Raw genomic sequence first — 56,717 nt, 5'->3', positions numbered from 1 at the left:
AGCAATTGCTGGAATTCACGCAGCTTGCCGGCATTGCCGCTGGCGAGCACTATTTTCTGAGTCATACCACCGTCACTCTTCAGTATGCAATTGGCGGGTGAAGCGCACTGTAAACGGGGCGGATGCCGTGTCCGGTTGCACCTGTACGGTAAAGTTGACGACTTCCTCATTAGTGTGGCGCAGCGGAGCGAGATAGTAAGTCGCATCCCCTTCTGCGATGGTTTTAAATGTCAGTGTGCGCTGCTGTTGAATCAGGTTGGTCGCCGTGCCGCTCACCTTAGCCGGCAATCCCAACGTGGTCTTGCCATCCTGCGTCCAGGTGAGGCTGATGTTAACCAGAACCTGGTTGGCGGCGCGAGTGAGTCCGTATACCTGAGCGACTTCCGGGCTGATAAAGGTGCTATTAAACACACTGAAGTGAACGGTGTAAGCACCAAATTGCTGCGAGGTTTCGACCGGTTTTGGCTGGTCTGTCTGGGCCTGGCTGGATAGCGCAGGCAGCATGAAAAGCAGGATGCACAGGTGGGCGCGAAATGATGACATTACCGGCAATCTCCCAAGGGACAAAAGTGTCCGCATTTTACAGGATTACGCCGTATTAAATGTCGAAATGAGTGAGAGTAAAGCGAAACACCGGAGCCAGAGCTCCGGTGCCAAGGGTGATGGAAAAATTAATTAGCCATTTTTTCCTGGATGCGAGCGCGCAAATCCTGGTCCTGACCGGCGCGGCTGGCGATTTGCTGGTACTCAGGAATCGTCAGCCCGGAATCCGCTACGGCTTCCTGCATCTTGGTTTGCGCTTCCTGTTGCAGCTCGGTGGCTTTTTCAGGGGCTTCAGTAGCTTGTAACTGCTCACTGTATTCCTGGTTGATCTTCTGCACTTCCACATAGGCCGTTACAAACTGATCGACCTTTTCCTCGCTAATCTGCGGCTGGGCCTGGGTTGCGGGCGCTGTGGGTGTAGTAGTTTGCGGTACGGTTTCTGCCAATGCCAAAGGTGCTGCACACAGACCGACAGAGATAGACAGAATGGCCAATGGTTGCTTGATCATCTTGAACATAATTTTCTCCTCATGTACTCCATTGAATATAAAAAGTTACATAAGGTGTTTTGCAATCGCTATGCCAGCCTCATAAAAATCCTAATTTATTGATTTTTAATGCTTTTATGGAAGATGACATTCAATAAAACTGTGCCCCGGCGCCCATGCGCCAGATTGACACATAGATACGGCAGATTATTCATCGTCGCTCTCGAGCCACCGGTACAAGGTCCGCCGACCGATGCCCAGGATCTCCGCCGCCCGCCGCTTGTTGCCATCGACCTGTTGCAGTACATAACGGATATAGTCCTGCTCGATGGTTTCCAGGGGAACCAGTTGCCCCTCCACCAACGGCGGTTCCCAGCGGCCCGCCAGGGTGTCGAGAGAGGTAATAGCGATGGACTGCACCCGCTCGGGCAGGTGCTCTACCTCAATTTGCCGTCCGGTGCAAAAGGTCACTGCCCGCTCAATCATATTGGCCAACTCGCGGACATTGCCTGGAAAGGGATAGGCCTTTAGGCGCATCAGGGCATCGGCCGAGATACCTTCCACCGGCTGTTCGCGGCGCAGGTTCTGGTGTTTGAGGTGGTGACTGATCAGGCGCTCCAGGTCCCCGGCGCGACGGCGCAGCGGGGGCACCTCCACCGAAAAGGTTTCCAGCCGGTAATACAGGTCTTCACGGAAGCGACCGGCACTGACCTCCTCCGTCAGTTGGCGATTGGTGGCCGCAATGATGCGCACGTCCAGCTCCTGTTCGCGGTTGCTGCCTACCGGACGCACCCGGCCATCCTGCAAGGTACGCAGCAGGCTCGACTGCATCTCCAGCGGCATTTCGCCGATCTCGTCCAGTAACACCGTGCCGCCGTTCGCGGCGGCGAATAATCCCTGCCGCGCCTTATCCGCACCGGTAAACGCGCCAGCCGCGTGGCCGAAGAGTTCGCTCTCCAGCAGGCTGGCGGGAATACCGCCACAGTTGATGGCCACAAAGGGTTTATCGCGCCGGGGGCTCTCATTGTGGAGCGCTCGCGCCACCAGTTCTTTACCCACGCCGCTCTCGCCGGTAATCAACACCGGCCCTTCCGCTTGGGCGATCTGGCGCAAGAGCGCAAACAGTTGGCGCATAACGCTGCTGCCGCCGATCATGCCGTGGAATTCAGCTTCATCCAACAGCCGCCGATAGTAGGCCACCTCTTCCTGTAATTGCTGGCGCTGCAAGGTGCGCTCAACACACAGGCGCAAGTGATCCAGATCCAGGGGTTTGGTGAGGAAGTCGTCGGCGCCGCGCTTGAGGGCATCCACCGCCTGGTCAATGGTGCCAAAGGCGGTAATGACAATAAATCCCGGCTTGAGTGGTAATTGCTTGACGTTCTCCAGCAAGGTCAAACCGTTCCCATCCGGTAGCCGCAGATCGCTGACGATCAGTTGCGGCAGTTGCGCCTGTAAAAATGCACGGGCTTCCTGCAAACCACCGCAGGCAATACAGCTGTGTCCGGCGTCTTGCAGTTCCTCCATCAGCAATTGCTGCAGGTCGGGATCATCCTCCACCAACAAGACATCAACAGGCTGTGGTCTAGTCATGAGCAACTCCTTGGCTGTGCGGATTAAGGGGCAGATGCAAACGGAAGCTGGCCCCACCCCATTCACTGTGGCCGACCGCTATACGACCGCCGTGTTCACTGACCACGGCGTCCACCACCGCCAATCCCAGACCGGTGCCGGTGGATTTTGTGGTGAAGAAGGGTTCGAGCAACCGGTGTTGATCGCCTTCGTCAATACCGGATCCGTCGTCCTCCACCGTGAACACCAGCCAGCCCGGATCGGTGACCTGCCAATCCAGCCGGACGCGCCCGCCCGGTGTGGCCTGGATGGCGTTGCGCAGCAAATTGATCAACGCCTGTTCCAGTCGCAGACGGTCGCCCTGGAGACTGAGCGAGTTGTCCCGCCCCACCACAATCATCTGCACGTCTTGCTGTTGGCGTTCCATATCCACCTGGGCCAGCGATGAATGCAACAGGTCGGTCACCTTAACGTCACTCATCACCGGCTTGACCGGGCGAGCGAAGTCCATGAGTTGCCGGATGATGCGCTCCATCCGCTGCAATTGCTGACGAATCTGGTGCAGTACACCGGCACTTTGCTCATCCGCATGGCGTAACTCACGCTGGGCTTTACCATCCGCCACACTGAGCGGTGTTCCCAACTCGTGGGCGACGCCAGCGGCAAAGCGGCCGATAGCGGCCAATTTTTCATTTTGCTGCAAGCGGGTTTGCAGTTCATATTCGCGCTCACGTCGCTCCCGCAATTCCTGCTCCGAGGCGACAATACTGTCGAGCATCTGGTTAAAACCTTGCGCCAGGAAGCGGATCTCCGAGGGACCATCCACCGCTACCCGGTGCTGCAAATTACCCACCGCAATCAATTCCATGTCTTCACGCATCCGGTGAATATGGCGGCCAACTGCTCGCTGGTATCCCACCCAAATCAGCGCCATCACCAACAGGGCGGACAACACCAGCATACCAATGGCATTCACGCGAAATTCGTCAATGCGGCGGGAAAAATCACTGCCGCGCCGGGTCACCTGCAAGAGGCCAATACTGCGCTCGCCGCTGTCGGTTAGCGGTAAAAAGTAGGAAAACACTTCTTCGCCACCTATCTCGTCAAATTCACCCTGTTCATCGCCTTTATTTGCCAGATCCACCGCTTCACGATCCTGTACCTGCGCTTTGGATGAGCCGCTGGTGGAGATGCGCTTGCCGTCCTTGTCGTAGACATACACGGCATAGACTTTGTCGATGTCAAAGATAGATGTCACGCTGCGCTGCAAGGTGCCAGAGTGTCCGTGCTGCAGCGCGTGACTCAGGGGTAAACGAATAGCGCGCGCCAGCAATTCAATTTCTTCTTCCATCGCCGCCTTTGCACTGGCTTCCAGGCGGTAGAGGCCGTACCAGCCAGTGGCGATAAGGGTAATCAGGAATGGCAAGAGGACAAACACCAGCAAGGCAGCGCGAATGTTGTAAAACGCGATTCTGTTAAAGGAGAACATAGGCAGTGATGTGTTTGTGAATGATGCTCCATCCTAACACACACAAAAAAAGCGCTGCCTCAGAAATGAGGCGCGCCGAACAAGCGAAGAAAAAATCAGACGGATTTGCGCAAATGATAGATGGCGGTTTCGCCAAACAAATTCGGCGCAATATCTTTCAGGGTTTGCAGGGACTGTTCGTTGACCACCTGGCGATTGATCACCTGGATATTTTTTTCGCGGCACAACACCTCGAAATCCTTAAAGGTACAAAAATGGATGTTGGGTGTGTCGTACCACTCATAAGGCAAGAGGTCGGAGACCGGCATACGCCCGCGCGTGGCGAGATAAAAACGCGCTTTCCAATGGCCAAAATTAGGAAAGGTCACGATGCATTCCTTGCCGACACGCAACATCTCATCCAATACCAAATGCGGAAAATGCAGGGTTTGCAATGCCTGGGTCATCAATACCGTATCAAAACTTTTATCGGCAAAATTGCCCAAGCCGCGATCCAGGTTTTGTTCGACAACATTCAACCCTTTATCGATACACAAATTAATTTGCTCTGGATCTATCTCTAATCCATAACCTTCAACATGCTTGTTATCGATCAAAAATTTCAGCAGCGTACCATCGCCACAACCCAAATCGAGAATCCGGCTGCCCTGCGTGATCCAGTGTTGAATTTCATTAAGATCTATACGCATAACTTACTCCGTGGCAATCCCGGCAAGGTAACGGGCAAACACTTGCTGATAACGCGGGTTGGGTAACAGGAACGCATCGTGACCGAAGTTGGATTCGATCTCGGCGTAGGTCACCGCTTTGCGCGCGCCCATCAAGGCATTCACAATTTCACGCGACCGCTCCGGTGCAAAGCGCCAGTCGGTACTGAATGACACCACCAGAAATTTTGCGCGTGCGTGACTAAACGCAAGCACAGGATCATCGTTATACTCGCGCGCCAGATCAAAATAATCGAGCGCTTTGGTGATCAGCAAATAGCTGTTCGCATCGAAATTATTCGCGAAGGTGTCGCCCTGATAACGCAGGTAACTTTCAATCTGGAACTCCACCGGCTCATCAACACCGCGTTCAAAACTACCCTTGCGTAAATCGCGGCCGAATTTTTCGCCCATGGCGTAATCCGACAAATACGTAATGTGGCCGATCATGCGCGCGACCGCCAGACCATTGCGCGGCAAGGTGTTCTGTTCCAGGTAGCGACCTTCGCAAAAATTCGGATCGCTCATGATCGCCTGGCGCGCAGTTTCGTTGAACGCGATGTTTTGTGCAGTCAGCTTCATCGCGGAGGCAATCACCACGCAATGGCGCACCCGCTCAGGATATTCCAGGGCCCAACGCATCACCTGCATGCCGCCCAGGCTACCGCCGATGATCGCCGCCCAGGTGTCGATGCCGAGTTTATCGGCCAGGCGCGCCTGGCTCGCCACCCAATCGCGCACACGCAACTTGGGAAAATCCGGGCCCCAGGGTTTGTCCGTGGCCGGATTGATACTGGTGGGGCCGGTCGAGCCGTGACAGCCGCCGAGGTTATTCAGTGCAACCACAAAAAATTTGTTGGTATCGATAGGTTTGCCGGGGCCGATATAGGCATCCCACCAGCCGGGTTTACGGTCTTCCAGCGTGTGGTAACCCGCCGCATGATGATGGCCCGACAGCGCATGACAAATCAGCACCGCGTTGGATTTGCTCGCGTTAAGCTGGCCGTAGGTTTCGTAGATGAGTTGGTAATTATCCAGCGTCTTGCCGCAAGCCAGCAGCAAGGGTTCATTGAATTGAATGGTCTGAGGCGTAACCAGACCCACTGAATCAGCGGGTAGCGTTATTGGCATGATGATCTCGTATCTCGGCAGCACACAATGAACATCGCCGCGTGGCGAAGGCCGCACTCAGGCGCGGCGGCAAGGCGCAAGTCTACGGTCGCTGTTCGGTGGCTGCAAGGGAGTTGTGCACCCTGCATGGCAGGGTGCGGATAGATCAGGAAGAGCGCGAAGCCTGCCGCGCTTCACTGAGGGAGACAATGGTCGCGCCGGTATCCGCAGGTGCCTTGACCTCTGCAGCGTCATCCAACGGCGCTTTCATAACCTCGCGGTAGAGCGGCTCCAATTGCGTCAATGCCGCCTGCATCTGGTAGATATTGGTTTGCAGACTTTCCACTTTTTCCGCATGGGTGTTGCGCTGGTTCTGCATTTGCGTGAGGCGCAGCATGTGTTGCTCAACCAGTTGCTTCTGGTATTCGTTGTTGTGAAAGAGCGGCGAGAGCGCTTCCTGCAACCAGTGCTCAATCGCGCGATTGATATCTTTGAAGGTGTTGCGTACTTCCTGCACCAACGTGTTGATAAAACGGCTGATAAAGGTGCTTTTGCTGGTCAGCAGGCTGTTAAGCGACAACCGGAAATCGTCCGCGCGGGTGTGCAACTGACGCAGTTGACGGCGCTCCTTGTGCATCCGGAACAGGTGACGGTTAAGCAATTCAGCATTGGTCTGGTTGTGTTCGGGGCGCTCGTAAATCGAGGTCAGTACTTTGTTGGCCCGCTCGATCTCGCGTTCCAGGTGACGAATATTGCTGTCCACCGCATCAAAGAATTCGCCGATGGCGCGGGACAAGCCGAGGGTAGTCCAGCTCTGCGCCAGCTTGTGATGCGCTTCCTGTACCTGCATCTCCAACTGGCTCGCACTGACGGGGCTCAACAGTGCCGCGCGCTGATTCTCCAACAGGCGCTGGCTGGTGCGCAGCGAGAGCGCCTGCTTGTGGTATTGGTGATGGGTTTGGCGAATGGTATCGCGCAGTTGTTGCAGCGTATCAATAGCATCCGGATTCGCCGCAGAGCGCAACACGCCGACCTCCGCCTCACATTCCTTCAAACGCCGGGCCAGGCTGTTGCGCGTGTTGATGATCATGCTGTAGCTGTCACCGATCAGCCGATGCCCGATGATTTGCTGCTGACTGCGCACTACACATTCGGCCAGCATCCGCTCCAGCACTGGGAAATTACTCCGCTGCAGCTGCGCCGTATTGCGCCCGACCTTGGCCAACAGGCCGTGCTTGGCAGACAAGGTCAGCACATGCTCCGGCGACAATTCCAATTGGCGCGCGGTCAATTGGCGCAGTTGCTCAACCTGGCTGTCCACTTCCTGGGAGCCGGACAGGTCATCCCACAAGCTGTCGATCTTGTTAAGCAACGCCAGCACCGCCGTGCAATGGTCATCGCGCAGGATCTGGATATGTTCGCGCCAGATAGTCATATCGCTGGCAGTAACTCCCGCATCAGCAGCCAGCAGGAACAGAATCGCCTGGGCTTCCGGCAGGGTGCGCAGGGTCAATTCGGGCTCGTTGCCGAGGGCGTTTAACCCGGGGGTATCAACAATCCGCAGGCCCTGACGCAACAATGGGTGGTCGAGGTTGATCAACGCATGGCGCCAACAGGGCACAGCCACCATGCCGTTCTCGTCGCGCTCGCCCAATTCATCGGTGGAGAAACCGAGCCGTGCGGCTTCGGCCGGCGTCACCTGTTTATTGGCAGACACCTGATTGATCGCGGTGCGCATCTGCACCGGGTCCTGGGGGTCAAAATGAATGGTCACCCAGTTCTGAGGAATGCGTTTGAAACTTTGCAGGCTGGTATTGGTGCGGCGGGTTTCTATCGGCAGCAAGCGCACGCAATTGCGATGTTTCTGGTTGGGCTCCCAGTAAATCTCGGTGGGGCACATGGTCGTGCGGCCCGGCTGGGACGGCAGCAAGCGACGACCGCCTTCGGTATACAGCAGGGCATTGATCAATTCCGTCTTACCGCGGGAAAACTCGCCGACACAGGCAATGGTAAAGCTATCGCCGCGCAGCAGTTGACGTGCGCGTTTGAGGGTCTTGTGCACTTCGGCACTGACCATGTTGTGGTTCTGCCCCCACTTTTCAAAGCGTTGCAGACGATCATCCAACTGGTGCTTCCAGCGGTTGTAGTTGGTCATTTGACGGTGAAGCGCTTTAACATCCATGGAGCGAACCTTTCTTGATTAGCCTGTGTTATTGATTATCGATCTTCGGAGCCACAGCGCTACACCGCTTTCGCCTGAAGCCACATTGATCACTTTTTGACACTAAATTAAAGCTGAAAAATTGACACCTGAATAGTCTCACCCCGACCCAGTGGTCAAACCAGCGGATCAAAGGCGCGCTAATCGTGGCAGGAAATCAGGGATTGCGGCGGTAACTGGCGAGGCGCCCGGATCAGCAGGGTTTTCTGGCGGCCCAGCTCACCCTGCACAATGGTCACCTGCGAACGCGGGACATCGAATAACTTGCTCAGCCACCTCACCAGATGTTCGTTGGCTTTACCATCCACCGGCGGGGCCGTAATCCGCAACTTCAACCGATCCCCGTGCAAGCCGACAATCTCGTCGTGAGCCGCCTTGGGCTGCAACTGGCAGTGGAGAAACAGATCCTCGCCCTGCCAGCGGTAGTGGCGTGCCGATCCGGTCACCGGTTTACAGCCCGAGTACCAGTCCCGATGGCATATTCACCGAACCGGCGATGGCGGCAATCAGGTAGCGATTGATCACATGCAGAATCATAAACGCTACGATGGGCGACAGGTCGATCACTCCCAGCGGCGGAATGATCTTGCGTAGCGGCGCCATCGCCGGCTCGATCACCTGGCGTACCAGCACCAGTGCAGGGTTCTGGCTGAAAGGCGCAATCCAACTGGCAATGATCACAATGATCAGCCCCCAGAAGTAGATGCTGGCGAAGGTCGCCAGGACGCCAACAAACGACCAGGCAATCAGGTTAAACACGCCGATAAAGCCATAGCCGGCGACGAAAAAAATAATCTGGATCACCAGCGCTTGCACCAGCAATCCCAGCACCAGCGAGGCGAAATCAATCCCGTAAAAGCCGGGGATCACCTTGCGCAAGGGCAGCAACAGCGGGTTGGTCGCCTTGGCAATCGTTTGGGAGATCGGGTTATAGAAATCAGCGCGAACCAGCTGAAACAGGAAACGCAACAACACCAACAATAAATACAGTGACCCAATGGTGCGGATCACATAGATGGCAATCTCAGCCAGGACGGACATAGCGACTCCTCGTTGATCAATAAACAGGTATATACGGGAATTATCGCCCGAGTTGTTCAGACAGCTCCAGCGAACGATCAGCACAAGCCTGCATCGCGCGACGGACCACCGTGCGAAGGCCATCTTCTTCAAACGATCTGATCGCCTGCTCGGTAGTGCCTTTCGGGGAGGTGACGCGACGGCGTAATTCGGCAACATCCACATCACTGTTTTTAGCCAGCAGGGCTGCGCCCAGGGCTGTTTGCAAAGTCAGTTCGGCAGCGCACTCGCGTGACAAGCCAAGATCAACAGCGGCATCCATCATGGCTTCCATCATCAGAAAGAAATAAGCCGGGCCGGAACCCGATACGGCGGTGACCGCATTGAGCAGCGACTCATCATCCAGCCATTGCACCACACCAACGGCACCCAGAATGTGACTGGCCGCCTGCCGTTGTTCAGTGGACGTATTGGCGTTGGCGAAGAGGCCGGCCGCACCGGTCTGCACTTGCGAGGGGGTGTTGGGCATGGAGCGAACGATAGCCTGATCGGCTCCCAGCCATTCGCCCATGCTGCCGGTGGTGATGCCCGCCGCCACCGAGATGATCAGGGGCTTGTGGGCCAATGCCGGCGCGAGTTCCAGGGCGACGGCTTTAAGCATCTGGGGCTTCACTGCTAAAATCACTACATCAGCCACCTGCGCCAGGGCGCGGTTGTCAGTGCCAACCTGAATGCCGAATTGTTTGCTTACGCTATCCAGGGTTTCCTGACGGGTAGCGCTGGCGCTGATATACCCGGCGGGGTAGCCCTTCGCCAGAAGTCCACCGATGATGGCACGCGCCATATTGCCGGCACCGATAAAGGCAAGTTTGAGGTTATTCACAAGATCATCCCGTCGCTATAAAAAGTGTTTTATTCCTTGGGCGCGCGCGCCCCGAAGATATCAGTTCCCACACGCACCATCGTTGCGCCGCTGGCGATAGCCGCCTCCAGGTCGCCGGACATGCCCATGGATAGCGTATCCAGTTGCGTCAGCCCCTGCTGTTGTAAGGAAACCAGCGCATCGCGCAAACGGGCGAAGGTCGCTCGCTGGTGCTGCGGATCATCATTGGGTGCCGGTATGCTCATCAGGCCACGCAGATGCAGGTTTGGCAATGCGGCCACCTGTTTCGCCAGCGCCGGTAGCTCTGTAAGACTCACCCCGGCCTTGGTCGCCTCGTCATCAATATTCACTTGCACACAGACCTGTAGTGCTGGCAGTGTAGAGGGCCGTTGCGCGCTCAGGCGCTGCGCGGTCTTGAGCCGGTCTATACTGTGAACCCAGTCAAAATTTTCGGCGATGGCGCGGGTTTTGTTGGACTGGATGGGCCCGATAAAATGCCATTCAATATCCGGCAAGTGCGTAAGAGCCTGTTTTTTTTCCAGCGCTTCTTGCAGATAGTTTTCACCAAACCGGCGTTGTCCCCACTGCCAGGCTTGTTCAACAACCGCAGCCGGCCGGGTTTTGCTGACCGCCAGCAAGTGAACACCGGCAGGATCACGACCGGACTCCCGCGCCGCTTGTTGAATGCGCGCCATGACTTTGGCGAGATTGTCGTCTATCTTGTGCATATCCAGTATGAGAGTGTGCCGCTTGTTGATCGACCACCGGAGCCAGTGCTCCCTGAGCGGCTGAGATAAAAAATAATTGATTGAATTAAGGTAGCAAGCAGTATGGATATTACCGAACTCCTCGCCTTCAGCGCCAAACAGGGCGCGTCCGACTTACACCTTTCCGCCGGCCTGCCACCGATGATCCGCGTCGATGGCGATGTGCGGCGCATCAACCTGCCGCCGATGGAGCACAAGCAGGTGCACAGTTTGATCTACGAGATCATGAATGACAAGCAACGTAAGGACTTCGAAGAGTTCCTCGAAACCGACTTCTCCTTTGAGGTTCCGGGCGTCGCCCGCTTCCGGGTTAACGCCTTTAATCAGAACCGCGGCGCCGGCGCCGTGTTCCGGACAATTCCTTCCAAGGTGCTTACCATGGAAGAGCTGGGCATGGGTAATGTGTTTCGCGATATCTGCGCCGTACCGCGTGGCCTGGTATTGGTAACCGGCCCGACCGGTTCCGGTAAATCCACCACCCTCGCCGCGATGATTGACTATATCAACGACAACAAATACGAACACGTTTTGACGATTGAAGATCCAATCGAATTCGTACACGAAAGTAAAAAATGCCTCGTCAACCAGCGGGAAGTACACCGCGATACTCACGGCTTCGCGGAAGCACTGCGCTCCGCATTGCGGGAAGACCCGGACATTATCCTGGTGGGCGAGATGCGCGACTTGGAAACCATTCGCCTCGCCTTGACCGCCGCCGAAACCGGTCACCTGGTGTTCGGCACCCTGCACACCACCTCCGCCGCAAAAACCATTGACCGTATCGTGGACGTGTTCCCGGCCAACGAAAAAGCCATGGTGCGCTCGATGCTCTCGGAATCCTTGCAAGCGGTTATTTCGCAAACATTGATGAAGAAAAACGGCGGCGGCCGGGTAGCTGCTCATGAAATTATGCGCGGCACCCCGGCAATTCGTAACCTGATCCGCGAAGATAAAGTGGCCCAAATGTATTCCGCCATTCAAACCGGCGCATCTCTGGGCATGCAGACCATGGACCAGTGTCTGGCAGACCTGGTGGCACGACGTGTCATCAGCCGCGAAGCGGCCAAAAGCAAGGCGAAAATGCCAGAGAATTTTTAATTTATTTATCTGCGTCATCCAGCGAAGCAGAGAGAAGTATTTGCATTTAAAAATAGTCAGGCGCAAAGATTTTTCAATAGCACGCTGGAACGCAACTCAGAAGGTAAGCCGTTATGGATTTTGATCGTTTGTTAGCGTTGATGGTGGAAAAAGGCGCGTCGGATTTATTCGTCACCGCTGGTGTACCGCCATCCATCAAGTTGCACGGCAAGATCGTTCCCGTTACCGCCACACCACTTGCGCCGGAGAAGGTCCGCGAATTGGTGCTGAGCGTCATGAATGAAAAGCAACGGGTGGAATTCCTTGAAAATAAAGAGCTGAACTTCGCTGTCAGCGCACGGGGTATCGGCCGGTTTCGTGCCAGCGCGTTTTACCAACGCAACCTGGCAGGTATGGTGCTGCGTCGAATCGAAACCAACATTCCGCGCATTGACGACCTTGGCCTGCCAGAAATTATTAAAGAGCTGGCGATGACCAAGCGCGGTTTGATTATCTTCGTAGGCGCGACAGGTACCGGTAAATCCACATCACTGGCATCGATGATCGGCCACCGCAACCGCAACAGTAAAGGTCACATTATTTCCATTGAAGACCCGATCGAATTTATTCACCAGCATGAAGGTTGCATCATCACCCAACGCGAAGTGGGCATTGATACGGAGTCCTTTGAAGTCGCCCTGAAAAATACCCTGCGCCAGGCGCCTGACGTCATCCTGATCGGTGAGGTGCGCTCACGGGAAACCATGGACCACGCCATCGCCTTCGCGGAAACCGGTCACTTGTGTTTGTGTACGCTGCACGCCAACAACGCTAACCAGGCGCTGGACCGCATCATTCACTTCTTCCCGGCTGATCGCCACCGCCAATTATGGATGGACTTGTCGCTCAACCTGAAAGCGATTGTCGCCCAGCAATTGATCCCGACACCGGATGGACAAGGGCGGCGTGCCTGTCTTGAGGTATTAATTAATACCCCGCTCGCTCAGGACCTGATTCGCAAAGGCGAAGTCGCGGACTTGAAAGAGCTGATGAAAAAATCCACCGAACTTGGTATGCAGACCTTCGACCAAGCGCTCTATGAGCTTTATGACAATGGTGAGATTACCTACGAGGATGCACTGCTTCACGCTGACTCGCCCAACGACCTGCGCCTGATGATTAAACTGGGTTCAGAAACCGATGCGACTTATTTGTCCCATGCGGCAGATGGCTTGTCTATTCAGGATGATGAAACGAATAATCGTGGGCGGATGTTTTAATTTACGGTAGCAGAAGTGTCGGATTACGCTGCGCTAATCCGACCTACTCGCTGTCACTTGATTGTGTAGCCAGGTTTCGAGAATCAGGCGTGCGGCAATAGAATCAACAGGGTTATTTTTGTAGTCACGGGAGCCACCGCGTTCCATCACTTCACCTTTAGCAGCAAAACTGGTAAGACGTTCATCAACCAGTTCTACCTTCACACCAAAACGCCCGCGCAAGCGATTCGAAAATTTGCGCGCGCGGGCACTGAGCTCACTTTCACTGCCATCCATGTTTAATGGCAGACCAACCAATACCAGATCCGGCTTCCATTCCTGCAACAACTTCTCCACCTGCACCCAATCGGGAACACCGTCGTTTGCTTTTAGCGGGGATTGTTCTGTCGCGGAGCGAGTCAGCGTTTGACCTGACGCGACACCAATGTTGCGGGTTCCATAGTCAAAAGCGAGCAAGGTTTTTATCATCGGGGATTATCGGAAAAGAGACGGCAGGCGCTGATAAAACTGAACGTCAGGCGTGGCCTGCCACACTGGAAATTAAATTCAAGTCGATACCCAACGGCTGAGCGGCCGCTGTCCAGCGCTGCTCATGAGGCGTGTGGAAGATAATATTGCTGTCGGACGGTACGGTAAGCCAGGAATTGGCGGCCACCTCTGCTTCAAGCTGCCCTTCACCCCAACCAGCGTAACCCAAGGCAATTAAATACTCTTCCGGCCCGCGCCCTTCAGCCAAGGCTTCGATGATGTCGCGCGATGCCGTTAAACTGATGCGCGGCGAAATCTTGAGTGTGGACTGCCATTCTTTTTCGCTGGAATGCAACACGAACCCGCGCTCTATCTGTACTGGTCCACCAGCAAACACGGCCTGACCTCCGATACCTGCCGCATCAGCCAATTCCATCTGCACAAAAATATCGCGGATAAACAGCGGCATGGCGTTATTGATCACGATTCCCATGGCACCCTTATCTGTATGCTCACAGATATAAGTCACCGAATGTGCGAAGGCGGAATCCCGCATACCCGGCATGGCAATCAGGAAATGATCGCGCAGGCTGCCGACTGTAAGTTCTGAATGGGTGAGATCGTCGTGTGTAGTCATGATTTCAGTATTGGGGGCTTCTTGAATGAATACAAGCTGACCGCAAAAATTATTCCTGGACAGCTCACTCTGCCGAGGTAGACAAACCCGTGATCTCAAAATTCCAGGTGCGAATAATTTGTAGTCGGTCCGCCTGCTGGCGAATCTCCGGCGGGAAGGCCGCAAAGGGTGCAGCCAGGCGCACAATCTGACGCGCTGCGTCATCAAAGATACGCCTCCCCGATGATTGCAAAATCTCTATTTCATGAATAGTGCCATCGGGGTTGATGACCACCGAAAGGCGCAGTTGACCGGTGATGCGTTGGCTCAGTGCTTCCTGGGGATAGTTTTCATTGCCCACCTGCTCAATCTTCGTACTCCATTCATGCAGGTATCGAGCATCAAAGGATTCCTTGGTGGACACTGAGGTCAGGGTGCGGATGCGGGGGCGTTTGGCGTACTCCTGCCGCTGACGATCCAGCTTGGCCTGCAGGCTGGCAATCTCGGTGGTAAAAGTCTGCTCTTGCAACAGCCCGTCGCGTTTTTGCTGTTCATCCAGCGGCTCAGGATCGGTCTGCACCTGCACTTGCCGCTGATTGTCGGCAACCGTGCTGATTAGCTGGTCGTCCTTACGCTCATTAGGCGAGGCAGCCTGGGTTTGCGGCATAGGATTCACATCGCGCACCTCCGAATCGGCAAACTCGGCCCGACGCTCTGTGGTTAACTGTTTAGCCTCTTCTTCTGTGCCACTGGCTTCCTGATTATGCTGCGCAATAAAATCCGCTTGGTCCGGCTCCTTGGCCGACTTATGCGTGGCAAGGGTAATCTCCAGCGTCTGGGACTGGTTGGGCTGGTGCAGATTGAAACCCACCCCCAGAATAATCAGCGCATGAACAACCAGGGCGAGAAAAAAGGTAAAGCTCAAACGGTCGCCGGTATCGACTCGCGCCTCTTCCAGAGCCGGTGACATAGCAACAGAATTCATCGTTCCTGAATACCCTTGGCTGCGAGATAGCCGGCAATAGCATCCATGAAGCGTGCGCCGATACGGGTGTTGTAGGCTTTATCGATTTCCCGGGCGCAGGTCGGACTGGTCACGTTGATCTCGGTCAGGTAGTCACCAATCACATCCAACCCTACGAAGAGCAGGCCTTTGGCTTTCAGTGTTGGCGCCACCTGCGCCACAATCCAGCGATCCCGATCACTCAGGGGTTGCGCCACACCGGTTCCGCCGGCTGCAAGGTTACCGCGGGTTTCTCCTTGCGCCGGGATGCGCGCGAGGCAATAGGGAATCGGCTCACCATCCACCACCAGAATGCGCTTGTCGCCGGCACTGATCTCCGGAATATAACGCTGGGCCATGGTTAACTGCGCTCCATGCTGTGTCAGCGTTTCCAGGATCACACCCACATTGGGATCATCGGCCCGGCAACGGAAGATGCTGCTGCCGCCCATTCCATCCAGCGGCTTGAAAATCACATCCTGATGCTCGCGATGAAAATCACGCAGCTGTTTCGCGTTACGACTGACCAACACGGGCGGGCAGCACTGGGGAAACTGGGTCGCAAAGACCTTTTCATTACAATCGCGCAGACTTTGTGGCTTATTCAGCACCAGGGCGCCCTGTTTTTCAGCTGCTTCAAGAATATAAGTGCTATATATATATTCATTATCGAAAGGCGGATCCTTGCGCATCAAAATGACATTGATGTCAGCCAGGGATTTGTCCTCTCGGGGACCCAGCTCGTACCAGGTTTCCGCATTGTCGGCGACAAATAATGCACGCACACTGGCGCGGGCTTCGCCTTGTAATAAATAGAGGTCGCTTTGTTCCATATAATAAAGATCCCAACCCCGCTCCTGGGCAGCCAGCAGTAAGGCAAGGGTGGTATCTTTGTAGTATTTGATGCTTGCGATGGGGTCCATCACAACGCCAAGGGAGATGGTCATAAATCTTTTGCACTCATAGTGGCATTGGATTTGCCGGGAGTCGTTATGCGGACTAAAGTTAAGTCCTCGGGGCTATTAAAGCAAGAGGCTTAAGTACTTCCCATAATGATAAGCTCTAAGGAAATGCAAGAACGAATAGATTCTTTATATATTCAAGTAGTTATAGATAAACCTTAAAAACTATGTTAAAAGTTTGCGTGGCGCTTGTTACGACGGCTTTCAGGGCCGTTTTCCGTGTTTGAGAGACATAATATGTGACACGGATCGCAAGATCTGGCGGTGTCATGACAACGAGATAAAAGGCAAAGGTCAGAGTTATGGACGTAAGTTTGGAAAGCCTGAAGGTGATGGTAATCGATGACAGTAAAACCATTCGCCGAACAGCAGAAACCTTGCTTAAAAAAGCAGGTTGTACGGTAGTCACAGCCACCGACGGTTTTGACGCCTTGGCAAAAATTGCTGATACCCGCCCCGACATCATCTTTGTCGATATTATGATGCCCCGCCTCGATGGCTATCAAACCTGTGCTCTGATCAAGAATAACAGTGAGTTCAAGACCACACCGGTCATCATGTTATCCAGCAAAGACGGATTGTTCGACAAAGCCAAAGGACGGATTGTCGGTTCCGACCAATATCTCACCAAACCCTTCAGCAAAAGCGAATTGCTCGATGCCATCCAGGCACATGTCAAGCACGCCAAAGCCTCGTGAAGGGTGGGCGGATACGTTTAAACCAATGGATTGCTTAACTAGAAGTTCTACTATTTGGGGTAGCTATGGCCAGAGTATTGATTATCGACGACTCACCAACCGAGACGTATAAATTGACCAGCATGCTGGAAAAGAATGGGCATGCGGTATTAACAGCAGAGAACGGCGAAGACGGCATTGCCCTGGCGCAAAAAGAACAGCCGGACGTTATCCTGATGGATATCGTGATGCCTGGCCTCAACGGCTTTCAGGCAACGCGCCAACTGTCCAAACTTCCGGAAACCTCGCACATCCCGGTGATAATCGTGACAACCAAAGATCAACAAACTGATCGGGTTTGGGGTATGCGTCAGGGTGCGAAGGATTACCTGGCAAAGCCCATTGAATCAGACGTATTGATGGCGGCAATCGCTCAGGTCATGCGCTGACAATAAGGATCGTCAGCACGCTATGGCAGACCAGGGCCATCAAAATTTAATAACAAACGCACCCAACAGCCGCACTGTTAGTTACACAACCCCTGTTGGTCGCTTGGTGAGAATGGAATAAAACGGTCTATGTCAGAACCACAGGCAGCCTTCCAGGCGCTACTTGATCTCGCACAACGCAGCCGCGCGGCAGCACGCGGCCTGCCGGCACAAACTGACATCCGCCCCCAATGGAGCGGTATCGGTTTTTCACTGATGGGCAGCAATTTCGTCGCGCCCATGGGTGAAGTCTCCGAGATGTTGGAAGTGCCCAGCTATACTCACTTGCCCGGCGTCCAGCCGTGGGTAAAAGGGGTGGCAAATGTGCGGGGCCGCCTGCTTCCCATCTTTGATATGGCGACCTTCTTCGGTGACAGATTAATCAGTGGCCGCAAGCAACGCCGGGTGCTGGTGCTCGAAACCGAAAACCTGTACAGCGGGTTGATGGTAGACCAGGTGTTTGGCATGCAGCACTTTCCCATGGATGAATACAGTGAACAGGCTGGCGCTATCGCCAGCAATATCCTGCCATTTGTCACCGGCAGTTATTCGCTCGGTGGACAGCAATGGTCGCTGTTTCGACCGGGTTTGTTGGCAGAAGATCCGCGTTTCATCAACGCGGCCAAAGGCTAGTGTAAAAGTATCCACACCAAGCTGGAGACGGAATCAATGGTAACGGGGATACCCTCCGTTACCGGGGATAAAAAATAAGACGCAGAGTCGGTAGGAGTACGTAAATGAAAACTGAATCCAGAAGCCCATTTGCGGCGGTCAAAGCGAGCCCGGGAATTTCGATTGCCGTGCTCTTGCTGATCGCCTGCTTCGCGGCAATCGCAGTGAGTTACTTCATTGTGCAGAAAGACGCGGATAACGATCAGCGCTATCTGCAACAAGTGGCGGACCTCCGTGCGGAAGCTTACCGACTCACGGCATTGTCCCGCGATGCGACCTCCGGTGACGAAGATGCATTCACTGAACTAAGCGGCGTATTAAGCAGCATGTCGCGCACGTGGGAGTCACTGCGCGCCAGCGATGAACGAACCCGCCGCGAATTAAGCAACGAGTTCGCAGCCTATGAAGGTATCTGGGGCCGTGTACGCAATAACGCCCAGGTGATCGTGACCAACCGGGAATTGATCGTCAGCCTCAACAACGTGGGCAACAACCTGAATGATAACCTGCCAAACCTGCAGGCCCAGCACAACAACATTGTGGAGATCCTGCTGGAAAACAATGCACCGGCGGACCAGGTCTCCCAGGCGCAAATGCAATCCTGGCGGGCGGAGCGTATCGGCCGTAACGTGGATAAAATGCTGCGCGGTGACACTGACGCGAGCAATGCTGCCGACCAGTTCAACCTCGACGCCAACATCTACGGTCGCGTATTGACGGCGATGCAACAGGGCGATCCGACCATGCGTATCTCCCGCGTATCTGATGCCAGTGCCCGTGCCAGCCTGGAACAAATTTCTGAAATGTTCGCGGCGGTAAATCAATCGATCCAGGAGATGGTTGAAGGCTCCACGACCCTATTCCGCGCACGTCAGGCCAGCGACGCCCTGCTGGAAGATAGCCCCCAGTTATTACAAGCATTGGCAGCGATTGCTGACAAGATTGCTATCCAGGCCACCGCGCGCCCGATCAATAACCAACTGATTCTGATCCTCGCCGCTATCGCGGTACTCTGTGCAGCCTTTATCGGTATCAGCCTGTTCCGCAACACGCGCCGCCGCCTGGTACGCACAGCGGAGACCAACGAACGTAACCAGACCGCGATTCTGCGTCTGCTCGACGAACTGGCCGACCTCGCGGACGGTGACCTGACAACGACCGCCACCGTAACAGAGGATTTCACCGGTGCGATCGCGGACTCTATCAACTTCACCATCGACCAGTTACGTATCCTGGTAGCGCGAATCAACGAAACTGCGGTAAACGTATCGGCCGCTGCGCAGGAAACCCAGCAAACGGCTTTACATCTCGCCGAAGCGTCTGAACACCAGGCGCAGGAAATTGCCGGTGCATCTGCCGCGGTAAACGAGATGGCGGTCACCATTGATCAGGTATCGGCAAACGCCGCCGAATCGGCAGCGGTAGCGGAGCGCGCGGTATCCATCGCAGGTAACGGCGCGAAGGTGGTACAAAATACTATTCACGGGATGGATACCATTCGTGAACAAATCCAGGACACCTCCAAGCGTATTAAACGCCTCGGTGAATCGTCACAAGAGATCGGTGACATCGTAAGCTTGATTAACGACATTGCTGACCAAACCAACATCCTCGCACTTAACGCAGCGATCCAGGCATCTATGGCCGGTGACGCGGGCCGCGGCTTCGCAGTGGTAGCGGACGAGGTACAGCGCCTTGCTGAACGTTCCGCTGCAGCAACCAAGCAGATCGAGGCGCTGGTTAAAACGATTCAGAATGACACCAACGAAGCGGTAATCTCGATGGAGCAAACCACGTCTGAAGTGGTGCGCGGTGCGCGCCTCGCACAAGACGCGGGTGTGGCACTGGAAGAAATTGAAAACGTATCCGGTAACCTCGCAGAATTGATTCAGAACATTTCTAACGCCGCACGCCAACAGGCATCCTCTGCGGGTCACATCTCCAACACGATGAATGTTATTCAGGAAATTACCACGCAAACGTCTGCCGGTACCTCTGCCACAGCACAATCGATTGGTAACCTCGCTGAAATGGCACTTGATCTACGTGAATCGGTCGCGGGCTTCAAACTGCCGGAAGAAGATATCACCCTTGATTCACGCCATACTCACAAGCCGGCACCTGTAGCACAAGCGGTTGACTATGATACTGAAATCATCGATCTGGATGATGAAGTTCTGCCGGGCGACGAGGATGATTATTCTCACGTAGCGGCGAAGGCATGAGTTCATCAATTACCTCCCCGGTAATTGATTTGTGGGTGTAGATATGGCTTGGTCACTGAGAAAATTACCGACGCTCTCCGACAGGCAGTTTGCTCAGTGGAGTACGTTGCTGGAAGAGCGCACCGGCATTCATCTGGTGCGCCAACAGCGGACGTTGCTGGAGTCGCAGGTGTCTATTCGCATGCGCGAACTGGGCCTTGATGACTATGACCGTTACTACGTCGAAGTCACCCACGGCGTATCCGGCATGATGGAGTGGTCCACGCTGGTCGACCGCATCGCCGTAAAGGAAACCAGCTTCTTCCGTCATCGTCCGTCGCTGGAATATGTGCGCCGCTATCTGCAAAACAAAATCAACAACCAGCAATTGCCTGGCAGTTTCGATGTGTGGAGCATTGGCTGCGCAACCGGTGAAGAAGCTTATTCACTGGCGATGGTGATCAACGATTGCTTTGAGTTGGCCGCACTCAATCCTTACTACGGTATTACGGCGGTGGATATCAGTACCACGGCACTGACCAAAGCCCGGGAGGCGCGCTATCCGGCACGCAAACTCGAAGAAGTCAAACCGGAAGAAATCAAACGTTACTTGCAACATTGTGACGACGGCAGCTACGAGGTCGTCAGCAAATTGCGCGAGCGCGTGTGCTTCACCCAAGGCAATATCATTCGTCCCGACTGCATGCCGCAGGTCAAGGTGGACGTTATCTTTTGCCAGAATTTATTGGTTTATTTTCGCCGCTGGTTACGGCGGGATATCCTGAATGCTTTAGTTGATCGCCTGAAACCCGGTGGCCTGTTAATTATCGGCCTGGGCGAAGCCGTTGACTGGGAGCATCCCCAAATGCACCGCGTTTCTGTAGACGACGTGCAAGCATATCTACGCACTGAGCGAGAAGAACAATGAGGAATGCTCCACATGGCAGATAATCGCAATTTTGCCGCGTTGGATTGGCTTATCCACGAAATTGGCGAGACGCTGAAAGAAGCTCGTCAATCGCTCGAAGCCTTTGTCGAAAATCCGAAAGACACGGCGCGCATCCGTTTCTGCCTGACCCATATTCATCAGGTGCACGGCAGTTTGCAGATGGTGGAGTTCTACGGCGCGGCCATGCTCGCCGAAGAGATGGAAAAGCTGACCCAGGCAATGATCAACAATGCCGTGGCCAATCCCGCAGAAGCACAGGAAGTGTTGATGCGTGCAATTCTGCAATTCCCAGTGTACCTCGATCAGGTTAAAGCAACCCGGCGCGACAACCCGCTGGTGGTATTGCCGTTGCTCAACGACCTGCGCGCAGTGCGCGGTGAAAGCCTGCTGACCGATACCAAATTATTTGTTCCCAATCTTGCGCCAGCCAAACGCGTCAGTGGTATGCGTTTACCGGTCACGCAAGACAATCAACAATTCCAGGACATGGTGAAAAAACTGCGGCAGATGTATCAATACGCTGCTGCCGGTTTTATTCGCGGCGTAAACCCGGATGAGAACCTGGGTTATCTGCAAAAAGTGTTCGCGCGCTTGCACAAATTAACCCAGGGGACCGCACGAGCGCCCTTATGGGATATCTGTCTTGCACTCGCCGAAGCACTGCAACTCGACGCCATTGAGATCAGTGTTTCCATCAAAAATTTGTTGCGTCAGCTCGATAAGGAAATCAAGGTACTCGCAGTTCATGGCATCAAAGCTCTCGATGCTTTTACCCAAGATGAGCTGATTAAAAACCTGCTCTATTACGTTGCCCGTTCCGGTAAACATGCGCCGGGCTTTCCCCCCAATTCGCACCTGCAACGCATCTACCAGGGTTATCAACTGGAAGCAGCGCTCGTGGAAGGCAAGGAAGTCGGTGATGAAACGCAGAACATGCTGTCAGCACCCGACCCTGAAGCCATGCGTTCGGTGGTTGAAGCGCTGAAGAGCGAGCTCGATATTATCAAACACGCCCTGGATGTCTGCCTTTCCGGTGGCGATACCCGCAGCGCCCTGAGTGAAGCCCTGCCTGTTGTTAAACGGGTAGCAGACACCATGGCGGTGTTGGGTATCGGTGAATTGCGCAAGCAGGTACTGGAACAGGGTGCTGTGCTTGAGATGGTGGTGGATGCCAACAGCCAATTGTCTAATGACCAATTGATGTCGGTGGCCGGCAAGGTGATCGAAATTGAAGATGCACTGGATCATCTCGCCTCGCAGTCAAGCCAAACTAACCGCAACGGCGACGAAGCCGATATTACCCTCAATCGCGCCAAAGAGTCGGTGCTGCGGGAATCGCGCAACGGCCTGGAGCACGCCAAAGACGCCATCATTGAATATATTGCGTCCCAATGGGATCGCACGCACCTCCAGGCGGTGCCTGAAACCCTGCGCGAAATTCGCGGTGGCCTTGAGATCATGCCTCTGCCGCGCCCGGCCCGCATCCTCGGTGCTTGCGCTCGTTATATTGAAGAACAGTTACTGCAACAGTACGAGGTTCCCCAATGGAACAACCTCGATACCCTCGCCGATGCCATTACCAGTGTTGAGTATTACCTGGAGCGTTTAAGCAGCGGCGCACGCAAAGAAGAAAATGATTTATTGTTGGGCGTGGCAGAAGAAAGTGTGGCCTCGCTGGGTTATGCCGTGGCCAAGATGCCGCGTCCTGATACCAAACCGTTTACCGAAGAAGAACATCAAGCTTTTACAGCCGAAGCGATTGATGCACCACCCATTGAGACACCGTCCAATGAAATGGTGGTCGATGCTGCATCGACGGAAGTCGCGCCCACGCCTGATATCACCACCGAAAGCGACGAAGACACAGCAGCGTTGCTCGCTGCCTATCAGGCTGCACTTGACCCGGAAGCAGACACAGATTCCACTACCAGCCCTGCCAAAACAGCAGCGCTTGAGCCAGATGATATTACGGTAAGTGAATGGGCCCTGCCCGACGAAAATCTGTCGGAGCCAGAACCTGCGCTCGTTCAAGAGCCGATAGCAGAACAGGAATCCACACCCGAAGAGCTGATCAATTACTCTTCCACCGCTGAAGATCTTGCAGAAGATGATGACGACGATCTTGATGATGAAATCATCGATATCTTTGTTGAAGAGGCCGGCGAAGTTACCCAAACCATCGGTGAATATTTCCCGCAATGGGCTCAAAATTTTGACGATGCAGAATCACTGACCGAATTCCGCCGTGCTTTCCATACCCTCAAAGGCAGCGGCCGGATGGTAGGTGCGAACGACATTGGTGAGCTCGCCTGGTCCATCGAAAATATGTTGAACCGCATCATTGATGGCACCGTTACTCCGTCCCAGCCGCACGTGACGATTATTGAAAAAGTGCGTTTGCTGTTGCCGAGCATGATCAACGCATTCAGCCTGCACCAGCCGAATCCCGAACCGGAACTGACAGCCGCGTACCGCAGCCAGGCCGAAGCCTTGGCCAAAGGCGTAGTGCCACCGGATTTACACGATATATCGACAGCCAATGAAGTCATTCCCACTGCCGAGTCAGAGGAAGAGCCGGAAGTCGCAGGCGACGATGCCGAAATCACCCTGGAAACTATCGCCGCTGAACTGGAGCCGGAACACGGTGCACTGCCAGAAGCGGAAGAAATTACCTATGCCAGTTTCATCGATGCGACCACCGATGAAGACGGCAGTGAGCCGCACCACGATGAAGAAGAGGTTATCGACTACGAGGCGCTGTCAACGCCCGGCGCCCATGCACTGGACGGCTATTTAATTGAAGAAGATGGTAGCGAAGCCGACGATCCGGATATTCAGTTGTGGGATATCTTCGGTGCAGAAGCGCTGAGCCATCTGGAAGTGGTGCAGAATTATATCCAGCGTATGGAAGAGCAAGCGCCCTTCTATGATCCGCCCAGTGAACACATGCAACGCGCTCTGCACACGCTCAAAGGTAGTGCGCACATGGCGGAGATCACTCCCGTCGCAGAGCTGGCAACGCCTCTTGAGAAATTCGTTAAGGAATTGCGCAGCTACCAAGTCAACATCAACGATGACATCCTGCAGTTGCTGCGCGATGCGGTCAGTTATACCCATATTGCGCTGGACAACATCCACAACAATGAGCCGATAGAAATTCCGCGCCTGCAGCAATTCCTGGCGCGTGTACATGAGCTGCGCGAAATCCACGTGGCGCCCCTCGCTCGGCAACAGGAAGCCGATGCCAGTGGCAAGCGTCCGATTGACCCGGAACTGCTTTCTATCTTTATGGCGGAGGAGATGAACCTCCTGCTCAATGCCGATCAAATCATTGAGTGCTGGCGCCACACTCCGGACGACCTGCAACAACTCAATCCATTGATCGCCGAGCTGCGCAATCTCACTCACGGTGCTGCGCATGCGTATCTGCCACCGATGGCAACCCTCGGTGAAAAATTACAGGCGGTATATCAGCGGATCACCAGCGGTCAGTTGACCTGCAGCGATGATGTCTGTGCAACGCTTAACGCCGCGCATTTATCGTTACTCGATATGGTCGATGCCGTCGCTGCTGGCCAGAACCTTGGCGATATTCCCGCGCCTATCAACGATTCACTCGATAGCCTGATCAATCCTGCACCCTCACCGCTGGTTTTCGACCCGACTGAGGTGGACGTAGAAGCAGAAGCAGAAGCAGAAGCAGAAGCAGAAGCAGAAGCAGAAGCAGAAGCAGAAGCAGAAGCAGAAGCAGAAGAGGATGTGGTCTTCTCATTTGATGCGCAAGAAGAATCTTCGCACGATGAAGACTTTGATCCGGAAATCGTAGAAATTTTCATCGAAGAAGCCAGCGAACTGCTGGAAGACATCGAGCGCGCCCTGCATGAGTGGCAGGAAGACTGGAACAACACAGAACCCGTCGAAGATTTGAAACGCAGCCTGCATACTTTTAAAGGCGGCGCGCGTCTGGCAGGGATGATGGACATCGGCGATCTGTCGCACGAATTCGAAAGCGTTTTGATTGAGATGGGTGCCGACGCCGAGATCGATCAACAATTTTTCAAGCGACTCAATAATTACCAGGACCGGTTGCATTTACTGGTTGATCGCGCACGGGCCAAGCTGGCTGGTGAAGCCTTGTCACCGCTAGAAGATGGCATTCTCGCTGCACCTGAATCCCATGCAAATGCAGAGCTGGACACGCCGATCATGTCCCCCGCACACGGATCCGCTGATGAGGATGATCAGCCCACACCGACAAAACCGGCTTTCGGCAACGACAACTATGAGTTTGTCGATACCTCAAAAGTTATTCCGTTTACCCCCAAGCCCAAGCAGGTGCCTGCTGCGCCGTCATTGCCGTCAGTAGACCTTCCCGGCATGCGCCCCGGCCCCAGCGGAGGTGCTGCACCAGCACCGATTCAACACCTTGCAACCCGCCGTAGCGGTCCGCAGGAAGTGGTAAAAGTCTCGGCCGAATTGCTGGAGGAGCTGGTTAACCTCGCGGGTGAAACCTCCATCAGCCGCGGTCGGATGGAGCAACAGGTCAGCGACCTGAGTACCGCTATCGACGAGATGGATTCCACCATCCAGCGCTTGCAGGAACAGTTACGTCGTCTGGACATTGAAACAGAAGCCCAGGTGTTGTTCCGGCAAGAGCAAATGTCCGCCCATGAGGATTTCGACCCGCTGGAGATGGACCGTTACTCCCAGTTGCAGCAGTTGTCACGCTCACTGATTGAGTCAGCGTCGGACTTGATGGACCTGAAGTTCACCCTGGCTGATAAAACTCGCGATACCGAAACCCTGTTGTTGCAGCAGTCCCGGATTAATACGGACTTGCAGGAAGGTTTGATGCGTTCGCGCATGGTGCCTTTCTCACGCCTGGTGCCGCGTTTGCGCCGTATCGTAAGGCAAGCCGCTACCGAACTTGGCAAAGAAGTCGAGTTTGAGTTGGATAACGTTGAAGGCGAACTGGACCGGACGGTCCTGGAGCGTATGGTGGCGCCGCTGGAGCACATGCTGCGTAACGCAGTAGACCACGGTATCGAATCAGCCGAAGACCGCGTTAACGCCGGGAAGCCAGCCACGGGCCGCATTGTGTTGAGCCTGGGCCGCGAAGGCGGCGACGTGATGCTGCGCCTGGCCGACGATGGCCGTGGTATCAATCTCAAGCGCGTTCGTGAAAAAGCCATTGAGCGCGGCCTGATGACTGAAGAAGCACAGTTAAGCGATCAGGACATCATCCAGTTTATTCTGCACGCCGGTTTCAGTACGGCCGATAAGGTCACCCAGATTTCCGGGCGCGGCGTAGGTATGGATGTGGTGCATTCCGAGATCAAGCAGCTCGGCGGCGCCATGTTTATCGACTCTACCTGGGGTCAAGGCACCGAATTTATCGTGCGCTTGCCGTTCACCGTATCGGTTAACCGCGCCTTGATGGTTCAGATTGGTGACGACCTGTATGCGATCCCGCTCAACACCATCGAAGGTATCGTACGGGTCAGCCCCTTTGAGCTGGAACATTATTACCAGGATGAGCAAGCCCGCTTCGAATATGCCGGGGAGAACTATCTGGTGCGCTATCTCGGCGCCATGCTCGACAGTACCGCCCAACCCAAGCTGGACGGCCAGTCCCTGCCCTTGCCGGTGGTGCTGGTGCGCAGTGCGGAAAATACCGTGGCGCTGCAAGTGGATCGCCTGCTGGGCAGCCGCGAGATCGTGGTAAAAACCCTCGGCGTACAATTCAGTACGGTGCGCGGTGTGTCCGGCGCAACGGTGATGGGTGACGGTAGTGTGGTGGTGATTCTCGACCTGCACGCGCTCATCCGTGAACAATTGGCGCTTGGCCTCGGTAAATCTCTGCTGCTTGAACCGCTCAGCCCGGCAACACCGGCGAAGAAGGACGAGCAGACCGAACAGACGGTGATGGTCGTGGACGATTCGGTTACTGTACGTAAGGTCACCAGCCGCTTCCTGGAACGCGAAGGTTTCAACGTTATTACCGCCAAAGACGGCGCCGAAGCGCTCTTGTTGTTGCAGGACCACATCCCTGATGTGATGCTGCTCGACATCGAGATGCCGCGTATGGACGGTTTCGAAGTAGCCAAAAATATTCGCACCAGTTCGCGCCTGAAAGATATTCCGATCATCATGATCACCTCGCGCACCGGCGACAAACACCGCGAGCGCGCCTTTAGTCTGGGCGTTAACAAATACATGGGCAAACCTTACCAGGAGGATTTGCTGCTCAATAACATCAATGAACTCCTGGGCAAACCGGCGAGATAATCGTGTGTGCATTGCGTGTCGGCATACTGGTGGACTCTGCCACCAAGCAGCACTATCTCACCGGTCTGGTAACACAAGCGGGACATCAGCTGGCCTGCACCTTGCTGTTAAACACCGCTTCGTCTCCACCAAAGACGCCACTTGATGCCTGGATCATTGACGTAACGGCGGACCAATCCGCGAAAACGGAACAGGACGAAACGCAGCTGGCACACGAACAGTTTGTTGAGCGGCTGTTAGAAACGGCCACTGTTCCGGTTATCCTCAGCGACAGCAGCGAGTACTCCGAAGGCAGTGAAGGCCACAAAGCCTGGTTGCGTCGAATGACCCAACGTCTGCAACGCTTGAGCGGGGACATCAACCTGCAACAAACTGAGCGGGCACCACGCCTCTGGGTATTGGCCGCATCAACTGGCGGTCCGGCAGCGGTGAAGGAGTTTCTCAGTTATTTGCCGGCAGAATTGGGCATCGCTTTTGTTTATGTCCAGCACATTGACGCTCACTATTCGACTACCCTGATCCGCATGATGAGCGGGGCCGGACATTATCCCGCTGCCTTGGCCTGCCAGGGTGCGGTGCTGCAGCCCGACGCCATTACCCTGATCAGTGCGGAACGGCGGGTGGACATCCTGGAAAACGGCACCCTGCTGGTCAGCGAAAAGCCCTGGGGCGGTTGTTATGCGCCGTCGATTGACCAGGTGGTGGCCAACGTCGCCAGGATCTATCGGGAACGTAGCGGTTTAATCGTGTTCACCGGGATGGGCGACGATGGTGCGGCCAGCGCCCGGCTTATCAAACAACAGGGTGGCCAGGTGTGGGTGCAGACGCCGACAAGCTGCACCAGCTCGTCAATGCCCGAAGCAACCCTGGCGACTGAATCAGTCGGTTTCAGCGGAACACCAAAGGAGCTGGCCCAGCAGTTGGCCACCTTCACCCGAGGGAGCCGCGGCCATCAAGCCATTAAATTACCGAACCATTAACTCCAACGTTTAAAGGAAGCGCTCCCATGAGAGCCCCACAACGCCTCGAAAAGAAAATCCAGGAAGTCGCCAGTTTGCTGGTGCCGGTGCGCGACGGCCTGTTGTTACTGCCCAACGTATCCGTTGCGGAAATTGTGCCTATCACCCAGGTGTTACCGGTCAGCAATGCGCCCGACTGGTACCTGGGCGACTGCGTGTGGCGAGAGCAAAAAGTCCCGGTGCTGTCCTTCGAAACACTCAATGGTGATCCCAAAGGCGGTACCAGTAATCGCGCACGTTTTGCGGTACTTAACAGTACCGGCATTAGCGATGAGTTACCGTTTATCGCCATCGTTACCCAAGGTCTGCCACGCCTGGCGCGGGTGAATGAAGAGGAGATCCGCGAGCGCGACGGCGATAAGAAACCTTTCGAATTGATGTATGTCTCATGGGCCGGAGAGGATGCAGTTATTCCTGATGTCAGCCGTATGGAGCAAGCATTACTCGATTATCGCAACGGCGCCGGATTCTACTGATATTACCAGTGCTTACCCTATAACTAACGGATTACGTTTACCTATGTCACTACCCAGGCTTTCAGGAAAAAAACTGTCTTTCGCTACCTTGTTACTTGCCGGTTTAATCAGCCTTCAGGGCTGCGGCGGCTCCCGCGATGAGCCGTTTGATCCAGGCGATGATGACGATGATGATGTGGATATTGTCAGGGTTGATGTGGACCTGTTGGTAGCCGGCAACGAGCCGATTCTGCCAGAAGATAGCACGAGACGTCTTCAGGTTATGCGCGATGAAACCGAGTTCTACGAGGTATACGACAAATATACCAACGAAGTTATCGATGAACCGGATTTCGATCAGGGCCAGGTAATCTTATATGACGCGGGTTCTAAAGATCTTAATCCCTGTACCGACAGGCTGGTTTTTCGCCGAGCTAGTGCGCAAGAAGAAAACGATGCCGTGGTTAAAGTCATCATGGAGTATGAAAACCTTCAAGACGAGACTGCGACTAATTGCAACGAAAGACCCTTCCGCTTTATGTTTATCGAAAGCCGCGAGAAACTGATCTTCTCCGAAGAGATTCAGTGGCCTTCTTCATCAAGCTCAAGTTCGAGATCTTCCTCTTCGTCTTCATCTTCATCGTCCTCATCCACGCCACCGACGGCTTGAAGTCTGTCAGAGATCACCCCATCGATATTGCACCAGACTGATCGCCGCTATCGGCGCAGTCTCGGTGCGCAACACGCGCGGTCCCAGGGTGAGTGGAGCAAAACCTTTTACCCGCGCCCGCTCAATTTCATGATCCGACAATCCCCCTTCCGGTCCAATCAACAGCGCGACGCTGGCAACGGTCGTGTCGTCGGGTAAGCCGCTGCTGTCGCGATGGTGCAAGACAAATTTATGTTGTGCGTCCACCTGTGCCAACCAATCATCCAGATCACGCGGCTCGCTCAGCAACGGCAGGGTATTGCGCTGGCATTGTTCACAGGCGCTGATCAGAATCTGTTGCCAATGCTGCACTTTTTTATCTTGCCGCTCACCGGCCAATTTCACTTCTGTTCGCTCCGTCAATAGCGGCGTTATGCGTGTAACACCTAACTCCGTGGCCTTTTGTAATACCCAGTCCATGCGTTCACCGCGCGATATGCCAATGGCCAGCTCCAGTTGCAAGGGAGATTCGCGGTCAGTTGCCGAAAACTCACCGATGGCAAGGGTCACCTGCTTTTTACCCATGTCGGTAATCTGCGCCTGAAACTCACCGCCCTGCCCATTAAATAACACCAGCTCACGTCCCGGCTGCATACGCAACACTTTACCCAGATAATGCGCAGCGGCATCTTCCAACACCAGGGATTGACCAACGGTTAGCGAGTAAGACGTATAAATTCGGGGAATGCGCATGGAAACAATGGCCCAGTAATCGTTCAGACATCAGCTGCTCATCAGCAGTCAGCAAATTGTAGTAAAGTGGCCAGACAATCAACAGCACTAATCAATTATGGATATTGTTACCCACGCGTTATTAGGCGCAGTCGCCGCTCGATCCCTCAGTCAGCACCAACATCGTCGAGCAGCCACTATCATCGGTGCGATTGCTGCGTTGTTGCCAGATCTGGATGTCTTAATCCGCAGCAGCAGCGACGTGTTGATGACCTTGACCTATCATCGCCACTTCACCCATTCATTATTGTTTGCGCCCTTAGCTGCGCTCGTAGCAAGCCTGTTTCTGTGGCCACTGTTTCGGCGTCACCTGAGCAATACGCGCCTCTATGGCTATGCATTGACAGGTTATATATCCGCTTGCCTGTTGGACGTCTGCACCAGCTACGGCACATACTTGCTATGGCCCCTAGTCGACAAACCCCTCTCGCTGAATATTATTGCGGTGATCGATCCCGTGTTCAGCCTGTTCCTGATACTTGCCTTGAGTCTCGCCGCTTATTTAAAGCAACAGACTTGGTGCTGGTTCGGATTGGCCTGTGCCGCTGCCTATCTATCGATGGGAAGTCTCCAACACCAGCGCGCGTATCAGGCCGCTGAAACACTGGCAGAACAGCGCGGGGTGACGCCGGAACGAATAATTATTAAACCTACATTGGCCAACATACTGTTATGGCGTGCCGTTACTGTAGAAGGTGATGTGGTTTGGGCCGATGCGATTCGCGTCGGTCTGTTTGATAAACCAAAGGCATATATGGGCGCATCAACAACATTAATTGATCCGACCAAGTGGAATAATTTACCGCCGAACTCGCGCGCTTATCAGGACCTTTACCGTTTTTATCGGCTCGCAGATCATATGCTGGTGACACACCCGCGCCACTCGCATGTTGTCGGCGATCTGCGTTATGCCATGCTACCCGACAGTGTTGAGCCTATGTGGGGCATTCGGATTGATCCTGATAATCCTGACGCGCCGACCGAGTTTCTTGTCGATCGCAGGTTTACTCCGGCAATGCGCACGAGGTTAATAACGATGATGAAGGGCGACTGACACTCAGAACGTAATATGATCGGCTGCCAGACACAATAATGCAGCCACCGAAATAGCATCGGTAATCTCACCGCGTTTTACCATCGCGATGGCCTCCTGCAACGGCAGCTTTTTAATTTCGATATCTTCCGAAGCTTCCAGGTTTTGTTTTCCAGGTGACAAGTCACGGGCAACAAATATTTGTGCCTGCTCATCGGTAACAGAATTGGATAAATGCAAACGCATTAAAAAATCCCACTGCTGCGCGCGCAACCCGACTTCTTCTTCCAGCTCCCGCTGAGCGGCAGCCAAGGGCATTTCGTCTGCCGGACAGCCGCCTTCAGGAATTTCCCAGGTGTATTCATTCAAGGTATATCGGCTTTGCCTGACCAACCAGGTATTACCCTCGCTATCAATTGGCACCACGCCGACTGCAGTATTTTTAAAGTGCACTACGCCATAAATGCCTGGCGTATTTCGGGGCGTAATGACTTCTTCGTGCGATACTTTTATCCAAGGATTTTCATAAACCTTTGCAGAGGATTTGACTCGCCACCCGCCAGCTTTCGTGGATGGAATGCTTTCATCTGACATGGTTGATATCTCTCAATAATTGCTCTTCAACATCCACGCACGCGGGTTGTGAGTGAAACCCAGCTTAGGATAATAGTCATTCGCTTTTGGTGCGGCGAGCAAAACAATCATACACTCCGGTGCTATGCGCGCCTGGGTTTCCGCAATTAATTGTTTCCCGATGCCCTGATGTTGGTACTCCACATCAACGGCGAGATCTGCAAGGTAGGTGACGTAGGTAAAATCGGTCAAGGATCGTGCAATGCCAATCAACCGCTGATCGTCCCAGGCAGTAATGATCAGGTTGGCATTCTTCAACATGCCAGCGAAGATGTCCGGACGATCAACAGGACGCCGCTCACCCAGGGTAGATTTTTGATACAGCGCTATGGCTTCTTCCGGCGTGAGGACTGCATCGTCCCGATAGTAAATTGACATGATCATAGAGCCCGTTGGTCAACAGAGCTCTATCATAACGCGTTGGGGGCGGGCAGGAAATGTTCGCACTCAATCGAGCGAGGCACCTTTAGGCGGCAACCAATCCGCCAGTTCATCGGCGTGCTCTTCCTCCACAGCGAGAATATCCTCAAACATACGGCGCGTGGTTGGATCAGCATCACCGATGTATTGAATTAATTCCCGATAGCTTTCGATAGCGATGCGTTCAGCCACCAGGTTTTCACGGATCATATCCTGGAGAGTTTCACCTTCAATATATTCCGCATGACTGCGCGCCTCCAATGTTGCTGGAGAAAAATCCGGCTCACCACCCAGCTGCACAATACGTGCAGCAATCTGATCCGCATGGCCCAGCTCCTGATTGGCGTGAACCATAAACTCTTCAGCAACTGCCTGCGCACGCAAACCGTGAGCGACAAAATGATGCCGGCGGTAGCGCATGACACACACCAGCTCCGTCGCTAACGCCTCATTCAACAAGGTCAACAGGCGTGGGCGATCCAGACTGTACCCGGCGGTCACCGCACCATCTTCCGTATGCGCCCGGGCTTGTTGACGTAAGGTGGCAACATCCGTGAAGGAGAAATTCTCATTCATATTTTTGCTCTCGTGGTGATTGATCGTAAAATAGAATCTAGCGGCTACTGATTGAATTGTTGTTTCACCTGTTTAACGCAGGATTTTTTCTCCTCACCTTTCAGGCGCTCACACTTTTCCAACGCCAATTGGTAGTCGGCTTCACTGATTTCGTCCAATGCGTCCTGATGGGCTTCGCGCACTTTTTGATTGGCTTTCGCCACACTGACGCGTTGTTGATATTCCAGCTGCGCACGTTTAAGGCAAATATCCTGTTCGTTACCTTTATGTGCCTGACACCTGGTTTCCGCGACCTCCAGTTCCGCATCGGCGTATGAGATCAATGCGTTTGTCTTTGCTTCCGGCGTATTTTTTTCCTCTGATTCCGCATCAGCTTCCTGCTTTTTTCTTTCTGCTTTTGCTTCCGCAATGCAAACATCCTGCGCATGCCCTTTTAAGACATCACACAGTTCCCGTGCAGCCACATACTCTTTTTCGGCGCGCTGCATATTGGCTTCATATTCGGGCGACGATGAAAAAGGCACTGCCCCTGCTGCGGCTGACAGGCACAACAAACCAATAGAAAAGGCCGCTGTTTTTATAAGGAAATGATTCATGGCGTCTACCATCCTGGCTGATGAACGAATAGCTTGCGCGCCCGCCCAGGCAGATTCAGTACGTTTGCAAACATTAATGCCAACAAAGCGGGAAGCGTGGTGAAAGGAGTTAGGGCGTGTAGCCTCAATTGCTCAATCAGGTGCGCTAATTAATAGGGGTCGATCAATGAAAGCGGTGCGGTTCCAGTTGCACGGAACCCAGGTGGGAGCCCAGCATTAATACGCGCCCGGCATAGCGATCTTCACCGGTTACCGTAAATTCAAAATAGAACGCGCGCCAGAAACGGAATTGCCCGCGGCTATCGCGCTTGAACCACAACCGGCGTAAATGTACATTCTGGTCCAGCATCTGCACCTGCATCTCTGCACAATGCCGTTGCGCCGCGACGAAGGCCATTTCCTTAATCCTCAATGCATTAAACCAGTAGTAGATAACCAGACCGAAGAGGATGAGCCAGAAGAGTGCCGTGATATCAAACATGAGCGAATAAACACAGAAAGGAACTGAAACAGCTATCGGCTTCAGCACAATAAAGGAGGAGGAGCACCCATGGCAAAGGCGCCAGAGGCAAGGATAAAGGGGATGGTGAAGTGATCGTCATCCCCTTGAAACATAACTGCTCTTAGTTAGAGAGGAGTTACGTTCTCCGCTTGCGGACCTTTTTGACCTTGAGTCACTTCGAAAGTCACTTTTTGACCTTCTTTGAGCGTTCTACGACCGGTGCCGTTGATAGCACGGAAGTGAACAAACACATCTGAACCACCTTCACGCTCAATAAAACCGTAACCTTTGTCGTCGTTAAACCATTTAACAACACCAGAGACCAGATCTGACATACTTTCCTCGTCTTGCATAAAAAAGCCAGCGATGCTGACCAAACATTAAAACCGACTTTATTAAAAGCCAGGGTGAAATAGCTTATTAATAAAGCTATTGCTAAGGTCGTGGTGCGTACCAAGGGGCCGAGCAAACGGAGGTAACCTCACAAAAGCCGTCGTCTTTGGACGAATCTCAATCTGTAGCAGTTCAAAATTAAAGCACTTCGCCTATGTGAGTTCAAGAGATTATGGATGAATTTAGACAATATTCGACGTTTTTTATAATGGAAATCAAACGCTGCATAGGCAACTAACTATGATCGCTTTCGCGCGTGTTATTTGTCGCAGCCTTTTTGCCTAATGTTTCATGAAGGTAGATTGCCAGACCGATGACTAAAAAACCCAACAACATTACCCAGCGCTTTATGCTTTCAAATTCATAGCCCAGCTTTGCCAGTTGGTAACAAGCCAGAGCCCAAGCCGCGCATGCAAAATAAGCCCAACGTTGTTGGCGGTTAACGCCATACAGGATCACGCCGGTAACCGCTGCCCAAAAAACACCATAAAAATTGGCGAAGCTTAAGAAGCCCATCAGTGACGCCAGCAATATTAACTGCAATAAAACATTCAACACTTTTGTTACAACTGTCACCTTCGCCATCACCAGTACCATTAAAACTTTTGTGTGTTACCAATCTACACCATTTGCACAATTTGTTGTCAGCTTGTCGATAAACGCACTGGCAATGTGCACTGCTGTTGCGAACTTGCCTGTGCAAGTTCAAGCATACGCAACGCCAACAAGGCTTGTTGCGGCGGCGTTAACAAGGGTTCGTTGACGCATAAATGTGCATGAATATTTCGATAAAAATCCTGATAGTCGCCCGCCACCGTGGGGTATTTTTGTCTCCCCTCATCGTTGTGTAAAACACCCCATTCGCTTTCGGTTTCTTCCGACCATCCCTCTGTGGTGGGTTTAATACCCGCCAGTAAACGCGGCTCCTGGATATCCTGCTGCTGTTTGAGGTAGGTGCCTTTTTCGCCGTGGATAACGTACGCCGGCGCCGGCTCCCGCGCCAGCAATGAACCGGTGAGGGTTACGTGAAACGTCGGGTAGTCCAGACGCACATTGAAGTAATCATTTACCTGGCTCGCCTGTCGCTGGATACGTAAGTCGGCGGTAAGCGCGTGCGGCAAACCAAATAACAGCAAGGATTCATCCAACAGGTGAATACCAATGTCGTAGAACAACCCCGCCGCCGGGTGGTGTTCTTCTTTCCATTTTTTCGGACCGGGTTGCGGTCGGTAACGCTCCACACTCAGCGCAAAATGTCTTAACTCGCCGACGCCGGATTCCGCCAGCAATTTGCACGCCGTGCGGTAACCGGAAGCAAATCGGCGATTGTGGTACACAGACAACATCAAGCCCTGCTGTTGTGCCAGTTTTACCAGGGCCTCGCCTTCTGCCACTGTAGGCGTAAATGGTTTTTCAACAATGACATGTTTACCGGCCAGCAAAGCGGCTTCTGTCATTGGATAGTGCAGGGGATTTGGCGTATTCACCACGACAATATCAATGGATGGATCACGCAGAATCTCGTCGTAATTGCGGACAATGTGGGCATCGGGAAATTGTGCACTGGAATCCGTGCGTGTGCGCTCCAGAATTTTTACCAGTTCGAAATCCGGATTCGCGTGGATGAACGGCGCATGGAACAGGCGGCCCGACATACCATAGGCAGCCAAGGCTACACGCAATTGTTTAGGCATATATCACATCCGATCAACAGGGAGGGTTTGATGAGGTCGGTTCGGTGTAGCTTGCATCTCATGAAAAAAGACTCGGGTACGTTGAGTCCTTAATCGGAACTGTGTTTGGAACGGTCGCGCCAGCCCTGATATTTGCGATGCACACCGCGCGTCAGTGCCTGGGAATAATCTTCCAGCAAATCCACACCAGTGAGCACAAAGACAACAATAACTGACAGCTTGATGGCCGAGAGATCGTAACCAATCGCAATGCAGACGCCGATGGCAGCCAGGGCCCAAATGGTCGCCGCCGACGTCACGCCGAGCACCACACCATCGCGCGCCAGCATAACGCCAGCACCGAGAAATCCGATACCGGTTATGACCTGCCCGATGATGCGTGAAGGATCAGTAGCATCTGTCTGAACCAGCGTTGCCGCTGAAATAAAAACATAGGTGCCCAGGGTAATCAGTGTCGAGGTACGAATACCCACCGGCTTGCCGCGCAACTGCCGTTCCAGGCCGATAATAAAACCACACAGCACTGCCGTGCCGATAGAGTGCCATTCAAAGGGTGCAATCGAAATAATGTCAGCAAGCGTCATTGCACACCTCGGCAATTAATCCTCATCACTTACACTCCCATAACCTGCTTCACCAGATAATTTTTCAGTAGCGGTAAATCATTGAATTGTTGCAGCCCGATATTGCGTAACAGAGTGACTTCCAGCGAGCGATGGCCAAACAAACGTTTGAAACCTTCCATCGCACTCATCATGCCCAGGTTGCTTGCCAGGCGCTGCCGCTGGTAGCGACGCAGAATGGAATAGTCGGCCAGAGGAATGTTGCGCACCAATGCCCGCTCAATTTCGCCAGCCAGGGCGGCCGCATCCAGCAAGCCGAGATTGACGCCCTGCCCGGCCAGCGGATGAATATTGTGGGCGGCGTCACCCACCAACACGATGCCCGGTTGGCTATATTGCTGTGCATGACGCTGGCGCAAGGGTATGCAAAAGCGCTCGGAACACTGTTCGATTTTTCCCAAACGATGTTCAAACGCCGCACCCAGGCGGGCGCAGAATGTAGCGTTATCCAGATCCATTAATTCTTCTGCCAGCGGCGTATCGGCCGACCAGACGATGGAACAGTAATGTGCATCACCTGCTTCGGACAATGGCAAAAAAGCCAGCGGGCCGGTGTACATAAAACGCTGCCAGGCGGTATAGGCGTGGGTTTCGCTGGTACGAACCGTGGCCACAATGGCCCGTTGCTGGTAATCCCATTCGCGGGTACGGAAGGCGGCCAGCTCACGGACGCGTGATTGCGCACCGTCAGCCGCTATCAATAGCGGCGCTCGCAGGGTATCCCCATTGCTCAGGGTGATCTGGACATCCGGTTGCATCGGCTGCGGGCCGCGCAGATCCACAACGCTGGCCGGCTGTAATACCTCCACCTGTGGCAGCTGCGCCAGGCGCTCACGCAAGGCCCGCACAGCTACTGAATTCTCGACGATATAACCCAGGCATTCCTGCCGCACATCGGCGCTGGAAAAATGAATTGCCGCGGTACCCTCACCATCCCATACATGCATATCGCGGTAGGCACAGACGCGCGCCTGCTGCATCGGTTGCCATACCTGCAATCGCTCAAGCCATTGCCGGGAGGCCGGTGTCAGTGCCACCACCCGCGGGTCAAATTGTTCGCCGCTATAGCTCGGCATATCACCGCCGGCCTCAACCAGCGCAATGCGCAGGGGTTTTGCCGGCGCCAGCACCGCCAGTGCACAGGCCAGACTGGCCCCGACCAAGCCGGAGCCAACCAAAATCAGATCATAGTTTTTCGTCATCGGACTCATGCGGATGTCGCTCCAGAATCAGAGCTGCGCCAGCGCGGACTGCGCCCCGCTGTTCCCATGGTATGTTCAGCAAAATACTGTTTGGCTGCCGGTAACGCCGCCAGACTGATAAAACCCAGGTGACGCAAGGCAATCAACGGCAAACGGTCCGAAGAAAACAAACGCACCAGACGATCGCTGAAGGTAATCGTCACTGCTTGATCACGTTGTTGCCGTTCAAGGTAGAGTTGCAAATCGGCCAGGTCTCCCAGGGTTTTGTGCAACCGCTTTGCTTCTGCGAGTGTTTCGGTCAGAACAACCCCATCGCGCAACGCCAAGTTAAAACCTTGCCCGGCAACCGGGTGTAAAAAATGCGCGGCGTTGCCCACCAGGACCACACCGGAACGGACCTGCTCGCGTGCGGTAACCAGCTGCAACGGAAATGCATGGCGTTGGCTCACACGCACAAACCGCCCCAAGCGATAGCCGAAACGCTGTTGCAATTGCGCAAGAAATGCTGCATCCCCGAGATTCATAGTCTGTTGTGCTTCATCCGGCGGTAATGTCCACACCAGTGCCGACCGCTGCCCTTGCGCTGTTTCACTCAAGGGTAAAAGAGCCAATGGTCCCCGGTCGGTAAACCGTTCGTAAGCGATGCCACGGTGCGGCTCAGAAAATTCCACATTGGCAATCACGGCAGTTTGCCTGTAGTCCACCGTTTCGGTATCAATGCCCAGCGCGCGTCGCAGCGGCGAATCACCACCGTCGGCAATAACAGCCAGCTTACAGCGCAATTCAGTCGGCGCGCCCTTACACTCCATTAGCAGGCGAACACCTTGCTGCTGCGGAATCAGTCGCTGTACGCGGGCGGGCGAGTAACAGTGAATATCGGTTTGCTGTTGGATATGGTCTGCCAGCACATCTCCCAACCAGGCGTTTTCCACGACATAACCCAGGGCTTCGATGCCTTGCTCGCTGGCATCAATCAGGCTACCAGCAAGATGACCGCGGTCCGATACGTGTACCTGACGAATGGCCGTCGCATGCCGTTCAAGCTGTTTCCATATACCCAACTGGCGGAAAATCTCGACGCTGCCATACGACAGCGCCGTAGAGCGAGCGTCAAAATGCGGGGTGTAATCCGATGGGGTGTCCGATGATAAAAAAGGATACGCTTCAATCAAGGCGATCCGCCAGCCGCAACCGCTGGCCGAAAGCAGGCTGGCGAGGCTGCTACCCACCATGCCGCCGCCGATGATGGCGATATCAAATTGCTCAGAAGTTGTCATGGGTAACGGCTGGGTGTTGAGTGCAATAAAAAAGATGGCGGCGCGGTAAGGTTAGCCCGCCATCAGTGCTTCAATGTCATCCACACGCTTCGGCACATCGCAGGTCAGGATTTCACAGCCATCTTTGGTAATAGCGACATCATCCTCAATGCGAATACCGATACCGCGCCATTTTTTGGCGACGCGTTCATTGTCCGGCGCAACATAAATACCCGGCTCTACGGTCAATACCATACCCGGCTCCAGTACGCGCCATTCGCCGCCGACCTTGTAGTCGCCGACGTCGTGCACGTCCATACCCAGCCAGTGGCCGGCGCGGTGCATGTAGAATTCTTTGTAGGCTTCGCTGGCGATCAGGTCCTCGACTTTCCCTTCCAACAACCCGAGTTCGACTAGGCCTTCTGTAATTACCTGGACCGTGGCGTTGTGCGGGTCATTCCAGTGATTACCCGGTTTTACCGTGGCAATGGCTGCTTCCTGGGCGCGCAAGACAATCTCGTACAGGGCTTTTTGTTCAGGGGAGAAGGTGCCGTTTACCGGAAAGGTGCGGGTGATATCCGCTGCGTAACTTTCCAATTCACAACCCGCATCAATCAATACCAGATCACCGCTTTTCAACGGCGCGCTGTTCTCAATGTAATGCAGGATACAGCCATTTTTACCGCCGCCCACGATACTGTTGTAAGCGGGCGCGCGGGCGCCACTCATACCAAATTCGTGGAGTATTTCTGCCTCCAGTTGATATTCCATCAACCCCGGTTTGCAGAGTTTCATAGCGCGTACATGGGCGCGGGCAGAAATTTCACCGGCTTCGCGCATCACACGCAATTCGGCAGCACTTTTAAACAAGCGCATGTCGTGCAGAAAATGACTCAGGTCTAAAAATTCACCCGGTGGTGTAGCGCCGGAACGGACCTTGGCGCGAATGGTGTTCACCCAGTCCATGACCTGCTTATCAAACTCACTGTCTTTGCCCATCGCGTAATACACGCGCTCGCGGCCTTCGATCAAGCCAGGCAGGATGTCATCAATGTCATCGATAGGAAATGCATCGTCCGCTTCGTATTCACTACAGGCGCCTTCCGGGCCCGCGCGATAACCATCCCAGATTTCCCGCTCACGGTCGCGCTCACGAACAAACAGTACATACTCCCCGTGCGGGCGGCCGGGTATCAACACCAGCACGGCCTGGGGCTCGGGGAAGCCCGACAGGTAGAACAGGTCACTGTCTTGCCGGTAGGGGTAATCGGTATCGCGACTGCGCGGTTTTTCCGGTGCAGCCGCCACGATGGCAATACTGTTAGGCTCCATCAAGGCCATCAGCGCTTTACGACGGCGGGCAAATTCCTGCTTGGTGATTCTCATAGCGACGACAATCTCACACGGGTCAATGAAGGGTGGGCGGCTGTGGTTCGGCAGTCTCCAGTGCCGCCGGTGCAAATTCCATATAGAGTGATGAGGCAGCCATGCGGATATATTCGGTCAGCTCCATATAATCTGTTTCACTGTCTTCATCTTCTTCCACGTCGATATCAATCTGGGCAATCGAGGCCAGGTCGCGCAAGGTTTCCTCAGACTCCTCTGACATCTCCCGCTGACCCACGGCGGCCACGCTGCCGAAGCCGGATAAAAAGCCATAACACCATTGACCCAGCGCCGTCAGGCGTTGCGCAATATCGCTCTCATCATCCGGCAGGATCAATACCAGTTCAAAAGCTTCGCCGCGCAATTGGGTTAACGCGTCCTTATACAACTGGCTCAAGGCAGCCCGCACGGATTCATACGGGGCCTGGGTAAAATCGAGGAATTCAACGGCATCGAGCAACCAGCGGGTTTCGCTCAGGGCTTCACCGCCACACAACTTGCCACACAGCAAACCATGTAACTCAGCGGGGCTATTGAGCGCTCCCAAGGGCAGCAGCAGGTTACACAAATCTTCAAAACGCGAGGAGGATAAATCAGTCATGACACACTCTCTTGAACAATGGCCAAATGCTATCACGATTCCTCCGCTGACCGGGCGAGACATTCTTGTGTGTGCCGTTCAACAGACATTGGATGAAATGAAAAACTATCTTGTTATTCATGCGTTAACGCTGTTTCCTCGAAACTACTTGAATAATTGTGAATAACCGACCCGCAATCATTGACCACCTGCGGAGGGCGCAATATAGTAGCCGCTGCATCATTATTGGCCACTTATCATGTCTGACGATCTTCTACTCTCGCTGGAAACCAAGCTGGATCGCCTGATTCTGCTGTGCAATCGCCTGCAACAGGAAAATGCACAGTTGAAAGCGCGTGAGGGCGAATGGCAACGTGAACGCGAGCGCCTGATCGAAAAGAATGAATTGGCTCGCAGTCGGGTGGAAGCCATGATTGCCCATTTAAAAAGTCTGGATACGGAATAAGCGGCACGCCATCAGCGGAGAATGACCCAGTGAGCAACGAAACCGTTTTTGTGAAGATCCTCGACAAGGAATACCAGGTTGCCTGCCCGCGCGAAGAGCGTCAGGCATTACAGCAATCGGCACAGATGCTGGATGAGCGCATGAAAGCCATCAAGAATACCGGCGCCGTCATCGGACTTGAGCGTATCGCTGTCATGGCTGCGCTTAATTTGAGCCATGAACTGTTGCAAGCGCGCACAGCGGGCGGTTCAACCACTACCGACAAGGCAGATTTGCAACGGCTGAGCGAAAAAATCGAACGCGCGCTCAACAGTCTTAACTAGTCTTTCGCTCGCCTCCTAAAAAGTTCCATTACATTTCCTTACCAGAACCCATCAACCCATTCACAAATGTATTTGCGATTGCCTATTGGTGCCGGGTTATAATTGCCCCTGCCCTGGGATGTTTGCCAACCGACAAAGTCCTTGAGCCGATAAATGTGTAACCGGCAGTACCTCGTTGTGTTCGGTGTGCATGTCCGCCTGACGGAAAGCCTAAAGAACCACAGGTATCGCCACCTTGAGCCGTTGGGTTCAAGGCCCGCTTGGTAGCGGCATTTCCGGGGCATCTCTTCCAGCATCTGCGTTACATCTGTTCGACAAGGCCGCCGATGATCCACTCTGCTCCGTCCCGCTCCGAATTACGCCAACAACTCCGCGCACGTCGCCAGGCGTTGTCACCGACCCAACAGCACCAGGCGTCCCTGGGATTGCTTCGCCAATTGATGAAACAGCCGTTGTTTATGCGCAGCTACCATGTTGCGCTGTATGTCGCGGCCGACGGCGAGATAGATCCGGCACCGGTGGCGCAGCAATTATGGAAGATGAACAAGACGTGTTACCTGCCGGTACTGCGACCGGACAAGACACAACAGATGTGGTTTGTACGCTATGACCCGGACACGCCCCTCAACCCGAATCGTTACGGAATTGCAGAGCCCGATCCGTTTAACAACCATCGCCTGCCGGCCAATTTATTGGATATGGTCCTGTTGCCTTTGGTGGGTTTTGATCGCAGCGGTGCGCGTCTGGGAATGGGGGCAGGGTTTTATGACTACACCTTTGCCTTCAAGCAACAAAAAAGCAAAGGCAAGCCGTACCTGATCGGCCTGGCGCACACCTGCCAGGAAGTCGAACAACTGGAAACCGCGAACTGGGACGTGCCGCTTCACGGGATTGCCACCGATAGAGAGATGATTCTCTGCGGCAAAGCCTGAGCGTACCGACCCGTTTATTGGTCAGCCAGGATATGCACGGGAAGGATTTAGCGGCAACTTACTCTTCGATCTGCGCCGTAATGGCGGCAGGCGCATCGGAATCCTTGAACAGGTCGGACGATGCTATAGCACTGGCAAACACGCCCACGCAAAAAATAAGAACCACACCACTAACAATATCGATTTTCATAGTTTGAGTTATCAATAAAAAAGTTTTCTTTTCACTGCAAGACTTATACCCGACTGCCACTCGGAAAATCCTGCGAGACAGGTTTTACAGCGGACTCAGATCAGCTCCATGCTGCGTATCCATACTCACGCAAAAAAATGGCTTTTTTGTTGCGTCCTCGTACCAAGCGTTTCCCCTTCGTGCTCCTGCCTATCGCTCGCATCGCCACCCGAGCAAAAAAGCGAGAGTGGATATAAAGCATAGACACTGCATTAGCCTAACAACAGTTTTTAGTCAAAAAAATTCCAACTATTTTTTAATTTGTGCATCGTTCCACAGATGAAAAGCACTTATAAACAAAAAAGCCAGACATTTCTGTCTGGCTTTCGCGAAAATAATACCTAACGGTTATTAGAGGCCGGTACTCCGGCTGACCATTTCACCGCTACGTGAGCGCAGCAGCACCATATCCGCCGTTAGCGGAACCGGCTTTTCATAGGCTTTCCAGGTTTCACCCGCATCGACACTGTACTCAATCGCCAGGCCGGGGAAAGCAGTATTGGCCCGCAAAGTCCCGTTTTGTACAACCGCGCCCGGCGGTGGCAGATGCAGTTTCACGCCCGCAGCGATCATCCTGGGCAACTCTTTTATCGCCAGGGCTTGGGCAAATTTGGCCCATTCCTGTTGGCGCTGCACCATATCAGGCTTGTCACCCTCCCACTCCGCCTTGTGCCAGGCTCGCTCGGCGAGCGCAATGAGGCGCGGATAGATCATGGTTTCCACCTGCTCGGCGGTGCGGATGGTTTCGGTCCAGACCTGGCCCTGGATACCGAGAATGTTCTCCGGTTTTTCCAGGCGCGGCAGTTCGCGCCCTACCAAAGCCTCCAGGTTTTCAATGGTTGCGCCGGCGCGGGTTTTGTCGGCATTCGCGTAGAGGTTATCGGGCATATAGCCGAATACTTTGGCGGTGTCCGTGTAACGCGCCGCCCAATAATAGCCGCGCTCTTCCGGGTGCGCTTCGTACGGATGGTCAAAATACAAATGCGTGGCGTGGGAGAGAATCACTTCGTAACCGGCATTTGCCAGACGGTAAGCGCGATCCGCCACACCCCATTCCCAGATGTTGTCCCAGGCATTGGCCATCACTCGCTTGTTATTGAACTGCGCGCGATTGAACGTGTTGTTCGGGTCGTACATCAAACCATCTTCCCAACCTGCCAGGGCCAGACCGCGCTGATTGCTCAGGGCGGCCACGCGACTCACGAAGTAGGGCTTCAGATCCGCCACACCGGCTACACCGCTCTCACTGGCAAACAGGGCCTCGCAGGCCGGTGAGGCCGTCCAGGAACCCGCGCCCACTTCGTCGCCCCCCATATGGAAGGTTTCCAGTTTTAGCCCGGCTTTGCGGTACATCTGCTGCAACTCGTACATCACCTTATCCACGAACGCATAGGTCGAGGGCAGGCACACGTTAATAGAGTTGTCGGTGTAGTTCTGGACGGTGATGTATTTGGAGGTGTCTTGGGGATCAGACAACAGGTACTGCTCGGCTTGCGCTTTTTTGCCCGCAGCGAGTAATTTTTTGTAACGCGCATCCATCGCTTTTACCGCTGCGCGAGCGTGACCGGGCATATCAATTTCGGGGATCACCTCAATATGACGCGCGGCGGCATACTTCAGGATCTCAATAAAATCTTCAGTGCTGTAGTAGCCATTGCCCGAACCGGTTTTGGATGGCCCAGTACCCAGCTGCGTCAACAGACAGGTCTGCTCACTCAGGTCAAAACAGCGGAAGGCGCCGATGTCGGTCAGCTCCGGCAGACCGGGAATCTCAATGCGCCAGCCTTCATCTTCAGTCAGATGCAGGTGCAACTTATTCAGTTTGTAGCGCGCCATTTGCTCAATCAGGCGCAGCGTCACATCTTTACCGTGGAAGTTTCGTCCCATGTCGTAGTGCATCCCACGCCAGCCGGCGCGCGGACTGTCGCTGACTGTGAGCACTGGCAGCGAGTAGCTTTTGGCGGGTTCAGCGGGCAACAGGCTGAGCAAACTCTGGAGCCCGTAGAAGGCACCGGCGTTATCGCTGCCGTTGATGAGGATCTTGTCAGCCGTGATGCTGAGGTGGTAACTCTCGGCTCTTTGCGGGACGCCGTTTTTCTTCGCATCACCGGCATTCACCTGCAACTCAATCACCTTGCCAGACGCCGCCACATGCTGCGCCTGGGCATCCAGCTCCACCCCCAGGGCGTCTTTCAAGCGGGCTTGCAGATACTTTGCCTCACCCGTCAGACGACCGGCGTAGCGAATCTGCCAGCCGGCATTCAGGCTTACATTGCCGCGCTGTATTTTTACGTCCTGCGGCTTGGGGATAATACGTAGAGCGGCTTCGCTGCTATCCAGTGGAATTCCATTGACCGCCTGATTCGCTTCATAGCGCGAGGGTGCCGTGGCAATCGGGAACAGGTCAGGTTCGTTATGGCGTAACAACTGTTCCGGCCGCTCGAAGGCTTCAACAAATTGCCTGGTGTCTTCGGTATCCGTATTGGCGAAGACCTCCGCCTGCAAACCGGGGCGATGGATAAAGGCGCGGGGCATAAAGTCGGTGTAGCTCACCATGGATGAGGACGGAGAATAAGGAATCTCCAGGCTCGCCTTAACGGCCAGGCCGGCGAACTCGGCGGTGGGGCTTAGCTGATGCAAATCACCTTGCACATGGACCAGCATCAAACCCGCCACGGTGGTATCGGCAACCTTACGCACGGAATGGAAATAAATTCGCCAGTCGTTTTTGCCTTTGGGGAGAGCGACGCTCGATTGGTTACTCAGCGTTATTTTTGCTTTAACACCGTCTTTACCGAAGTTACTCACCACACCGAAACGAAATTCAGTCCCCTCAGCAAAGTCTGCCAGTTGCTGCTGACTCAGGCTTTGTGCCAGCCCGGCATTGCTCAATAAACCCGCCAGTAAAAAAACCACCCATCTCATTGTTATGCTCCCGTCGTGTGTTGAGTAACCCTGATGCCGAGCCACTCGGGAATCGAATTGTGTTTCGCCTGATTCAACAGGCACCTGTCACTATCTTAATAACCACCCTATGGCTTAAGAATAGACAACGTTGTCCAGATTACACGAGTTTTTGTCTGGGCCAATAGCTTTCTGCGCAGAAAAGCGACAAATGGCGGGCGAAGTTTCGGTGGGACGAGCGGAAAACCCGCGAAAAATCAGCGGTCAGGCGCTTTAGCGGGAAAATAGCGGATGGGGTAAAGAAAGGTAAATCAAGCGACAAGGGCCTCCGCGCCACCAAGGACGCGGAGACAGGGGAGTTTAGCCGAGGAAAAATTTGTAGGCTTCGTTGCCGGTTTCATCCCAAAAGGGATACCCCAGTTCGCTGAGGAATTTCTTCACCTGGCTACGTTCGGCCTTGGGTACCTGCATGCCAACAAAGACCCGGCCCGATGCAGCACCGTGATTGCGGTAATGGAACATGGAGATATTCCAATGACCCGCCACCCGGTTAAGGAAGGTGTAAAGCGCGCCGGGACGCTCAGGAAACTCAAACCGGTACACCACTTCATCGCCTACATTCGGTGCATGGCCGCCCACCATATGGCGGATATGCAATTTGGCCAGCTCGTTGTCAGTCATATCCACCACGGCGTAACCCTGCTGCTTGAGCTCTGCGACCAGTTCCTGGCGATCCTGCCCACCGCTGCTGACCTGGATACCCACAAAGATCTTGGCTTCGCGGTTATCGGCGTAGCGGTAGTTGAACTCGGTGATGTTGCGCTTGCCCAGCGCCTTGCAAAACTCCTTATAAGCGCCGGGACGCTCCGGGATGGTTACCGCCAGGATGGCCTCGCGCTGCTCACCGATCTCGGTGCGCTCGGAGATGTAGCGCAGACGATCAAAGTTCATGTTGGCACCACAGGCAATGGCCACAAAGGTCTGGCCACTGAGTTTGTGTTCCGCCACATATTTCTTGATCCCGGCTACGCTGACCGCACCCGCCGGCTCGGCAATGGAGCGGGTGTCTTCAAAGATGTCTTTGATACCGGCACAGATTTCATCGTCGCTCACGGTGATTACATCATCTACCGTCTTGCGCAGGACGCGGAAGGTTTCTTCACCGATCTGCGCCACCGCAATGCCGTCGGCAAAGATGCCGACGTGGGGCAGGACCACGCGTTTTTTCTTTTCCAACGCTGCCTTCAGACACGCCGATTGATCCGACTCCACCGCGATAATCTTGACGTCCGGACGCACAAATTTCACGTAAGACGCAATCCCCGCACAAAGGCCGCCGCCGCCCACCGCCACAAAGATCGCATCGATCTTGCCGTGGTATTGGCGCAGGATTTCCAGCCCGATGGTGCCCTGCCCGGCAATCACATCCGGGTCATCAAATGGATGAACGTAGGTCAGCCCTTTTTCTTCCACCAGTTTTTTGGCATGGGCCGAGGCTTCGTCATAACTGTCGCCGTGTAACACGACCTTGGCGCCGCGCGCTTTGACGGCATCCACCTTGATCTGCGGCGTGGTACGCGGCATCACGATGGTGGCTTTAATGCCCAGGTGTTGCGAACCCAGCGCCACGCCCTGGGCGTGGTTACCGGCCGATGCGCAAATCACGCCGCGCTCGCGCTCTTCGGGCGACAGTTGCAATAGCTTGTTATAGGCGCCGCGCAATTTGAACGAAAACACCGGCTGCAAATCTTCACGTTTAAGCAGGACTTTATTGCCGGTGCGCTGGGACAAGAGGCGCGTTTCGTCCAGCGGCGTCTCGACCGCCAGATCATAGATGCGGGCATTCAGGATACGTTTGATGTAGGAATCGGGCATAGTGAAAACTTAGTGTCGAAGGTGAGGAAAAGCTGCTCCGCATAGTAAACAATTTAGGCGCAGCCCGCATTAGGCGCGATGAAAATCCGTATAATGCGTCCCCACTCGATTCACCACGGCGACGGGATTTTTTTATGACACAAGACGAACTCAAACAAGCCGTCGCGCGCGCGGCGGTCGACTACATAGCACCCAAACTCCATGCCGATGACATTGTCGGCGTCGGTACGGGGTCTACCGCCAACTACTTTATTGATTACCTGGCCGACATCAAGGACTCCTTCGCCGGCGCCGTCGCCAGTTCTGATGCCTCCGCCGAGCGGTTGAAAAAACATGGTATTGAGGTGTTCGACCTGAACAGCGTTCATCAATTGGTGGTGTACGTCGATGGTGCGGATGAAAGCAACGCGCAACTGGAATTGATCAAAGGCGGTGGCGCGGCCCTGACGCGCGAGAAAATAGTGGTGGCCACCGCCAAGGAATTTGTGTGTATCGCCGATGAAAGCAAATGGGTGGACATACTCGGCGCCTTTCCCTTGCCGGTAGAAGTCATCCCCATGGCCCGCTCCTACGTAGCACGCGAACTGGTCAAGCTGGGCGGCGATCCTGTGTATCGCGAGGGCGTAGTCACCGACAACGGCAACGTGATCCTCGACGTACACCATTTACAGATTCTTAACCCCAAAGAACTGGAAACTGCTATCAACCAGATTACCGGCGTGGTCACTAACGGCCTCTTCGCCCGCCGCCCGGCGGACGTGTTGCTGCTCGGCACCCAGTCCGGGGTTATAACATTGCGCGCGAAATACTAGACCTGGAAGTTGGCTATCTGCACCGACAACTGGCGCGCCGCGTTATCAAGATTAGTTGCTATGTAGGTTGAATGCTGCGCGCTTTTGTTGGTGCTCTGCACCAGTCCTACCACCCGAATCACATTCTTGTTGATTTCTTCTGCGGCGCAACTTTGCTCTTCCGCCGCGGTGGCAATCTGGGTGTTCATATCGTGAATACGACCCACTGCTGCCGTGATATCGGTGATGGACTGCCCCGCCCGCGAGGCAAATATAGTGGTGGTGCGCGTTTTCTCCTGACTTTGTTTCATCGCCTGCATAGCCTGCGCCGCGCCATTTTGCACAGCCTGGATAATTTGTTGTATCTCTGCTGTAGACTCCTGCGTGCGTTTGGCCAGGCATTGCAGGTGAGCCATGATACTGTTCATCGGTTGTAAAAAACTGACACGCAGGGTGTACCAGATAATGGCCATCACCAGCAAAGCGACCAGAATCACCACCAGTGTGGACCAAAAGGAAATCTGTTCACTGCGTGCACTGGTTGCAGCAACATGTTGCTGCACCTGCGCAGCAATTTCCTGTGCGGCCTTGTACTCCGGCAGTTTAGAAAAATACGGTGAACACCGATATAAGCAGCACAGGTGTCGGCACCCGGCCTGACAACTTCAATAAAATCTTCATAAAAATTTAACAAGATTAACAATAGGCCGTTGCGCCGGGTGGTGCCAGCAAAGAGGTTAAAAAATCGCGCTGGCGCGAAATTGTTTTTGTCATATTTCTGTCACATTCAGCACCTAGAGTTCAGCTTCACCATCTTTCGGTAACGCTTCATGAAAATATCCACGCGCTTGATGCTCGGCGCTATTGCCCTGACAGCGGTCGCGGTGATCTCTGCGGCGGGCACTACCGCATGGCTCGCATTGCAAGACAGCTCTGCCGCCGTTGAAGACTCTATCGAGCAACAGTTCCAGGCTGTTGCAATCAGTCGGGAAAATCAGATCCACGCCCAAATGCAAAGCTACAGCGATCTCTTGCTGTCGCTTTCCCATGGCCGTTTGCTACAGGAAGCGGTGTACGGATTTGTACGGCCGTTTGTGTCTTATCGCTATGAAGTGGAACCCATCACCACCGAAGAATTACGCACGCAAATGCACAACTGGTATGCCACAACATACCAACCGGTATACCGCACACAGACGCATGGTTTAACAGCGCCCTTTCAGCAATGGCTGGACCAATTGAGTCATGAAGCCTTGTTGATCCAGCGTTATTACCTGCACGACAATCCGCATGGCGTGACCGAACTGGCCGCGATGGAGGATCGCGACGATGCCACTATCTATGGTCAACAGCACCGGCGTTATCACAGCAGCTTGCGCGATCTGGTAGAACGGTTCGGTTTTTCTGATCTGTTGTTGATCGACAGCCAAAGCCTGGGCGTTATCTATTCAGTGAATAAAGGACCGATTCTCGGCAGTTCGCTAGATAAAGGGCCGTTCAAGGAGTCGGCACTGGCCGATATTAGCCGGCAATTGCGCAAGGCAAAAAAATCAGACGTTGTTCTTTCGCCCTTCACTCACAGCCGTTTCCGTTTTGAGCAATTGGTGATGTATGTCGGGGTGCCGGTTTACCACGATATGCAAAGCCCGAACAAAGCGATCGGATTTATTGTGGCGGAGATTCCGGTGCAGCGCTTTAGTGACATTATGACCGCACAACGCCATTGGCAATCGCTGGGTTTGGGGAATACGGGCGAGGCTTATCTGGTTGATCAAAGTGGAACCTTAATAACGGAACTGCGCGAAGCCTACGCCGCACCACACACACTGCTGGCACAACTTCGCCAACAGGTATCAGCCGATAACTACGCCGCGATGCAACGTACACAGCAAACCAGTGGCTGGTTAAATATTCGTTCGGAGCCGGTCCGGCGAGCATTGCAAGGTGAAACCGGCATCGCCCTTGAACGTGATTACCTGGGCCGGGAGATGTTCACATCCTGGCGCCCCATGCGCATCGGGCAACAGCAATTTGCGCTGATCACTCAACAAGATCCCCACGAAGCGTTTCATGCATTGGAACAAATGCAGGTCAATATCTGGAGCAGTGTTGCGCTGGCTGTGGTGTTATTGACCGGCATCGCCGCGTGTGCCGCCTTTATGTCTTCCCGTTACTTTGGTGCGCCGCTAACGCGATTGACCCAACAGATTCAACAGGCCGCAAACGACAAAGATCTCAGCACAACATTTATCAGCGAGCGTACCGATGAACTGGGTGATATCAGCCGCGCGCTCAACTCACTCTTCGCCGTGTTGCGAACCACATTGGAAGATGTTGCCCACGCGACGCAACATTCTTTCACTGCTGCCAATGAAAATGCTGCAACCAGCGAACAATGTCGACAGGAAACCGAACGGCAACGACGCGAAGCGCACGCACTCGACAGTGCCGCAACACAAGTAGTGAATGCATTGGGGCAGATGACCCGATCATTAACGCAAATGACGCAGGAAGTTGAAGCTGCAACACGCACCGCCGATGACGGCAAACAGCGGGTCAATGCCGTGGCTTTGCACATGCGCAACCTGTCCGAGCAGGTGGCGCACTCGGGTGACAGCATGGCGGAGTTACGCAATGCTGCCGACAATATTGTTACCGTGTTAGTCACCATCCAACGGGTAGCAGAACAAACCAATCTACTCGCATTGAACGCTGCCATTGAAGCCGCCCGGGCCGGTGAACACGGGCGCGGGTTTGCCGTGGTGGCCGAAGAGGTGCGCCGCTTGTCCTTCGATACACAAGCTGCCACCGGCGAAATCCAGGAATTAATCAATCACCTGCGCAGCACCGTCGACCAAACCGCCAGTGGACTCGCCGCTGAACAGGAAAGTGCCACACGTTGCGTGACTGAATCGGAAACTGCTGAACAGGCTTTGCTGGAAATTCATCGCGCGGTGAAACAAGCCAGCGATGTTATCCGTTCGATTACCCATCATGCAGAACTCGAAAGTGCTCGTGCAGAAGAGATGCGTCAGCGCCTGGCAATTATGGTGCAGGCGGTAAATGAAACAGATCAATCGATAATTCGCGTTGCCAATACCGCGCAGCAGCAACATCAGGTGGCACACCGGATGATTCAGGCCACGCGTCTGTTAAAGATTGCCTAGAGAACCGCTGAAAAATGACCTGTGAAGGTTATGCTTGCGGCTGATGTACATCGCGCGCCGGTTGCGCATCAATTTTTTCGTCGGCCCAAGCCTCTTCACTCGCGCTTGATTCAGGCCCATCCTGTTTTACCCGTTGCGCGGGTGAATACACCAGCGTAATCAACATTGGGAAATGATCCGAACCGAAGGATGGCAAGCGCCGGATATCCTTGAGCGTAAAGTGATCGCTGTGAAACAAGTGATCCAGGGGCCAGCGAACAAACCAGTAATCCGCATGAAAACTGTTGAACATACCGCGCCCGACGCGCGGATCGAGCAAGCCGCTGATCTTGCGAAACAAACGGGTCGTTGCCGACCAGGCCACATCATTTAAATCCCCGGCTACGATAACCGGCAGCTCTGCATCCACCACACTCTTTGCCACCACCAATAATTCCGCATCGCGCTCGGCAGACTCATCATTTTCGCTGGGACTGGGTGGCGCCGGGTGCAGAAAATGCACGCGCACCTTTTGTTCGGACGGTAAAACCGCCAATGCATGCATGGAAGGGATGTTAGCTTCGACGAGAAATTGTATGGCAGTGTCTTCCAGCGGCAAGCGTGAATACACATGCATACCGTAGAGATTTTCCAACGGACACTTTATGGCGTAAGGATAATCATTGCCCAGTACATCCAGTTGCTGTTGCCACCAGGCATTCGTCTCCAATGTCACTAAAATATCCGGCCGCCAGCGATACACCTCACGTAACAAACCAGCGGTGTTTTTATTGGTCGTCAACACATTGGCCGTCATGATGCTAATGGTGTTATTCGCATCGTCTGCCGGAGCCGGCTTCACCTCAAGAGGAAAGAAAGGCGTATATGCGGCAATCCACCACAACTGATAAACCAGGCACAAGGCCGTCAGCCCTACCAACACAATACTGGCGATCTCTGCAAAATCCAGTAAAACCACCTGCAACAACAAAACTGCCGCCGCAACAACCGCAATCTGCAAACGCGGAAAATCCCAACCGCGCACCCACCAGGCTTCATACCGCCACAAGGTGATAAAGGTCGCCAACAACAGCAGGCCATTGAGTAAGGCAAAGATGAATAACATGATGTAGTCCCGATAGCGTAATCAATCCATTGTGCCGCTACAGCGAGCCCCATAAACCCGAGGCGTCAGCAAAGTTATTCAAACGTTAGCAATTTGGCAGCTAAATAACCGTGCGTTGGCGGACCAAACGAACCGGACTTACAACTTGGTAATTCTCAGCCAATTAATATTCCAACCACTTTGCGGCGCATACAAACCAACACTATGCGTACCTGCCGGCAACTGCACATCGCGCGACACCGTCGTCCAGCTCTGCCAACTACCGGTCGACGGAATCGTCACCGTCCCAAGCTGCGTAGCACCACCATTCAAATCCAGCGACAACTGCGCACCATTGGGGCTCGCCACACGAAACTCGACCCGATAACTTCCCGCCGTGGGAAAATTAATATTGCCGTAGCTCAGCCAGTCACCGGCATCAATCCAACCCACATTCAAACCACCGCCGACATCCTGGGTCGCTTCCGTCTGCACGCCTGACATAAAGCTGTAAGACTCCGCCTGGATTAATTGCGAAAACGCGGGCGAAGAACTGCTGGACGACGAACTGCTCGCCGGTGTTGAACTACTGCTGGATGTTGCGCCACCAACAACCCCATAGGGCGGAGCCAGGGTCGCGCAGGTTTCAATACCCACACAATCAATGCCATTTTGATTGCCCCAACCACTGCTGATATGGGTACAAAGCGCGTAGTAAGTGCCCCACCAATTGCACTGCTGCGCCGCAACCGATGAACTGGAACTGGAAGACGATGACGTACCGCCGTTGCCATCAAGGCTTTGCACATAGGTAGTACCGGCAGCACGCAGATTGGCCACGGCCTGATTGACGAGCGCCGGAGACACAATGTTGTCCTTCTCAAAATACACCCAGTCGATATCTTCGTAATATTCGCGGTAGGTTGAGGTATTCAGGTAACCGCGCCGGTTACACGCCGGATCAAAACAGTCGTTGCTGAACCAGATCTGGAACATCAGGTACATCGGATGATCCGGCGCAACCGCACCGCTGAAACCTTCCTGAAAAACGCCGTCGATATAAAACGACACATAGCCATCCATGACCTGTGCCACCAGGGTGCGCCAACCCGCCAGGCTGCCGGTGCGCACGGTATGGCCGCGACTGGTGGGATCACTGAAGTCGACGATGCGATAGGTCGTCATCCACATAGCCGGTGTACCCGAGCCGGTCCACCAGCCGCCATTGGCCAGGTATTCAAAATCGATTTCGCTGTAAGGCTCTGCGCCTTCAATGTAATCCGTCAGGCCAAAAAAGGTTTCGATCACCGTGTCGCCATCCGGGCCGGTGGACGGCGTATCAGTGAAAAACATGCGCGCCGCCCAGGTACCGTTTTTATAAACCTGCTCAACCCGTGCGACCTCGGTTTGCGATGAGGTCCCCACCGTGGACCGATTGGTTGCGGTGTTGATGTTGGTACCGTTGACGTTAGTACTCGCCTTGAGCCGCATCAGTTTATTCCCCGAGGACGCCGGGTCATTTACAAACGATACATTGGCCGTGCTCCAGGTACCGTTAGCCAGACCCGGGCCACCAGCCCAGGTACGGATGCGCCAACCGTTGTTGGTAAATTGCGCGGTGTTGCTGTAACTGAAATCATCGAACAGGATCTGTTGCGCATGAACCAGCGGCGCCAGCAGCGCCAAAAGCAACGCGCCGACAAGGTGCCGGGCAAGCCTGGTCGATAGGTGTTGTTTGACCGAATACATGAATTGCTCCTTACAGTCTTTTTGGTATAGGGAGAAAAAATTGCCTTCGTGAATACACAGGCACTTCACGCTAACACCCGTCCCATACCCCAACAATACGGCAGCCAAAACTCGTACCCGCGCTGCCGAAAGTCGAACTCGCAAGGCTCACCAGTTCACAATAGGTTGCGAATACTTCCGCCATCCGGCTGTGGCGCAACGCTGACGGAGAACGGATTTCACCGCACCGTTCGTCGCACTTATCTGCACTTCCCGCCACCGCTTTGGCGTTCTGTCCACCGCCGCTCGTGCCCTTGATTCGGAGTTGATAGCCTGTTTCTACACCCACATCGGGTTTCACTACCATTTAAAGGAGAGTCACATGAAACACGTTCATTTTCAGGGAGTCACCAACGGCCTTAAGGGGGCCGAACAGGCGGTAAAAGATTTTGCCAGCGAATTTCGTCAATGGCTGCGCCAGGCTAACTGGCTGGAGATATTCTTGCTGTGTATCCCGGCGGCCCTGGCAATTACGCTCTTGCCCCTGGTGGTATTCCTGTTTGCCCTCTGCCTGCTTGCCCGCTGGTTGATGAGCCCGGCTAATCCGCCGGAAAATACCGGGCTGGTCGTAGACAATAACGCCGCTGACACCGATGATAAGCCACAGCCGGTCAATCAGTAATCCCACCATCATCCTGTGTCATGGCCGTAAGGAAATGGAGTATCAACCGATGAACCACAAACCGACCACACCGGATCACAATCCGGAAACCAATTTCAGCAAACTCTGGTGGCAATTCTTTGACTGGGTTGCAGTGGTGCCCTGGCCCAAGATGGTGGTGCTCTGTTTCCTTGCATTTATCGTGGCCGGTATCTTGCATTTGCCGTCGATTTTTTATCTGGCCATCCTTGCCACCGTTGTGATGAAAATTCTCGCGGGTGGTAAGCGGCGCGCCGACATCGCCGCCAGCGCCGCCTCCGAACGCGCCGATGTGGAAGCGCTGGAAAGGCGATTACTGGAGGCCCAGGTAGCCGTACTGCAAGCCCAGGTAGAGCCGCACTTTTTATTCAATACCCTGGCGTTGATCGGCCAATACATTGAAACCGATCCACCGGAAGCAGCGCGCATCCATAAGCATCTGATCGATTATTTACGGGCGGCTGTCCCGCAGATGCGCGCTGGTGGTGGCACCACGTTGGCGGAGCAAATTAATTTATCCCGCGCGTACCTCAATATCATGCAGGCGCGCATGAAAGAGCGACTGCGCGTAGCCATTGAGGTGCCGGACGTGTTAAATGAAGCGCGCTTCCCGCCGATGATGTTACAAAGTGTGGTGGAGAACGCCATCAAGCACGGCCTCGAACCCAAACTGGCCGGTGGTGAAATTAAAATCCGCGCGCGCCTTGCAGAAGGAGATTTAGTGGTGGAAGTCATCGACAACGGCGCCGGTTTTAATCCGCGCGCTAAAGACGGTGTGGGCTTGGCCAATATCCGCGAGCGCTTGAAAATATTGTACGGCGGCAAAGCGCAACTGGTGATTGAAGTTCCACCACAAGGCGGCACTGCCGTGGCGATCCATGTGCCCTATCATCTCAATGAAAAATAATACGCGCAGGAGTTCGGCCCCACATGCCCACCGCCATCATCGTTGACGACGAAGCGCCCATGCGCGCCCAACTGCACCGCCACTTGAAAAACGTGTGGCCGCAGCTGGCAATTGTGGCGGAAGCCAGCAGCGGCGTTGAAGCGATTGAACTGGTAACACGCCACAAGCCGGATATTATTTTTCTCGACATCCGTATGCCCGGCTTGAGCGGTATCGAAACCGCGAAGGTGTTATACAACCAGTGTCATATCGTCTTTGTTACCGCTTACGATCAATACGCCGTGCAGGCGTTCGACCAGGGCGCGATTGATTATCTGCTTA

General features: G+C 54.2%; 57 protein-coding genes and 1 other RNA gene (2 of these 58 cut by a window edge). 21 read left to right on the top strand and 37 right to left on the bottom strand.

All coding sequences use genetic code 11. From position 1 onward, the window contains the following. From rdgB to ACSV5M_RS09840, 12 genes are all read right to left on the bottom strand, one after another. Window positions 1–65, bottom strand: partial view of an RdgB/HAM1 family non-canonical purine NTP pyrophosphatase gene (rdgB, locus tag ACSV5M_RS09895; RefSeq protein ID WP_439175899.1) — the 5' end (the start) only. It extends 532 nt beyond the left edge of the window; only the first 65 of its 597 coding nucleotides appear in the window; it begins with the start codon at window positions 63–65; its stop codon lies off the left edge, out of view. Window positions 66–72: 7 nt separating this feature from the next. Beyond that, window positions 73–543: a DUF4426 domain-containing protein gene (locus tag ACSV5M_RS09890; protein ID WP_439175898.1), complete on the bottom strand. Its 471-nt coding sequence runs from the start codon at window positions 541–543 to the stop codon at window positions 73–75. 128 nt (window positions 544–671) lie between these two features. Continuing rightward, window positions 672–1,061, bottom strand: coding sequence for a DUF4168 domain-containing protein (locus tag ACSV5M_RS09885; RefSeq protein WP_439175897.1), 390 nt, complete (start codon window positions 1,059–1,061; stop codon window positions 672–674). Window positions 1,062–1,238: 177 nt separating this feature from the next. Beyond that, window positions 1,239–2,621, bottom strand: coding sequence for a sigma-54-dependent transcriptional regulator (locus ACSV5M_RS09880; protein WP_439175896.1), 1,383 nt, complete (start codon window positions 2,619–2,621; stop codon window positions 1,239–1,241). Further along, a complete protein-coding gene (locus ACSV5M_RS09875; RefSeq protein ID WP_439175895.1) occupies window positions 2,614–4,089 on the bottom strand; it encodes an ATP-binding protein in 1,476 nt (491 codons plus the stop codon). Before ACSV5M_RS09875 ends, ACSV5M_RS09880 begins: the two co-directional genes overlap by 8 nt. Window positions 4,090–4,184: 95 nt before the next feature. Next, on the bottom strand, window positions 4,185–4,778 hold the full coding sequence (gene metW / locus ACSV5M_RS09870) for a methionine biosynthesis protein MetW (protein ID WP_439175894.1): 594 nt from the start codon (window positions 4,776–4,778) through the stop codon (window positions 4,185–4,187). Between the two features lie 3 nt (window positions 4,779–4,781). Beyond that, a complete protein-coding gene (gene metX / locus ACSV5M_RS09865) occupies window positions 4,782–5,927 on the bottom strand; it encodes a homoserine O-succinyltransferase MetX (protein WP_439175892.1) in 1,146 nt (381 codons plus the stop codon). A 145-nt stretch (window positions 5,928–6,072) separates the two neighbouring features. After that, window positions 6,073–8,088, bottom strand: coding sequence for a dynamin family protein (locus tag ACSV5M_RS09860; RefSeq protein ID WP_439175890.1), 2,016 nt, complete (start codon window positions 8,086–8,088; stop codon window positions 6,073–6,075). Window positions 8,089–8,267: 179 nt separating this feature from the next. Next, the gene (locus ACSV5M_RS09855; protein ID WP_439175889.1) at window positions 8,268–8,573 is read right to left on the bottom strand and encodes a DUF167 family protein; all 306 of its coding nucleotides are present in this window, start codon (window positions 8,571–8,573) and stop codon (window positions 8,268–8,270) included. A 4-nt stretch (window positions 8,574–8,577) separates the two neighbouring features. Beyond that, window positions 8,578–9,168: a YggT family protein gene (locus ACSV5M_RS09850; RefSeq protein ID WP_439175887.1), complete on the bottom strand. Its 591-nt coding sequence runs from the start codon at window positions 9,166–9,168 to the stop codon at window positions 8,578–8,580. Window positions 9,169–9,208: 40 nt separating this feature from the next. Beyond that, entirely contained in the window at window positions 9,209–10,030 is an 822-nt protein-coding gene (gene proC, locus ACSV5M_RS09845; protein WP_439175886.1) for a pyrroline-5-carboxylate reductase, read from the bottom strand. 29 nt (window positions 10,031–10,059) lie between these two features. Next, window positions 10,060–10,758: a YggS family pyridoxal phosphate-dependent enzyme gene (locus tag ACSV5M_RS09840; RefSeq protein ID WP_439175884.1), complete on the bottom strand. Its 699-nt coding sequence runs from the start codon at window positions 10,756–10,758 to the stop codon at window positions 10,060–10,062. Between the two features lie 102 nt (window positions 10,759–10,860). Between ACSV5M_RS09840 and ACSV5M_RS09835 the strand changes: the two genes are divergently transcribed. Both ACSV5M_RS09835 and ACSV5M_RS09830 read left to right on the top strand, forming a co-directional pair. After that, the gene (locus ACSV5M_RS09835) at window positions 10,861–11,895 is read left to right on the top strand and encodes a type IV pilus twitching motility protein PilT (protein ID WP_439175883.1); all 1,035 of its coding nucleotides are present in this window, start codon (window positions 10,861–10,863) and stop codon (window positions 11,893–11,895) included. A gap of 113 nt (window positions 11,896–12,008) precedes the next feature. Continuing rightward, window positions 12,009–13,154, top strand: coding sequence for a PilT/PilU family type 4a pilus ATPase (locus tag ACSV5M_RS09830; protein WP_439175882.1), 1,146 nt, complete (start codon window positions 12,009–12,011; stop codon window positions 13,152–13,154). 33 nt (window positions 13,155–13,187) lie between these two features. On the opposite strand, the gene ruvX is transcribed toward ACSV5M_RS09830, so the two are convergent. From ruvX to gshB, 4 genes are all read right to left on the bottom strand, one after another. Beyond that, window positions 13,188–13,622 (bottom strand): Holliday junction resolvase RuvX, encoded by a 435-nt coding sequence (ruvX, locus tag ACSV5M_RS09825; RefSeq protein ID WP_439175881.1) that lies wholly within the window; start codon window positions 13,620–13,622, stop codon window positions 13,188–13,190. Between the two features lie 46 nt (window positions 13,623–13,668). Further along, on the bottom strand, window positions 13,669–14,259 hold the full coding sequence (locus ACSV5M_RS09820; protein WP_439175880.1) for a YqgE/AlgH family protein: 591 nt from the start codon (window positions 14,257–14,259) through the stop codon (window positions 13,669–13,671). A 64-nt stretch (window positions 14,260–14,323) separates the two neighbouring features. Beyond that, window positions 14,324–15,223 carry an energy transducer TonB gene (locus ACSV5M_RS09815; protein ID WP_439175879.1) on the bottom strand — a complete coding sequence of 300 codons (900 nt, stop codon included), beginning with the start codon at window positions 15,221–15,223 and terminating at the stop codon, window positions 14,324–14,326. Further along, on the bottom strand, window positions 15,220–16,188 hold the full coding sequence (gene gshB / locus ACSV5M_RS09810) for a glutathione synthase (RefSeq protein WP_439175877.1): 969 nt from the start codon (window positions 16,186–16,188) through the stop codon (window positions 15,220–15,222). The genes ACSV5M_RS09815 and gshB overlap by 4 nt, the downstream gene beginning before the upstream one ends. A 317-nt stretch (window positions 16,189–16,505) precedes the next feature. On the opposite strand from gshB, the gene pilG reads away from it, so the two are divergent. The 9 genes from pilG to ACSV5M_RS09765 all read left to right on the top strand — a co-directional run bounded on the left by pilG (window position 16,506) and on the right by ACSV5M_RS09765 (window position 29,625). Next, window positions 16,506–16,901: a twitching motility response regulator PilG gene (gene pilG / locus ACSV5M_RS09805; protein ID WP_087466999.1), complete on the top strand. Its 396-nt coding sequence runs from the start codon at window positions 16,506–16,508 to the stop codon at window positions 16,899–16,901. Window positions 16,902–16,966: 65 nt separating this feature from the next. Beyond that, a complete protein-coding gene (pilH, locus tag ACSV5M_RS09800; RefSeq protein ID WP_439175875.1) occupies window positions 16,967–17,329 on the top strand; it encodes a twitching motility response regulator PilH in 363 nt (120 codons plus the stop codon). Window positions 17,330–17,458: 129 nt separating this feature from the next. Beyond that, on the top strand, window positions 17,459–18,001 hold the full coding sequence (locus ACSV5M_RS09795) for a chemotaxis protein CheW (protein WP_439175874.1): 543 nt from the start codon (window positions 17,459–17,461) through the stop codon (window positions 17,999–18,001). Between the two features lie 104 nt (window positions 18,002–18,105). Further along, window positions 18,106–20,265, top strand: coding sequence for a methyl-accepting chemotaxis protein (locus ACSV5M_RS09790; RefSeq protein WP_439175872.1), 2,160 nt, complete (start codon window positions 18,106–18,108; stop codon window positions 20,263–20,265). Window positions 20,266–20,308: 43 nt separating this feature from the next. Further along, window positions 20,309–21,172, top strand: a complete 864-nt coding sequence (locus tag ACSV5M_RS09785) for a CheR family methyltransferase (RefSeq protein WP_439175870.1) — start codon at window positions 20,309–20,311, stop codon at window positions 21,170–21,172. Between the two features lie 12 nt (window positions 21,173–21,184). Continuing rightward, window positions 21,185–27,481 (top strand): Hpt domain-containing protein, encoded by a 6,297-nt coding sequence (locus ACSV5M_RS09780; protein ID WP_439175869.1) that lies wholly within the window; start codon window positions 21,185–21,187, stop codon window positions 27,479–27,481. Window positions 27,482–27,483: 2 nt separating this feature from the next. Next, the gene (locus ACSV5M_RS09775) at window positions 27,484–28,461 is read left to right on the top strand and encodes a chemotaxis protein CheB (RefSeq protein ID WP_439175868.1); all 978 of its coding nucleotides are present in this window, start codon (window positions 27,484–27,486) and stop codon (window positions 28,459–28,461) included. Window positions 28,462–28,487: 26 nt separating this feature from the next. Continuing rightward, on the top strand, window positions 28,488–28,976 hold the full coding sequence (locus ACSV5M_RS09770) for a chemotaxis protein CheW (protein ID WP_439175866.1): 489 nt from the start codon (window positions 28,488–28,490) through the stop codon (window positions 28,974–28,976). A gap of 43 nt (window positions 28,977–29,019) precedes the next feature. After that, window positions 29,020–29,625: a hypothetical protein gene (locus ACSV5M_RS09765; protein ID WP_439175865.1), complete on the top strand. Its 606-nt coding sequence runs from the start codon at window positions 29,020–29,022 to the stop codon at window positions 29,623–29,625. 6 nt (window positions 29,626–29,631) lie between these two features. Here the strand turns inward: ACSV5M_RS09765 and ACSV5M_RS09760 are convergent, their stop codons facing one another. Next, on the bottom strand, window positions 29,632–30,357 hold the full coding sequence (locus ACSV5M_RS09760) for a 16S rRNA (uracil(1498)-N(3))-methyltransferase (protein WP_439175864.1): 726 nt from the start codon (window positions 30,355–30,357) through the stop codon (window positions 29,632–29,634). A 97-nt stretch (window positions 30,358–30,454) separates the two neighbouring features. Here ACSV5M_RS09760 and ACSV5M_RS09755 point away from each other — a divergent pair, with 97 nt between their 5' ends. Then, on the top strand, window positions 30,455–31,450 hold the full coding sequence (locus tag ACSV5M_RS09755) for a metal-dependent hydrolase (RefSeq protein ID WP_439175863.1): 996 nt from the start codon (window positions 30,455–30,457) through the stop codon (window positions 31,448–31,450). Window positions 31,451–31,453: 3 nt separating this feature from the next. Here ACSV5M_RS09755 and ACSV5M_RS09750 read toward each other — a convergent pair whose 3' ends face one another. From ACSV5M_RS09750 to ACSV5M_RS09690, 13 genes are all read right to left on the bottom strand, one after another. After that, window positions 31,454–32,023, bottom strand: a complete 570-nt coding sequence (locus ACSV5M_RS09750; protein WP_439175862.1) for an NUDIX domain-containing protein — start codon at window positions 32,021–32,023, stop codon at window positions 31,454–31,456. A gap of 12 nt (window positions 32,024–32,035) precedes the next feature. Then, window positions 32,036–32,440, bottom strand: coding sequence for a GNAT family N-acetyltransferase (locus ACSV5M_RS09745; protein WP_439175860.1), 405 nt, complete (start codon window positions 32,438–32,440; stop codon window positions 32,036–32,038). Window positions 32,441–32,509: 69 nt separating this feature from the next. Continuing rightward, window positions 32,510–33,058: a ferritin-like domain-containing protein gene (locus ACSV5M_RS09740; protein WP_439175859.1), complete on the bottom strand. Its 549-nt coding sequence runs from the start codon at window positions 33,056–33,058 to the stop codon at window positions 32,510–32,512. A 44-nt stretch (window positions 33,059–33,102) separates the two neighbouring features. Further along, window positions 33,103–33,654, bottom strand: a complete 552-nt coding sequence (locus ACSV5M_RS09735; RefSeq protein ID WP_439175858.1) for a hypothetical protein — start codon at window positions 33,652–33,654, stop codon at window positions 33,103–33,105. Between the two features lie 163 nt (window positions 33,655–33,817). Continuing rightward, window positions 33,818–34,135 (bottom strand): DUF3301 domain-containing protein, encoded by a 318-nt coding sequence (locus ACSV5M_RS09730; protein WP_439175857.1) that lies wholly within the window; start codon window positions 34,133–34,135, stop codon window positions 33,818–33,820. Window positions 34,136–34,281: 146 nt separating this feature from the next. Further along, window positions 34,282–34,491, bottom strand: coding sequence for a cold-shock protein (locus ACSV5M_RS09725; RefSeq protein ID WP_304441697.1), 210 nt, complete (start codon window positions 34,489–34,491; stop codon window positions 34,282–34,284). A 292-nt stretch (window positions 34,492–34,783) separates the two neighbouring features. Further along, window positions 34,784–35,134, bottom strand: coding sequence for a hypothetical protein (locus ACSV5M_RS09720; protein WP_439175855.1), 351 nt, complete (start codon window positions 35,132–35,134; stop codon window positions 34,784–34,786). A gap of 59 nt (window positions 35,135–35,193) precedes the next feature. Beyond that, window positions 35,194–36,243, bottom strand: a complete 1,050-nt coding sequence (locus ACSV5M_RS09715) for a Gfo/Idh/MocA family oxidoreductase (RefSeq protein ID WP_439175853.1) — start codon at window positions 36,241–36,243, stop codon at window positions 35,194–35,196. Between the two features lie 89 nt (window positions 36,244–36,332). Next, a complete protein-coding gene (locus ACSV5M_RS09710; protein WP_439175851.1) occupies window positions 36,333–36,827 on the bottom strand; it encodes an MgtC/SapB family protein in 495 nt (164 codons plus the stop codon). Window positions 36,828–36,856: 29 nt separating this feature from the next. Then, on the bottom strand, window positions 36,857–38,077 hold the full coding sequence (locus ACSV5M_RS09705) for a UbiH/UbiF/VisC/COQ6 family ubiquinone biosynthesis hydroxylase (RefSeq protein ID WP_439175850.1): 1,221 nt from the start codon (window positions 38,075–38,077) through the stop codon (window positions 36,857–36,859). Further along, on the bottom strand, window positions 38,074–39,345 hold the full coding sequence (ubiH, locus tag ACSV5M_RS09700; protein ID WP_439175848.1) for a 2-octaprenyl-6-methoxyphenyl hydroxylase: 1,272 nt from the start codon (window positions 39,343–39,345) through the stop codon (window positions 38,074–38,076). The genes ACSV5M_RS09705 and ubiH overlap by 4 nt, the downstream gene beginning before the upstream one ends. 51 nt (window positions 39,346–39,396) lie before the next feature. After that, window positions 39,397–40,710, bottom strand: coding sequence for a Xaa-Pro aminopeptidase (gene pepP / locus ACSV5M_RS09695; RefSeq protein WP_439175847.1), 1,314 nt, complete (start codon window positions 40,708–40,710; stop codon window positions 39,397–39,399). A gap of 22 nt (window positions 40,711–40,732) precedes the next feature. Beyond that, window positions 40,733–41,311, bottom strand: coding sequence for a UPF0149 family protein (locus tag ACSV5M_RS09690; RefSeq protein WP_439175846.1), 579 nt, complete (start codon window positions 41,309–41,311; stop codon window positions 40,733–40,735). Between the two features lie 238 nt (window positions 41,312–41,549). On the opposite strand from ACSV5M_RS09690, the gene ACSV5M_RS09685 reads away from it, so the two are divergent. From ACSV5M_RS09685 to ACSV5M_RS09670, 4 genes are all read left to right on the top strand, one after another. Further along, window positions 41,550–41,756 carry a TIGR02449 family protein gene (locus ACSV5M_RS09685; RefSeq protein ID WP_439175845.1) on the top strand — a complete coding sequence of 69 codons (207 nt, stop codon included), beginning with the start codon at window positions 41,550–41,552 and terminating at the stop codon, window positions 41,754–41,756. 29 nt (window positions 41,757–41,785) lie between these two features. Beyond that, a complete protein-coding gene (locus tag ACSV5M_RS09680) occupies window positions 41,786–42,079 on the top strand; it encodes a cell division protein ZapA (RefSeq protein WP_439175843.1) in 294 nt (97 codons plus the stop codon). 107 nt (window positions 42,080–42,186) lie between these two features. Then, a non-coding RNA gene (gene ssrS / locus ACSV5M_RS09675) (6S RNA) lies at window positions 42,187–42,365 on the top strand. Window positions 42,366–42,405: 40 nt separating this feature from the next. Beyond that, window positions 42,406–43,011, top strand: a complete 606-nt coding sequence (locus ACSV5M_RS09670; RefSeq protein ID WP_439175841.1) for a 5-formyltetrahydrofolate cyclo-ligase — start codon at window positions 42,406–42,408, stop codon at window positions 43,009–43,011. A 58-nt stretch (window positions 43,012–43,069) separates the two neighbouring features. Here the strand turns inward: ACSV5M_RS09670 and ACSV5M_RS09665 are convergent, their stop codons facing one another. The 3 genes from ACSV5M_RS09665 to ilvA all read right to left on the bottom strand — a co-directional run bounded on the left by ACSV5M_RS09665 (window position 43,070) and on the right by ilvA (window position 48,019). Further along, complete coding sequence (locus ACSV5M_RS09665; RefSeq protein ID WP_439175840.1) at window positions 43,070–43,201, bottom strand: hypothetical protein; 132 nt, start codon at window positions 43,199–43,201, stop codon at window positions 43,070–43,072. A 390-nt stretch (window positions 43,202–43,591) separates the two neighbouring features. Then, window positions 43,592–46,165, bottom strand: a complete 2,574-nt coding sequence (locus tag ACSV5M_RS09660; RefSeq protein ID WP_439175839.1) for a family 20 glycosylhydrolase — start codon at window positions 46,163–46,165, stop codon at window positions 43,592–43,594. A 339-nt stretch (window positions 46,166–46,504) separates the two neighbouring features. After that, window positions 46,505–48,019: a threonine ammonia-lyase, biosynthetic gene (gene ilvA, locus ACSV5M_RS09655; RefSeq protein WP_439175837.1), complete on the bottom strand. Its 1,515-nt coding sequence runs from the start codon at window positions 48,017–48,019 to the stop codon at window positions 46,505–46,507. A gap of 134 nt (window positions 48,020–48,153) precedes the next feature. On the opposite strand from ilvA, the gene rpiA reads away from it, so the two are divergent. Then, complete coding sequence (rpiA, locus tag ACSV5M_RS09650) at window positions 48,154–48,831, top strand: ribose-5-phosphate isomerase RpiA (RefSeq protein ID WP_439175836.1); 678 nt, start codon at window positions 48,154–48,156, stop codon at window positions 48,829–48,831. Here the strand turns inward: rpiA and ACSV5M_RS09645 are convergent. Then, entirely contained in the window at window positions 48,828–49,373 is a 546-nt protein-coding gene (locus tag ACSV5M_RS09645; RefSeq protein ID WP_439175835.1) for a methyl-accepting chemotaxis protein, read from the bottom strand. The two genes, rpiA and ACSV5M_RS09645, sit on opposite strands and share 4 nt — an antisense overlap. A gap of 267 nt (window positions 49,374–49,640) precedes the next feature. Between ACSV5M_RS09645 and ACSV5M_RS09640 the strand changes: the two genes are divergently transcribed. Continuing rightward, window positions 49,641–51,977 carry a methyl-accepting chemotaxis protein gene (locus tag ACSV5M_RS09640; RefSeq protein WP_439175833.1) on the top strand — a complete coding sequence of 779 codons (2,337 nt, stop codon included), beginning with the start codon at window positions 49,641–49,643 and terminating at the stop codon, window positions 51,975–51,977. A gap of 28 nt (window positions 51,978–52,005) precedes the next feature. Here the strand turns inward: ACSV5M_RS09640 and ACSV5M_RS09635 are convergent, their stop codons facing one another. From ACSV5M_RS09635 to ACSV5M_RS09625, 3 genes are all read right to left on the bottom strand, one after another. After that, on the bottom strand, window positions 52,006–53,082 hold the full coding sequence (locus ACSV5M_RS09635) for an endonuclease/exonuclease/phosphatase family protein (RefSeq protein ID WP_439175832.1): 1,077 nt from the start codon (window positions 53,080–53,082) through the stop codon (window positions 52,006–52,008). 138 nt (window positions 53,083–53,220) lie between these two features. Beyond that, on the bottom strand, window positions 53,221–54,810 hold the full coding sequence (locus ACSV5M_RS09630; RefSeq protein WP_439175830.1) for a carbohydrate-binding protein: 1,590 nt from the start codon (window positions 54,808–54,810) through the stop codon (window positions 53,221–53,223). 70 nt (window positions 54,811–54,880) lie between these two features. Beyond that, window positions 54,881–55,156 carry a hypothetical protein gene (locus ACSV5M_RS09625; protein WP_439175829.1) on the bottom strand — a complete coding sequence of 92 codons (276 nt, stop codon included), beginning with the start codon at window positions 55,154–55,156 and terminating at the stop codon, window positions 54,881–54,883. A gap of 15 nt (window positions 55,157–55,171) precedes the next feature. Here ACSV5M_RS09625 and ACSV5M_RS09620 point away from each other — a divergent pair, with 15 nt between their 5' ends. The 3 genes in view from ACSV5M_RS09620 to ACSV5M_RS09610 are tightly spaced (at most 49 nt apart) and all read left to right on the top strand, a layout consistent with a single transcriptional unit that may run on beyond the window. Beyond that, window positions 55,172–55,471 carry a hypothetical protein gene (locus ACSV5M_RS09620; protein ID WP_439175828.1) on the top strand — a complete coding sequence of 100 codons (300 nt, stop codon included), beginning with the start codon at window positions 55,172–55,174 and terminating at the stop codon, window positions 55,469–55,471. 49 nt (window positions 55,472–55,520) lie between these two features. Next, entirely contained in the window at window positions 55,521–56,396 is an 876-nt protein-coding gene (locus ACSV5M_RS09615; protein WP_439175827.1) for a sensor histidine kinase, read from the top strand. A 23-nt stretch (window positions 56,397–56,419) separates the two neighbouring features. Then, a protein-coding gene (locus tag ACSV5M_RS09610) for a LytR/AlgR family response regulator transcription factor (protein WP_439175825.1) crosses the window boundary here: on the top strand, window positions 56,420–56,717 show its 5' end (the start). Its footprint extends 452 nt past the window's final position; 298 of the gene's 750 nt are visible here — the first part of the coding sequence; the start codon lies at window positions 56,420–56,422; its stop codon lies off the right edge, out of view.

The sequence above is a fragment of the Cellvibrio sp. ARAG 10.3 genome (assembly GCF_051846955.1).
GTDB lineage: Bacteria > Pseudomonadota > Gammaproteobacteria > Pseudomonadales > Cellvibrionaceae > Cellvibrio.
The sequence above is the reverse complement of the archived record's forward strand: the minus strand, read 5'-3'. Positions and strand labels throughout refer to the sequence as shown.

What these genes read in the sequence shown, in the direction of transcription:
- ACSV5M_RS09890 (WP_439175898.1), bottom strand. Translation starts at nt 543, where the DNA reads ATGTCATCATTTCGCGCCCACCTGTGCATCCTGCTTTTCATGCTGCCT.
- ACSV5M_RS09885 (WP_439175897.1), bottom strand. Translation starts at nt 1,061, where the DNA reads ATGTTCAAGATGATCAAGCAACCATTGGCCATTCTGTCTATCTCTGTC.
- ACSV5M_RS09880 (WP_439175896.1), bottom strand. Translation starts at nt 2,621, where the DNA reads ATGACTAGACCACAGCCTGTTGATGTCTTGTTGGTGGAGGATGATCCC.
- ACSV5M_RS09875 (WP_439175895.1), bottom strand. Translation starts at nt 4,089, where the DNA reads ATGTTCTCCTTTAACAGAATCGCGTTTTACAACATTCGCGCTGCCTTG.
- metW (WP_439175894.1), bottom strand. Translation starts at nt 4,778, where the DNA reads ATGCGTATAGATCTTAATGAAATTCAACACTGGATCACGCAGGGCAGC.
- metX (WP_439175892.1), bottom strand. Translation starts at nt 5,927, where the DNA reads ATGCCAATAACGCTACCCGCTGATTCAGTGGGTCTGGTTACGCCTCAG.
- ACSV5M_RS09860 (WP_439175890.1), bottom strand. Translation starts at nt 8,088, where the DNA reads ATGGATGTTAAAGCGCTTCACCGTCAAATGACCAACTACAACCGCTGG.
- ACSV5M_RS09850 (WP_439175887.1), bottom strand. Translation starts at nt 9,168, where the DNA reads ATGTCCGTCCTGGCTGAGATTGCCATCTATGTGATCCGCACCATTGGG.
- ACSV5M_RS09840 (WP_439175884.1), bottom strand. Translation starts at nt 10,758, where the DNA reads ATGCACAAGATAGACGACAATCTCGCCAAAGTCATGGCGCGCATTCAA.
- ACSV5M_RS09835 (WP_439175883.1), top strand. Translation starts at nt 10,861, where the DNA reads ATGGATATTACCGAACTCCTCGCCTTCAGCGCCAAACAGGGCGCGTCC.
- ACSV5M_RS09830 (WP_439175882.1), top strand. Translation starts at nt 12,009, where the DNA reads ATGGATTTTGATCGTTTGTTAGCGTTGATGGTGGAAAAAGGCGCGTCG.
- ruvX (WP_439175881.1), bottom strand. Translation starts at nt 13,622, where the DNA reads ATGATAAAAACCTTGCTCGCTTTTGACTATGGAACCCGCAACATTGGT.
- ACSV5M_RS09820 (WP_439175880.1), bottom strand. Translation starts at nt 14,259, where the DNA reads ATGACTACACACGACGATCTCACCCATTCAGAACTTACAGTCGGCAGC.
- ACSV5M_RS09815 (WP_439175879.1), bottom strand. Translation starts at nt 15,223, where the DNA reads ATGAATTCTGTTGCTATGTCACCGGCTCTGGAAGAGGCGCGAGTCGAT.
- gshB (WP_439175877.1), bottom strand. Translation starts at nt 16,188, where the DNA reads ATGACCATCTCCCTTGGCGTTGTGATGGACCCCATCGCAAGCATCAAA.
- pilG (WP_087466999.1), top strand. Translation starts at nt 16,506, where the DNA reads ATGGACGTAAGTTTGGAAAGCCTGAAGGTGATGGTAATCGATGACAGT.
- pilH (WP_439175875.1), top strand. Translation starts at nt 16,967, where the DNA reads ATGGCCAGAGTATTGATTATCGACGACTCACCAACCGAGACGTATAAA.
- ACSV5M_RS09795 (WP_439175874.1), top strand. Translation starts at nt 17,459, where the DNA reads ATGTCAGAACCACAGGCAGCCTTCCAGGCGCTACTTGATCTCGCACAA.
- ACSV5M_RS09790 (WP_439175872.1), top strand. Translation starts at nt 18,106, where the DNA reads ATGAAAACTGAATCCAGAAGCCCATTTGCGGCGGTCAAAGCGAGCCCG.
- ACSV5M_RS09785 (WP_439175870.1), top strand. Translation starts at nt 20,309, where the DNA reads ATGGCTTGGTCACTGAGAAAATTACCGACGCTCTCCGACAGGCAGTTT.
- ACSV5M_RS09780 (WP_439175869.1), top strand. Translation starts at nt 21,185, where the DNA reads ATGGCAGATAATCGCAATTTTGCCGCGTTGGATTGGCTTATCCACGAA.
- ACSV5M_RS09770 (WP_439175866.1), top strand. Translation starts at nt 28,488, where the DNA reads ATGAGAGCCCCACAACGCCTCGAAAAGAAAATCCAGGAAGTCGCCAGT.
- ACSV5M_RS09765 (WP_439175865.1), top strand. Translation starts at nt 29,020, where the DNA reads ATGTCACTACCCAGGCTTTCAGGAAAAAAACTGTCTTTCGCTACCTTG.
- ACSV5M_RS09760 (WP_439175864.1), bottom strand. Translation starts at nt 30,357, where the DNA reads ATGCGCATTCCCCGAATTTATACGTCTTACTCGCTAACCGTTGGTCAA.
- ACSV5M_RS09755 (WP_439175863.1), top strand. Translation starts at nt 30,455, where the DNA reads ATGGATATTGTTACCCACGCGTTATTAGGCGCAGTCGCCGCTCGATCC.
- ACSV5M_RS09750 (WP_439175862.1), bottom strand. Translation starts at nt 32,023, where the DNA reads ATGTCAGATGAAAGCATTCCATCCACGAAAGCTGGCGGGTGGCGAGTC.
- ACSV5M_RS09745 (WP_439175860.1), bottom strand. Translation starts at nt 32,440, where the DNA reads ATGTCAATTTACTATCGGGACGATGCAGTCCTCACGCCGGAAGAAGCC.
- ACSV5M_RS09740 (WP_439175859.1), bottom strand. Translation starts at nt 33,058, where the DNA reads ATGAATGAGAATTTCTCCTTCACGGATGTTGCCACCTTACGTCAACAA.
- ACSV5M_RS09735 (WP_439175858.1), bottom strand. Translation starts at nt 33,654, where the DNA reads ATGAATCATTTCCTTATAAAAACAGCGGCCTTTTCTATTGGTTTGTTG.
- ACSV5M_RS09730 (WP_439175857.1), bottom strand. Translation starts at nt 34,135, where the DNA reads ATGTTTGATATCACGGCACTCTTCTGGCTCATCCTCTTCGGTCTGGTT.
- ACSV5M_RS09725 (WP_304441697.1), bottom strand. Translation starts at nt 34,491, where the DNA reads ATGTCAGATCTGGTCTCTGGTGTTGTTAAATGGTTTAACGACGACAAA.
- ACSV5M_RS09720 (WP_439175855.1), bottom strand. Translation starts at nt 35,134, where the DNA reads ATGGCGAAGGTGACAGTTGTAACAAAAGTGTTGAATGTTTTATTGCAG.
- ACSV5M_RS09715 (WP_439175853.1), bottom strand. Translation starts at nt 36,243, where the DNA reads ATGCCTAAACAATTGCGTGTAGCCTTGGCTGCCTATGGTATGTCGGGC.
- ACSV5M_RS09710 (WP_439175851.1), bottom strand. Translation starts at nt 36,827, where the DNA reads ATGACGCTTGCTGACATTATTTCGATTGCACCCTTTGAATGGCACTCT.
- ACSV5M_RS09705 (WP_439175850.1), bottom strand. Translation starts at nt 38,077, where the DNA reads ATGAGTCCGATGACGAAAAACTATGATCTGATTTTGGTTGGCTCCGGC.
- ubiH (WP_439175848.1), bottom strand. Translation starts at nt 39,345, where the DNA reads ATGACAACTTCTGAGCAATTTGATATCGCCATCATCGGCGGCGGCATG.
- pepP (WP_439175847.1), bottom strand. Translation starts at nt 40,710, where the DNA reads ATGAGAATCACCAAGCAGGAATTTGCCCGCCGTCGTAAAGCGCTGATG.
- ACSV5M_RS09690 (WP_439175846.1), bottom strand. Translation starts at nt 41,311, where the DNA reads ATGACTGATTTATCCTCCTCGCGTTTTGAAGATTTGTGTAACCTGCTG.
- ACSV5M_RS09685 (WP_439175845.1), top strand. Translation starts at nt 41,550, where the DNA reads ATGTCTGACGATCTTCTACTCTCGCTGGAAACCAAGCTGGATCGCCTG.
- ACSV5M_RS09670 (WP_439175841.1), top strand. Translation starts at nt 42,406, where the DNA reads ATGATCCACTCTGCTCCGTCCCGCTCCGAATTACGCCAACAACTCCGC.
- ACSV5M_RS09665 (WP_439175840.1), bottom strand. Translation starts at nt 43,201, where the DNA reads ATGAAAATCGATATTGTTAGTGGTGTGGTTCTTATTTTTTGCGTGGGC.
- ACSV5M_RS09660 (WP_439175839.1), bottom strand. Translation starts at nt 46,165, where the DNA reads ATGAGATGGGTGGTTTTTTTACTGGCGGGTTTATTGAGCAATGCCGGG.
- ilvA (WP_439175837.1), bottom strand. Translation starts at nt 48,019, where the DNA reads ATGCCCGATTCCTACATCAAACGTATCCTGAATGCCCGCATCTATGAT.
- rpiA (WP_439175836.1), top strand. Translation starts at nt 48,154, where the DNA reads ATGACACAAGACGAACTCAAACAAGCCGTCGCGCGCGCGGCGGTCGAC.
- ACSV5M_RS09640 (WP_439175833.1), top strand. Translation starts at nt 49,641, where the DNA reads ATGAAAATATCCACGCGCTTGATGCTCGGCGCTATTGCCCTGACAGCG.
- ACSV5M_RS09635 (WP_439175832.1), bottom strand. Translation starts at nt 53,082, where the DNA reads ATGTTATTCATCTTTGCCTTACTCAATGGCCTGCTGTTGTTGGCGACC.
- ACSV5M_RS09630 (WP_439175830.1), bottom strand. Translation starts at nt 54,810, where the DNA reads ATGTATTCGGTCAAACAACACCTATCGACCAGGCTTGCCCGGCACCTT.
- ACSV5M_RS09625 (WP_439175829.1), bottom strand. Translation starts at nt 55,156, where the DNA reads ATGGTAGTGAAACCCGATGTGGGTGTAGAAACAGGCTATCAACTCCGA.
- ACSV5M_RS09620 (WP_439175828.1), top strand. Translation starts at nt 55,172, where the DNA reads ATGAAACACGTTCATTTTCAGGGAGTCACCAACGGCCTTAAGGGGGCC.
- ACSV5M_RS09615 (WP_439175827.1), top strand. Translation starts at nt 55,521, where the DNA reads ATGAACCACAAACCGACCACACCGGATCACAATCCGGAAACCAATTTC.